Genomic DNA, 57,671 nt, shown 5'->3' on the forward strand with positions numbered 1-57,671 from the left:
GGGAGCGGGGACTCGTGGGCGGTTTGGGATCGTCCGCGTCGTGCGAGCGCCAGTCCTCCGGCAGCAGGTAGTCGAGCATGTCATCGACGCTCACGGCGCCGACGAGGCGGTGGGCGGAGTCCACCACCGGGAGCGAGACGAGGTTGTAGCTCGCGAGCAGGCGCGCCACCTCGGCGGCCGACGCCGTCGCGGGCACCGGCTCGAGCGTGTCGTCGATGATCGCGCCCAGGCGCTCGTGCGGCGGATAGCGCAGCATCCGCTGGAAGTGGACGGTGCCGAGGAGGCGCCCGGTCGGGGTCTCATAGGGCGGCAGCGTCACGAAGACGGAGGCCGCGAGCGCCGGGTGCAGCTCGTGGCGACGGATGAGGGCGAGCGCCTCGGCGATCGTCGCGTCGGCCGAGAGCACGATGGGCTCGGGCGTCATGAGGCCGCCGGCCGTGTCGGGGCTGTACTTCAGCAGCGCACGGACGTCATCGGCCTCCTCCGGCTCCATGAGGTCCAGGAGCTGCTCGAGCCGGCCCTCGGGGAGCTGGCCGAGCAGGTCGGCCGCGTCGTCGGGCTCCATCGCGTCGAGGATGTCGGCGGCGCGCTCGTCGCCGAGCTGCTCGAGGATGTGCACCTGCTCGTCCTCGGGCATCTCCTCGAGCGCGTCGGCCAGGCGGTCGTCGGGCAGCTCCTCGGCGACCTCCAGCAGTCGCTCCTCGGGGAGGTCGAGGAGCGTGTTCGCGAGGTCGGCCGGCTTCAGGTCGGCATACGTCGCGACCAGCTGCTCGGCCGACTGCGCCTGTCCGGGGGACTGCTGCTCGCGCACGTCGTGCCAGCCGGCGAAGGTCGTCGAGCCCTTGGCGAACGGCGACGCGCTCGTCTTGGGGCGGCGCAGGAACAGCTGACCGACATCCCACTCGCCCAAGCGGTTGCGCTCGATCGCGACGTCCTCGATGACGGCCTCGCCCGATCCGTCGGTGAGGAACACACGCCGGCCGACCAGCTCGGCGAGCACGCGCACCTCGCCGCCGCGCTGCTGGAAGCGGCGCACGTTGATGAGGCCGGTCGTGATGACCTGGCCGCCGGCGATCGAGGTGACCCGTCCGATGGAGAGGAATACGTGCCGTCGGCCGGGGATCTCCACGACCAGGCCCACGACCCGCGGCGGGTCGGCGGCGCGGTAGATGACGACCACGTCGCGCACCCTGCCCAGCCGGTCGCCGGCCGGGTCGAAGACCGCGCAGCCGGCCAGACGCGCGACGAATACCCTCTGCGTGCTCACCCGTCCAGCGTAGTCCCGGCCCCTGTGCCCGCAGCGGGTGCGCAGCGGTGCGCTCGCGCTCAGGGGCCACCGAGGCGCCCGTGCCAAGATGGAGCGATGAGCATGCTCGGTGGTCGCGTCCCTCCCGGTCGCGAGAACGTCGGCGAGACGGTGGCGGCGTATCCGACGTACGAGAGCGCGCAGAAGGCCGTCTCGGCGCTCATCGCCGCCGAGGTGCCCGCGCGCGACATCGCGATCGTCGGTCAGGGCCTGCGCTCGATCGAGCGCGTGACCGGGCGTCTGGGCTACGCGACCGCGGCGCGATCGGGGGCGGTCAACGGCCTGCTGCTCGGTCTGCTCTTCTCGTTCGTGTTCGTGCTGGGCATGCCCACCGCGCAGATCTCGGTATTCCTCGGCGTGCTGCTCGTGGGCGTCGCAGTCGGCATGCTCCTGAGCCTCGTGACCTACTCGATCGTCCGTCGCCGCCGCGACTTCGCCTCCGTCATGCAGGTGGCCGCCGATCACTACGAGGTGTGCGTCGCGCCGACGAGCATCGGCAAGGCGCGGCAGACCCTCGGCTCCGCCGCGTTCGCAGCGGGGGCGCCCGGCGCCGCGGCTCCCGTGCCGCCGCGACCGGTGGCGCCCACCGACGACCGGCCGCCGCAGTACGGCGAGCGCGTGGCCCCGCCGACCGGCGACGCCCAGCCGCCGGCAGCCGCAGCCCCCGACCCGGATGCGGCGCCGACCGATCGCGCGGACGCCGAGGAGACCGCGGGCGACGTCGAAGAGCCACCCCGATACGGCGAGCGCGCGCACGGATGACCGCGGTCGCGCACGTCGTCGAGGTCGCTCTGCCCGCCGGTGCGCAGCCCATCCCGCTCGACCTCGACCTCCCCGCCGACGCGTGGGCGACGATCGCGGTGACCCACGGCGCGGGGGCCGGACGCACGCACCCGTTCCTGACGGGGTTCGCCCGCGGCATGTGGGCGGCGGGCGTCGGCACGGCGCTGTTCGACCTCCCGTACCGCGCGGCGGGCCGTCGTATGCCCGGCCCCGCCGCCCACGCCGTCGCCGCGTGGGCGGCCGTCATGGCGCACCTCGACGCCGCGGACACCCCGGGCCGCCGGTGGGCGTGCGGCAAGTCCTACGGCGGCCGGATGGCCTCCGTCGCGGCCGCGGAGGGCGCGATCGCCCCCGCTGGGCTCGTCTACCTCGGCTATCCGCTGCATCCGCCCGGCCGCCCCGAGGCGCCCCGCGTCGCCCATCTGCCCGCCGTCACGGCGGCGCAGCTGTTCCTCTCGGGAACCCGCGACCCCTTCGTCGATCCGCACGTCCAGCTCGAGGATGCGGTGGCGTCGTGCCCCGACGCCGTCCTCGAGTGGGTCGAGGGCGGCGATCACTCGTTCGATGTCGCCGGGCGGCGGCGCCCCGCCGACGAGGTCGGCGAGGCGCTCGCTGCGTCCGCGGCGGCGTTCCTGCGCTCGCGCGCGTGAGGCTCAGCGCGCGTGGCGCGCGATCCAGGCCTCGACGTCGTCGGCGGTGCGAGGGATGCCGGCCGAGAGGTTCACCGGTCCGTCGGTGGTCATGAGGATGTCGTCCTCGATGCGCACGCCGATGCCGCGGTACTCCTCCGGCACGGTCAGATCGTCGACCTGGAAGTACAGCCCGGGCTCGATCGTGAAGACCATGCCGGGCTCGAGCAGCCCGTCGTAGTACATGTCGCGCCGCGCCTGCGCGCAGTCGTGCACGTCGAGACCCAGGTGGTGGCTCGTGCCGTGCACCATGTAGCGGCGATGCTGCCCGCCCCGATCCGCGTCGAGCGCCTCCTCAGCGGTGACGGGGAGCAGTCCCCACTCGGCGGTGCGCTGCGCGATGACCGCCATCGCGGCCTCGTGCACCGCGCGGAAGCGCACCCCCGGGCGCGCGGCCGCGAACGCCGCGTCGGCGGCCTCGCGCACCGTCTCGTACACGCGCCGCTGGATGTCGGTGAACCGGCCACTCACCGGCAGGGTGCGCGTGATGTCGGCGGTGTAGAGGCTGTCGACCTCGACGCCCGCGTCGATGAGGATCAGGTCGCCCGGCACGACGGAGCCGTCGTTGCGCGTCCAATGCAGGTAGCACGCGTGCGGCCCCGACGCGGCGATCGTGTCGTAGCCCTCGGCGTTGCCGTCGCTGCGGGCGCGCGCGTGGAAGACGCCCTCGACGACGCGCTCGCCGCGCGGGTGCGCGATGATGCGGGCCAGGTCGGCGACGATGTCGTCGAATCCGCGCGCCGTGACGTCGACGGCCAGCTGCAGCTGCCCGATCTCCCAGTCGTCCTTGACGAGCCGCAGCTCCGACACGAAGCGCGTGAGGTCGGCGTCGTCGTCGAGGACGCGATCGCCGTCCGCCGGAGCGAAGGCCGAGAGGTGGTCGGTCGCGAGGTCGAGATCGGCGGCCACGCCGCCAAGCGCCGGGCGCGGGCCGATCCAGAACTCGCCGATCGAGGGGTCGGCGTAGAACTCCGCGGTCTCGCGGCCCGCGCGCTCGCGGAAGTAGAGCGTCACGTCATGGCCGCCCTCGCGCGGGTCGAACACGAGCACCGCGTCGGGCTCGGCGTCGGCGCCCCATCCGGTGAGGTGCGCGAACGCCGAGTGCGCGCGGAACGGATAGTCGGTGTCGTTGCTGCGCTGCCGCAGGGCACCGGCGGGAAGGACGAGCCGGTCGCCCGGGAACGCCGCCGACACCGCGTCGCGCCGGCGCTTGGCCCACGCCGCCGCCTCGCGCCGTGGCGGCACCGACTCGGGCCGCTCGGCCCAGCCCTGCGAGATCGTGTCGAGGAACCCGCGGGGGAAGGGCTGGCGGCGATTCGTGACCGTCGTGCCGGCCGCCGCGGTGGTCTCCGGGGTGGTCGTGGAGGGCTCGGGGGCGGTGGTGACCGCGTCGTTCTCGCCGGTGGTGTCCATGACCCCCAGTCTTCCACCGGGGGCGGGCGCCGTCATCCGCCGGAGGGCTCCAGCTGCACGATGAGCGGGCGATGGTCGCTGCCGGAGCCGTCGAGGGAGCTCAGCACCGCCGAGGCGACGGGCCGCCAGTGCGGCGAGACCAGGATGTGGTCGATCGGGGCGCCCAGCAGCGCCGGGAACGACGTCGACCACGTGCCGACGCCGCCGTTGCCGGTCTCGGATGCGACGTCGTGGCACCGCCCGAGCGTGCCGCCCTCGGATCCGAGCCCCGCCATGTGGTCGAGGGTCGCGTTGAAATCGCCCGCCAGGATGACGTTCGCGCTCGCGCACTGGTCGGCGAGCCACTGCAGGTCGCTGCGCCAGCGGTCCATGTACTCCTGGCGCGGCGCCACCGCGTGTGCCGCGACGACGATCGGGCCGTCGCCGTCGACGGGCATCGCGACGGCGCTCGGCACCGTCGAGGTGTTGCTCGAGCCGTCCTGCGACGACTCGATGACCGAGTAGTCGCCGAGGGCGGGGGAGATGAGCACGGTCGTGGAGGTCGCATCCCAGCCGTCCACGCCGTACTGCCCGTATGCGGCGTGGTGCGCCCACATCGGATGGCCCATGTCGCGCATCGCGATCGCGACCGCCTCGCCGGTGTCGATCGTCGTCTCGGGCAGCGTCACGATGTCGGCCTGCATCGCGACGGCCATCTTCGCGATCGTGTCGGCCGACGTGGCCTGACCCGCGGTGTTCCAGGTCATCACGCGGATGCTGCCCTCGGTCTTGTCCGGAAGCGTGCCGCTGCCCGTCCCGCGCGCGACGATCATGCCGCCGTTGGCCACGGCCGCGACGATCGAGACGAGCGCGATGGTGAGGGCCAACGCGCGAAGCGGCCGGGCGAGGGCGAGCAGCAGCGCGAGGGCGGCGACCGCGGCGCACACGAGTGCGAGCGGCCCGCGGAAGGACACGATCTGCGCGAACGGGAACGTGCGCTCGAGGTGCAGCAGCTGCGGCCACGTCACCGCGACGGCGGCGAGTGCGAACGCGGCGGCGAAGAGAAGACCGACGAAGCGACGCACGCGACGACTCTAGGTGAGCAGTCTGGGAGACAACGCAAGACGCCGGCGTCGCCGCGATACCCTCGGAGGGTGCAGACGCGCCCCCGGTTCCACGGCCCGAGCGACCTGCACCTGCACTCGTCCGCGTCCGACGGCACCGAGCCGCCCGCGCTCGTGATGGCCGCGGCCCACCGTCACGGCCTGCGCACCGCGGCGCTCACCGATCACGACACGACCTCGGGCTGGGCCGAGGCGGCCGATGCGGCGACCTCGCTCGGAATGACCTTCGTGCCGGGGATGGAGCTGTCGTCGCGCCACCGCTGGCGCAGCATCCACCTGCTCGCTTACCTCGTCGACCCCGACGACGCGGCGCTGCGCGCGATGACCGACCGCATCCGCTCGTCGCGTCTGGATCGTGCGCGCGAGATGGCCGACCGGATCGGCCGCGACTACGACGTGGCGTGGGAGGACATCGTCGCCCAGACGTCCGACGGTGCGACGGTCGGTCGCCCGCACATCGCCGACGCGCTCGTCGCGCGGGGCGTCGTGCGCGACCGTGCCGAGGCGTTCGCGGGCATCCTCAGCCCGGCGAACGACTACTACGTCGCGCTGTACGCGCCCGACCCGGTGACCGCCGTCGAGCTGATCGTGGGGGCAGGCGGCGTCGCGATCATGGCCCATCCGGCCGGACGCGCCGGGGTGCCGGGCGACGGCCTGCTGGACGCGATGCTCGACGCGGGCCTGGCCGGCTTCGAGCTCGCCCACCGCGAGAACCTGCCGGAGGGCGTGCGCGCGCTCAAGCGGATCGTCCGCACGCGCGACCTCATCGTGACGGGTTCCAGCGACTACCACGGGCTGGGGAAGCCCAACCTGCCGGGGGAGAACACGACCTCCGACGCGATGCTCGCGCGCATCCTCGCCGGCGGGACGGGCAGCTCCGCGGTCTTCGCCTGACGGGTCCCGCGCTCAGCCGGCGGCCGGCGCGCCACCGCCCGTGCGCGAGCCGCTGCGCCGACGACGACGGCGGCGCGGGGCGGCGTTGCCGTCGTGGTGCTCGCGGCCGCCGCCGTCGTGCGTGCCGGCGCCCTCGCCGGTGCGCTCCGGAGCGGATGCGGCGCCCTCGGCAGCGCCCGTGCGGCGACGCCGGCGGCGACGGGACGCCTCGCCCGCGGGCTCGGTGCCCTCGGACGCCGGCGCGGCGGCGGGACGCTCGGCCTTCGGCGCGGTCACCAGCCGGCCCTTCGTCCCGGCCGGGATGTCGAGGTCGCTGAACAGGTGCGGGCTCGACGAGTAGGTCTCGACGGGGTCGGGCTGGCCGAACTCGAGGGCGCGGTTGATGAGGGCCCACTTGTGCAGGTCCTCCCAATCGACGAACGTCACCGCGATGCCGGTCTTGCCCGCTCGGCCGGTGCGGCCAGCGCGGTGCAGGTAGGTCTTCTCGTCGTCGGGGATGGTGTGGTTGATGACGTGCGTGACGTCGTCGACGTCGATGCCGCGCGCGGCGACGTCGGTCGCGATCAGCACGTCCTTCTTGCCCGCCTTGAAGGCGGCCATCGAGCGCTCGCGCGCCTCCTGGCTCATGTCGCCGTGCACGGCGGCGGCGTTGAACCCGCGGTCGCCCAGCTCGTCGACGAGCTTCTGCGCGGCGCGCTTGGTGCGCGTGAAGATGACGGTCTTGCCGCGGCCCTCGGCCTGGAGGATGCGCGCGATGACCTCGTCCTTGTCGAGCGAGTGGGCCCGGTACACGAGGTGCCGGATGTTCGCCTGGGTGAGGCCCTCGTCGGGGTCGTTCGCGCGGATGTGGATCGGGTTCGACATGAAGCGGCGAGCGAGCGCGACGATCGGCCCCGGCATCGTGGCGGAGAACAGCTGCGTGTGGCGGATCGCCGGCACCTTCGTGAAGATCTTCTCGATGTCGGCGAGGAAGCCGAGGTCGAGCATCTTGTCAGCCTCGTCGAGCACGACCTCCGTCGCGTTCGAGAGGTCGAGCAGGCGCTGATTGTTCAGGTCGATGAGTCGCCCGGGGGTGCCGACGACGATCTGCGCGCCGGCCTTCAGCTGGTCGATCTGGCCCTCGTAGGCCTTACCGCCGTAGATGGCCACGACGCTCGTCGCGCGGCCGGAGGTGAGCATGTCCATGTCCTCGTAGACCTGGACCGCGAGCTCGCGCGTGGGCACGACGATGAGCGCCTTCACGCCCGGCTCGGGGTTCTGGCCGAGACGCTGGACGACCGGGATCCCGAAGCCGAACGTCTTGCCGGTTCCGGTCTTGGCCTGCCCGATGATGTCCTGGCCCGGCAGGCCGAGCGGGATGGTCTGCTCCTGGATGGGGAACGCGTCCACGATGCCGCGTGCCGCGAGCACGTCGACGATGTCCTGATCCACGCCGAGCTCGGCGAAAGTCGTCACGATGTACACCTGTCCGGCGGGCGATCGCCGCCTTGGTCGAAGGTCCACGCCCTTCCACTGTCCACAGGCGCGGGGCCCCGATCCGATGCCGGGGCATGTCCAGGATACCGGGGCCGCGCACCGGTGCCGGCCGCGCCCTAGGCTGGGGGTCGTGTTCGAGTGGTTCCGTCGGCGTCGCCGGCCCGAAGGGCGAGCGCTGCAGCTGCGCTCGCGCGGAGACCTCGGCGACGCGACCCGCGTGGATTTCGAAGAGCTCGCGCCCGACATCGAGACCTACCTCGGTCAGGCCGCGTATCTGCAGCTCGGCTTCTTCGAGACGCTGAGCGAGCTGATCGCCTCCACGCCCGAGCTGGCTCAGAAGGAGTCGCTCTCGCGCGCCGCGGGCGCTGCCCTGCGCAAGCACGAGGAGCTCGTCGCGCTCATCCGCGAGCGGGACCTGGAGCCCACGGCCCTCATGCTGCCCTTCCGCGAGCAGCTCGATGCGTTCCGGCGCGCGACGCACGGCGTGCGCCCGCAGGAGACGATGCTCTCGGTGCACATCACCGCGGGCATGCTCGACGACTTCTACCTCGCGCTGTCGGCGAGCTACGGCGACACGGGCCGACGCGTCGCGCGCATCCTGCAGGCCGACAGCGACCGGCAGGCGATCGTCGAGATCACGAAGGAGACGATCGCGAGCGACCCGGAGTGGGCGTCGCTGCTCGCGCTGTGGGGACGGCGCCTCGTGGGCGACACGCTGCTCGTCGCGCGATCGGCGCTGCGCACGCGCGCCCTCGACGAGGCGGAGGAGGCGCGCGTGGAGCCCGTCTTCACCGAGCTCATGGGCGCGCACTCGCGCCGGATGGACGCGATGGGCCTGGCGGCCTGACCCCGCGTCCCCCGCGCTGCGTCAGCGCGTGCGCAGACGCGCCTGCACGGCGGCGTCGCGGCGCGCACGCACGCTCGACAGCGCGATGCCCACGGGCACGGTGACCACCGCAGGGAGCACGATGGCCGACAGCCACAGCAGCGGGTTGTCGGCACCCCAGCCCGCCCAGGTCAGCGCCGTCCACACGACCGCGCCCACCGCCGCCCCGATCAGCGGCAGCAGCGCGACGCCGCGTGTCGGGCGGGCGGGCACGGCGAAGTGCACGGCGATGCCGACCGCCGTGCCGAAGAGGATGCCGAGGAGGATCTGCACGAGGTCCGCTCCGACGGGATCAGGCGACGAAGCCGACGCGGCGGGACTCCTCGGTGCCGACCTCGACGAAGGCCAGCCCGGCGGTGGGGACGATGTAGGAGTTGCCCTTGGAATCGGTGAAGGTCACATGGCTCGCGGCGGCGTCCAGCGCGTCGGTGACGGCCTTCTTCACCGACTCGGCGGACTCGGAGCTCTCGAAGGTGAGCTCGCGGCCGGTGTTGGCGATTCCGATGCGGATGTCCACGGGTACTGCCTTCCTGCCGGGGTCCTCCCGGCGCCTCGTCACCGAGCCTAGCCGCCGCCCGCGCGGCGCCCGGCCGTGATTGCCACGCTCTGGGCGAACGGTGTCGGCGGCGCCGGGTACCGTGTCGGTCATGGCATCGGAGGGAGTGTTCGTCGCGGACGCGCACCTCGATCCGTCGCAGCGCGCCGTCGCCGGTCTGCCGATCGGCGCGTCCGGCGTCGTGGCGGGTGCACCCGGCTCGGGCAAGACCGCATCGCTCGTCGCGCGCGTGCGCGCCCTCGTGGCCGCGGGCCTCGCCGTCGACGATCTCGTCGTGCTCACCCCCTCGCGCTCGGCCGCCACGGCCCTGCGCGATCCGCTCGGACTGGCGATCGACGCGGCCACCGCCGGCCCCCTCGCGCGGTCGGTCGCCTCGTTCGCGTACCACCTCGTGCGCGGCGCCGAGGTGCACCGCGGCGGGGAGCCGCCGCAGCTGCTGACGGGTGCCGACGAGGACCAGATCGTGCAGGACCTCCTCGCCGGCGACGTCGAAGACGAGGCGGCGGGGATGCGGCGCTGGCCGGACGACCTGCCCGCGGCGCTCCGCGCGACGCGAGGCTTCCGCAGCGACGTGCGCGCCTTCCTCGCCGAATGCACGACGCTCGGAATCGGCCCCGATGCGCTCGACGCCCTCGCCGCCCGGCACGACGTGCCCGCGTGGCGTGCGATGGCCTCGTTCGCGCGCGACTACGCGCGGGTGCGGTCCGACATGCGCGGCGCGCATCGCGACGCGGCGGGGCTCGTCCTCGAGGCCACCCAGATCCTGCGCACCGCGGAGCCCGCCCTGCTCGGACGCTTCGCGTCGCTGCGCGTCATCCTGGTCGACGATGCGCAGGAGCTGACCGCCGGCGGCGTCGCCCTGCTGGAGGCCTGTCGCGCGCGCGGCATCGCCGTGCTCGCATGGGGCGACCCGGACGTCGGATCCGGCGCATTCCGCGGCGCGACGCCGGAGAACTTCGCGCGGCTCGCCGCGACGCTCGGGACCGTCCTCGTCCTCGCCGACGTGCACCGCGGATCCGGTCCGCTCGTCGACCTCGTCCGCACGGTGACCTCGCGCATCGGCGCCGCCGGCGTCGTCGCCCATCGCCGCGCGCCGGAGGGGCGGACGGGCGAAGAGGTGCGCACGTTCGTGCTGCGCTCGCCCGCGGAGGAGATCGACCTCATCGCGCGGCTGCTGCGCGAGCGGCACGTGCGCGACGGCGTGCCGTGGCGCTCGTGCGCCGTGATCGCGCACGACACACGCCAGGTGGTCGCCCTCGAGAGCGAGCTGGTCGCGCGCGACGTGCCGGCCCGCGCGAGCGGGCCCGCCCGCGCTCTCGGGGACCCGCGGCCGGTGCGCGACCTGCTCGATCTCGTCGACCTCGCCGCGCAGGATCCGGGCGAGTGGTCGCCCGAGCGCCTCGCCGATGCGCTGACGGGACTGTTCGGGGGCCTCGACCCGGTGGAGCTGCGCCGCGTGCGGATGCAGCTGCGCGCGGCCGAGATCGGCGACGGCGGCGAGCGGCCCGCCGCCGAGCTGCTCGTCTCGGCGATGCGGCACCCGCTGGAATTCGAGGCGCTCGACACACGGGAGGCCCGCCGCGCGGCCCGCAGCGCGGAGACGCTCGCGATGCTGCGCACCGGCTGGGAGCAGGGCGCCACGGCGCACGAGCTGCTGTGGACCGCGTGGGAGCGCAGCGGCCTCGCGCGGCCGTGGCGCGAGGCGGCCGCCGGAACCGGTCCGCTCGCCGCGCAGGCGGGTCGCGACCTCGACGCGCTCGTGGCGCTGTTCCAAGCCGCCAAGCGCTTCGGCGAGCGCCAGCCGGGGGAGCCGGCGGCCAGCTTCATCCGCGCGGTGCGCGACAGCGATGTCGCGGAGGACCGGCTGGACGACGACGGGCGCGCCGACGCGGTCGCGGTGCTGACGCCGGCCGGCGCCGCCGGGCGCGCGTTCGACACCGTCGTCGTGGCGGGCGTGCAAGACGGCGTGTGGCCCAACACGCGCATCCGCGGCGGCCTGCTCCAGACATGGCGCCTCACCGACGCCGTCCTGCACCCGGACGCGCCGGTCGCGGGAGTGCTCGACCGCCGTCGGCAGGCGATGCACGACGAGCTGCGCCTGTTCGCTCGGTCGGTGTCGCGAGCGGCGCACCGGCTCGTCGTGACGGCGGTCGATGACGACGACACCGGTCCGAGCGTGCTGTTCGAGCTGCTGCCGTCGCCGCAGCCGCCCTCGGCGGTGCCGGAGCATCCGCTCTCGCTGCGCGGGCTCGCGGCGGAGCACCGGAGGACGCTCACCTCGCGTGCGTCCTCCGCCGCACAGCGACGGGACGCGGCGGGGCAGCTGGCCGTGCTTGCGCAGGCCGGCGTCGCCGGGGCCGACCCGGCGTCGTGGTACGGGCTGCTGGCCCCGACCTCGACCGCGCCGCTGCGCGATCTCGACGTCGAGCCCGTCCGGGTGTCGCCCTCGCGCCTGCACGCGCTCGAGGAGTGTCAGCTGGACTGGGTGATCGCCGATCTGGGCGGCGACCGGCAAGGCACCACCGCAGGCATCGGCACCGTCCTGCACGCGGCGCTGGAGACCGGCGACGGTGCCGACGAAGAGACCCTGTGGGCGCGCGTCATGGAGCGCTGGGGTGAGCTGGAGTTCGAGGCCGCGTGGCGCGAGCGCGCCGAGCGGGCGCGGGCGCGCGACCTGGTACGACGGCTCGCGCTGTACCTCCGTCACTTCGAGCAGGCCGGCGGACGCCTCGTGGGCGCCGAACGCCACTTCGACGTGCCGGTGCCGGTCTCCGCTCCCGGCGCCCACGGCGCGGTCCTCAGCGGCGACATCGACCGCGTCGAGGTCACGCGCGAGGGCGCGGTCGTGATCGTCGACCTGAAGACCGGCAAGGCCGAGCCGCAGACCGACGCGAAGGTCGCCGATCATCCGCAGCTCGCCGCATACCAGCTCGCCCACGAGGCGGGCGCGATCGAGTCGGTCGCCGGGCTGCCGGCGGGGGGCGCGAAGCTGCTGGTGCTGCGCCCGACCGCGGCCCGGGCCGACTACGCCACTCCCACGCAGCAGCCCTTCGACGACGAGCGGCGCGCGGCGTTCCTCGCGCGCGTCGATGCGGCCGTCTCGGTCATGCGCGGCACGTCCTTCGAGGCCGCATACGAGGAGCACTGCCGCGACGACCACTCGTACGGGCTCTGCCGCATCCACACGATCGCGGCGGTGAGCGCGTCGTGACCCGTCCCGTCCCGGCCGCGACGATCGCGGCCGCGCTCGGCCAGTTCGCCCCCACGCCGGAGCAGACCGCCGTGATCGAGGCGCCGCTCGCGCCCGCACTCGTCGTCGCCGGCGCGGGCAGCGGCAAGACCGAGACGATGGCCGGGCGCGTGGTGTGGCTCGTCGCCAACGGACTCGTGCGCCGTGACGAGGTGCTCGGACTGACGTTCACGCGCAAGGCCGCGGGCGAGCTCGCCGAGCGCATCGCGCGGCGCCTCCAGCGTCTGTCCGAGTTCGAGCGGCGCGGGCTGCTGCCGCTGCTGCCGGAGCTGCACGCGGCCGGCGAGCTCGACGTGTTCGCGCGGCTGGGCGAGGGCGCTCGCGCCGACGCGGAGCGCGCCGGGATCCTCGACGCGCTCGCGGCGCGGCATGGGGCCGCTGCAGCGCTCGTCGACCCGGACGAGCTGCTGCACCGCCCGACCGTGTCGACGTACAACAGCTTCGCCGACGGCATCGTGCGCGAGCACGGCGTGCGCATCGGGCAGGACGGCGAGTCGGCGGTGCTGTCGGAGTCGGCGGCGTGGCTGCTCATGCGTCGCGTCGTGTTCGCCTCCGACGACCCGCGGCTCGAGGGACGGAACGAGGCCCCCCGCACGATCATCGACGCAGCCCTGCGCGTCGCCCGCGACGCGGTCGACAACCTGGTCGACCTCGACGCCCTCGCCGCCTTCCCGGCCGCGTTCTCCCGCGTCCTCGACCTTCCCTCCACGCGCAAGGGGACGGTCGTGTACAAGGACGTCCTCGACGCCGAGCGGCGCGTGTCGGCGCTGTCGCTCCTGGCCGACCTCGCCCGCGACTACGCGCGCGAGAAGCAGCGGCGCGGCGTCATCGACTTCGCCGATCAGGTCGCCGGCGCGCTGCGCATCGTGCGTGATCATCCCGCCGTGGGGGCGGAGATCCGCGACCGCTATCGCGTCGTGCTCCTCGACGAGTACCAGGACACGTCCGTCGTGCAGACCGACCTGCTCGCGATCCTGTTCGCCGGCACCGGCGTCATGGCCGTCGGCGACCCGCACCAGGCGATCTACGCGTGGCGCGGGGCGAGCGCGGGCAACCTCGCCGGCTTCCCGGCGGCGTTCGCGCCGGATGGCGAGTGCGCGCGCTTCGCCCTGCTGACGAGCTGGCGCAACAGCTCGCGGGTCCTGGATGCGGCGAACGCGGTGCTCGCGCCCCTCGCGGCCGGTGCGGCGGTGCGCGTCGACGGCCTGCGCCCACGTCCCGGCGCCCCCGCGGGAGAGGTCGAGGCGGTGTTCGAGGCGAGCCTCGAGGACGAGGCCGACCGCGTCGCGGCGTGGTTCGCGGGGGTGCGCGCGGCGCGGGCCGCCGACGGGCGGCCCACGACCGGGGCCGTGCTGTTCCGCAGCAAGAAGCACATGGTGCGTTTCGGCGATGCCCTGTCGGCTCGCGGCATCCCGCATCGCATCCTGGGGCTCGGCGGCCTGCTGTCCACCCCCGAGGTCGTGGACGTCGTCGCCGTCCTCCGGGTGCTCAGCGACCCCGACGCGGGCTCGGCGCTGCTGCGGCTGCTCGCGGGGCCGCGCTGGGCGATCGGGCTCGCCGACCTGCGCGCACTCGCACTCCTCGCCCGCCGTCTCGCGACGCACGACGCGGCGCTGCGCCCGCTCGGCCCGGAGGTCGCCGAGCGGCTCCGCAGCATCCCGGGGGCCGACCGTGCGTCGCTCGTCGACGCGCTCGACTTCGTCGCGCGACAGCCCGACGGGCACACGTGGCTCGCCGGCTTCACGCCCGCCGCACGAGAACGCCTGCGCGAGGCGGGCGCGGTGTTCGCGGGACTCCGCCGCGCCGCCGGCGCACCGATCCCCGAGCTCATCCGGCTCATCGAGGCGGAGCTGCGGCTGGACGTCGAGCTCGCCGCGAACGAGGCGCGCGGCCCGGCCCGCATCGCGTCGGCGCAGCTGCGCGCGTTCGTCGACGAGATCTCCGGCTTCCTCGCCGCCGACGACTCGGGTTCGCTTGCGAGCCTCGTCGCATGGCTCGACCACGCCGAGCGCCTCGATGAGTTCGCGCCGCGCACCGAGCCGCCCGAGGACGACGTCGTCCAGCTCCTCACGATCCACGGTTCGAAGGGTCTCGAGTGGGACGCGGTGGCGGTCGTGCGCCTCGTCACCGACGAGTTGCCGACGCTCGCGCGGGACACCGCGGGCTGGCTGGGCTTCGGGCAGCTGCCGGCGGAGTTCCGCGGCGACGCCCCGTGGCTGCCCGACCTCGCGTGGCGCGGGGCGCAGACCCAGCAGGAGCTCAAGGCCGCGATGGAGGCGTATGTCGACGCCAACCGTCGCCGTCAGCGCGACGAGGATCGCCGGCTCGCCTACGTCGCCGTCACCCGCGCGCGCGATCATCTGCTGCTGTCCGGATCGAGCTGGGCGGGGACGAAGCGGCCTCGCGAGCAGAGCGTCTTCCTGCGCGAGATGGCCGACGCGCTCGCGCTCGACCTCCCCGTCGCGGATCCGGGAGAGGATCCGCTCGCCGGCCGTCGGCGCGTGCTGCACTGGCCGCTCGACCCGCTCGGCGCGCGACGGGTCGCCGTCACCGCAGCCGCCGACGCGGTCGCCCGAGCGCGCGAGGAGCCGCTTCCCGAACCGTCGGCGGACGCCGCGCTGCTCCTCGCCGAGCGTGCGGCGCGCGCTCGCCCGCGCGAGCGCGTCGCCCCCGTGCGCCTGCCGGCCTCCCGGGTCAAGGAGTTCGTCGCCGACTACCGTCGGGCCGTCGCCGAGCTCGACCGCCCGATGCCCGAGCGGCCGTACCGGCAGACCCGGCTGGGCACCCTCTTCCACGCGTGGGTGGAGCGCCGCTCCGGGATCGTCGGGGCCGCGCCCGGGCTCGATGACGCGCTGTGGGACGACGCCCTGTGGAATGACGACGAGGCGGTCGACGGCTCACCGGCCGACGTCGACGACCTCCGTCGCCTGCAGGAGCGGTTCGAGCGGTCGGAGTGGGCCGACCTGCAGCCGCTCGAGGTCGAGACCGAGATCGACTACGTCACGACGGACATCGACGGCCGGCCTCACATCGTCATCTGCAAGCTCGACGCGGTCTACCGTCGCGGTGAGCGCATCGAGATCGTCGACTGGAAGACGGGCCGCCCGCCGCGCACGGAGGCGGAGCGGCGCGAACGCATGCTGCAGCTCGAGCTGTACCGCGAGGCCTACGCGCAGCGGCACGGCGTGCCGCGCTCGGCGATCGACGTCGCGCTGTACTACGTCGCGGACGACCTCATCCTCCGGAACTGACGCGCGGATCGGCGTCGCCGCCCCACCAGCGCAGCGCTGCGCGCGAGGCGCGCTCGGCTTCGTCGTGCACGTCGCGGTCGTCCAGCTCGTCTCCCGTGTCCTCCGGGGAGGTGAGCGCGGGGGCGCCCGGGCCGTCGTCGTCGCGCTCCGGACCGTCGTGCGCGGCCGCAGACCAGCCGGCGAGATCGATCGGCGCGGTCTCGCCCTCCTCCGGCCGGCGGAGATCCGACAGCCCGAAGTCCGGCGCGGCGTCCGCACCCTCCGCCCGCTCGCGCTCGTCGGCGAGGAACAGCGACAGCTGAGCGGGGTCGTACGTGTCGGTCTGCATCGACGTCGCCCCGGCACTGTCGTCGGCCGGCGCGGACATGCCCTCGGCGAACGCCATCGCCGTGTCGACGTCGACGGACACGTCGGGCACGAGCCGGTCGCCGCGCACGCCGTCGGCGAGGGCCGTGAGCAGGGCGGTCGCGTCGGCGACCACGGCGTCGTCGCCGCGCTCCACGCCGTGCACGAGCCAGCGGGCGAATTCGAGCTCGGCGTACAGGCGCGCCCGCTCGCGCACGAGCGCATCCGGCGCCCGCGTGGCGCCCGCGGTGTAACCCGCGAAGACGTCGTCGGCTGCGTCCGGCGCCGACGCGAGCCAGCGCAGGTCGATCGCGGGGTCGCCGACGCTGAGCCCCGCCCATTCGAGCACTCCGACGACGCGCACGTCGTCGCCGGAGTCCTCGAGGAGGAACGCCGATGAGCTGGCCCCGCCGAGGACCACGGCGGACTCGAAGCGCCACAGATCGTCGGACTCCCACGCGCGGCGCCAGCGCTCCACGAGCGCGTCCGGCGCCTGCCGGGTCGCGTCCACGCGATCCAGTAGTCGCTCGACGTCGTCGCGCACCTGCGCGGGCGTGCGCACGGGCAGTCCGTCGGTGCGCACGACCGAGGGCGGCAGAGCGTGCACGGCGGCGATCGCCGCGCCCAACGCGGTCGCGACACCCCGTCCCCGGGGCACATGCTGAGGCTCGACGCGGTATCCCGGGAGACGGTCGACCACGAGGGTGCGCGCCGTGCCCGATCCCGCCTCGCCGATGACCTCGGGGGCGCGGAACGGCAGCAGCGCGCGCACACCCGGCGTGAGCGCCACGAGCGCCCGCGACTCCGCGGCGAGGTCGGCCGCGGCGTCCTCGTCCGCAGGCATCCGCACGACGGCCTCGCGGCCGTCCTCCAGGCGCAGCACCGCTGCGTCGAACCGGCCGGCGCCGTTCTCGGTCAGTCCGGCCGCCCCGACCACTCCCGTGCGCGGCAGAGCCGCCGTCGCGGACGCGGCTAGAGTGAAGGGAGAGCGTGCCATGCGCCCAGGGTAGGCCGGGCGCGCCGCCCCGCCCCCCGCGCCACGCCTGTGAGAGAGGTTCTCGATGACACTCTCCGCCGACTCCGACCCGCGCCTAGGGCCCGTCGACCGCGCGGCTGCCGAGCGGACCGAGGAGGACCTGCTCGCGCGGCTGGAGGACGCCCCGGACACGCGCGTGCTCGTCGTGCGCGGCGACCAGGTGCCGCTCGTCGACGGCGGCCTGATGGCGGTCGTGCCCGCCGCCGTTCCGACGGGTGGCGTGCGCGCGTTCCTCGGGCGCCGTCCCGACGGCGGCGCACTGCTGCTGGCTGCGTTCGCGGCCGACCACCCCGACCCGCTCCTCGCGCCGGACGGCTGGGCCGGGCTGCGCGCGGTGGGCACTTTGCTGCCCGCGGCGGATACCGCTGCGGTGGTGACGGCGGTGGCGCTCGGCCGGTGGCTCGTGGACGCGCCCTTCTGCCCCGCGTGCGGCACGCGCACGATCGAGCAGCAGTCCGGCTGGGCGCGGCACTGCCCGCACTGCGGGCGCGAGCACTTCCCCCGCACCGACCCCGCCGTGATCGTCGCCGTCACGCGCGAGGATGACCCCGACGCGCTCCTGCTCGGCTCCAACGCGCTGTGGGGGGCGAACCGGTACTCGTGCTTCGCGGGGTTCGCCGAGGCGGGGGAGTCGCTCGAGGACGCCGTCGTGCGGGAGGTGCGCGAGGAGGCCGGCGTCGACGTCAGCGATCTCCGCTATGTCGCGTCGCAGGGATGGCCGTACCCGCGCTCGCTCATGCTCGGGTTCACCGCCGTCGCCCGCGCCGCCGACACGGCGCGCGCCGACGGCGACGAGATCGCCGACGTGCGGTGGTTCACGCGGGCGGAGATCCTCGACGGCCTCGCCGGGCGCAGCGACCTGCAGCTGCCCGGTCCCGTCTCGATCGCCTCGCGCCTGATCCGCGCGTGGGCCGAGGGCGCGTGAGCGCGCTCGACGGCCTCGACGAGCAGCAGCGGGCGGCGGCGTCCGCGCTGCGGGGGCCCGTGTGCGTGCTCGCCGGCGCCGGCACCGGCAAGACGCGCGTCATCACCCACCGCATCGCGCACGGCGTCGACACCGGCGCGTACTCGCCCGGTCGCGTCATGGCGGTGACCTTCACAGCCAAGGCGGCGGGGGAGATGCGCGGCCGGCTGCGCGCGCTCGGGGTCGACGGCGTCGCCGCGCGCACCTTCCACGCGACCGCGCTGGCGCAGCTCAACTACTTCTGGCCCACCCTCACGGGCGACAACGCGCCGGCCATCGTCGACAACAAGGTGCGGCTGCTGGCCCACGCCGCCGACACCGTGTCGCTCTCGCCCGACACCGCGACCCTGCGCGACGTGGCGAGCGCGATCGAGTGGCGCAAGATCACGATGCGCAGCGTCGACCGGTACGCCCAGGATCGCCCGCAGGCCATCGGACGCCTCGACATCGACCAGGTCGTGGCACTGCAGCACGCCTACGAGAAGCTCAAGGACGAGCGCCGGCAGATGGACTTCGAGGACGTGCTGCTCGCGTGCGCCGGGATGCTCGAGGCGGAGCCGCGCGTGACGCAGGAGGTGCGGGAGCAGTACCGGCACTTCACCGTCGACGAGTTCCAGGACGTCTCACCGCTGCAGCACCGCCTCCTGGAGCTGTGGCTCGGCGACCGCAGAGACCTGTGCGTCGTGGGCGATGCGAGTCAGACGATCTACTCCTTCGCCGGGGCGGACGCGGCGTACCTCCTCGACTTCCCTCGACGCCACGAAGACGCCCAGGTGTTCCGCCTCGAGCGGAACTACCGCTCGGTAGGGCCGGTGCTGGATGTCGCCAACGCCCTCATGCGGGGCCGGCCCGGCGCGCTCGAGCTCGCGCCCGCCCGCACGGCGCCCGCTCCGATGCCGGTCGTACGCGCCTTCGAGGATGACGAGGCCGAGGCGCGAGCCGTGGCCCGGTCGATCGCCGACGCCGTAGCCGGGGGCGTCGACCCGGCGAGCATCGCCGTGCTGTACCGTTCGCACGCGCAGTCCGCGCCGGTCCTGGCCGCACTCGCGGCGGTCGGAGTGGCCGCGAGCGTGCTGGGCGGACGGCGCTTCTTCGACATGCCCGAGGTGCGCCAGGCCCTGCTCGCGCTGCGGGCTGCGACGGTGGCTCCGCTGGAGACGGACTTCCTCACGACGGTCCGCGACGTGCTCCGCTCGGTGGGCCTCACCGACGAGCCGCCGCCGGCCGGGGGAGCGCTGCGCGACGCATGGGAGGCGCGCGCGGCACTGCTGCGGCTGGCCGAGGAGGCCCCCGACGACACCGCGCTGCGCGGGTTCACGGACGGTCTCCTCGCGCGTGCCAAGGACCAGCACGCGCCGTCGACACGCACGGTGACGCTCGCGACGCTGCACGCGGCGAAGGGGCTCGAATGGGACCACGTGCACCTCATCGGGGTGAGCGAGGGCTTCCTCCCGATCTCGTACGCGAGCACCTTCGAGGCCGTCGACGAGGAGCGCCGCCTGGCCTACGTCGGCATCACGCGGGCCGGGCGAACCCTCTCGCTGAGCTGGGCGCGGGGGAGCGGCCGGACGCCGAGATCTCCGTCACGGTTCCTGCAAGAGATCGGCACGCGCACTCTTCGTGAGGAGCGTGCCTCCGCCAGCGCCGGTGCGGTTCGTCCGCCCGCAGGGTCACCGACCGGCCCGCGGCCCCGTCCGGTCCGGTGATCAGCTGCACGGCCGTCCGCGCCGCCGCCGTCGCGACATCGGGGTCGACGGAGCACGGACGCCCGACGAGCTGACTGGCGAGCACGGGCCATGCCCCGTCGGCCTCGCGCGCCCACGCGGCGGCGCACGCGAGGCACGCCGTCTCACCGGGCCGGACCACCGGCCCGACCACGGCGCCGCCCGCGTCGAAGGCGATCGGCACGTGCGGGATGTCGCCCGCCATGAGCGCCGAGACGGCGCGCGGCTCGACGAGATGCGACGCGAGCACCACGGCCGTCTCGTCACGGGCGATCGCCGGCAGGTCGACCGCATCCGGCCACGGGGGCGTCCGCGTCACGGCGCCGCCCCGCTCGAGGGCTCCCACCACGAGCTCGACGGCCGCCGCGGGCACGCCACGGCCGGCGAGCACGACGACCCGCACGGCGGATGCCTCGCGCACGAGCACGGGCTGGATCTCCGCGAGCAGCGCGTCGAGCTGCGCCGCCGACACCGAGCGCTCGGTGGCGAGGGCGCTCAGCGTCGCGGGGGTCACCCCGTCCGCGAGTTCGGCGAGGAGAGCGAGCTCCCACGGCTGCGGGTCGTCCAGACGCGCGCGGTCGTCGAGACCGAACTGCAGTGTGTCGGCGTCGCGCCAGAGCGGCGGGTGAGCGGGGTCCAGGCGCAGCATGCGCCCGATCCTGCCGCGGCGCCCCGCCCGCCCCGCGCCGCTGTCCACAGGTCGTGGGCGCGGGAGGGGCATCCGCCGTCCTGGGGACGATGGCTCAGACCGCGCGCGGCCCTTCCGGTCCTTCCGGCCCGTCCTCACCGGCCGCGTTCTCGTCGGGAGCCGCGTCGCCGGGGGCGTCCGCCTCCTCGGCGAGCAGCCGCGCGAGCGCGTCGTCCATCTCGTCCGGCTCGGGCGCTTCACCGCGCGCCTGCGCCGTCAGCCGGGCGACGAGGCTCGCGGGATCGTCGATGTCGGCGGCCGTCGGCATGAGGTCGGGGTAGTCCCACAGGGCGTCGCGCGCCTCGACGCCGACGGCATCCGTCACCGCGCGCCACATCGCCGCGGCCTCGCGCATCCGGCGAGGACGCAGCTCCAGGCCGACGAGCGAACCGAGGGCCTGCTCGGCGGGGCCGCCCACCGCGCGGCGTCGCCGCACCGCCTCCGCGATCCGCTCCGCCGACGGCAGGCGCGATGCGGCGTCGGCGGTCACGACGTCGACCCACCCCTCGATCGTGGCGAGCAGGTTCTCCAGCCGCGCGAGCGCCGCCTCCTGCTCCTCGGAGCGTGAGGGCAGCAGCGCGCCGCTCTCCAGGGCCCGACGCAGCTCGTCGGGCTCCGAGGGATCGAAGCGCGTCGCCAGGTCTTCGAGGGCGTCGGTGTCGACGCGGATCCCCGCGGCGAACTCCCGCACCTGGGAGATCACGTGCAGGCGCAGCCACCGCGCGTGGCGGAACAGCCGCGCGTGGGCGAGCTCGCGCGTGCTCAGGTACAGCGCGAGCTGGTCTTCGGGGATCTCGAGGTCGCGGCCGAAGTCCGCGAAGTTCTGCGGCAGGATGGCGGCGTCGCCGTCGGGCATGACGGGGATGCCGACGTCGCCGCCGCTGACGACCTCCGTCGACAGGCGGCCCACGACCTGGCCGAGCTGGGCGGCGAAGAGGGAGCCGCCGACGGTGCGCATGATGCGGCCGGCGCCGGAGACGAGCTCCTGCATCTCCTCGGGAGCCTGGGCGCTGAGCGCCGAGGTGAGGGCGTCGGCGATGCTCGTGGCGACCGGCTCAGCCAGCTCCTGCCACACCGGCATCGTCGCCTCGACCCATTGGCCGCGGGTGATCGCACGCGGCGCGCGGGCGAGCTCGGAGATCGCCGTCGCCTCGCCGAGCCACAGGGTCGCGAGCGTCAGCGCCTGATCCAGGTCGGCGCGCTGGCCCGCCGTCACGCCCAGGTCGCCCTGATTGGCCAGGTGCAGCGCCTGGCGCTGGGCTACGTCCCACGCGATGCCGTCGTCGCCGTTCGCGAAGGCGCCCTGCAGGTGCCGCATCATCGTCTGCAGCGTCGCCGGGTCGATCGGCAGACCCGACAGCCGCGACAGCTGCTCCGGGTCGATCTGGCCCCCCTCGCCCGACATCATCCGACGCAGCAGCTCGTGGAGCTCCTCTTCGGGACTCCGGTCCTCGTCCGCCACTTCAGCCGCCTTTCAGCCCCGCCCGGGGCGTGCGATCTACGCTAGTCGCACGCTTTCCTCGCACCTCCCGGCAGGGCTCCTCGTTCCTTACGCCGGTCGCGAACGACCAGGCGACCAGAGAGAGGTCTTCCCGTGACGCTGTTCGACGAGAACGTGACGGTCGTGCCCGCGCCGCGGCGGCGCGTGGGGCGGGGCACGCGCGTGGGCCTGGCCGCGCTGGCCGTGGCCCTGGTCGCGCTCCTCGTGATGACCTTCCTGCCGACCGCGTACGTCATCCAGCAGCCCGGTCCCGTGTTCAACACCCTGGGCACCGTGCGCAACGCCGACGGGCAGGACGTTCCGCTCATCTCCGTCGCCGACGCGCAGACCTATCCGCCGGAGGGGGCGCTCGACCTGCTGACCGTGCAGGTCGTCGGCAATCCCGAGCGCCGGCCGTCGTGGTTCGAGCTCGCGCAGGCCTGGTTCGACCCGACGCGCGCCGTGCTGCCGCTCGAGCGCGTGTTCCCCCCGGGCCAGACGACCGAGCAGCGCAACGACGAGAACGCGCAGCTCATGGTCGACTCGCAGCAGGAGGCGAAGGCCGCCGCGCTCACCGAGCTCGGCTACGACGTGACGTCGCGGATCCGCATCCACGGCCTGACCGACGGGTCGGCCGCCGCAGGGCTGCTCGAGGAGGATGACATCATCGACGCCGTCGACGGGGCGCCGGTGCGCAGCGCCGACGACGTGCGCGACGCCGTCGCCGCCTCGGAGGGGAAGCCCGTCGGCTTCACGATCGAGCGCGACGGCCGCACGCAGGACGTCTCGGTGACGCCGCGGGAGGCGACCGACGCGCAAGGTGCGCAGCAGTGGCTCGTCGGCGTGTACCTCATGGCCGACTACGACTTCCCCGTGGATGTGACCATCCAGCTCGACAACGTCGGCGGTCCGAGCGCCGGCATGATGTTCGCGCTCGGCATCATCGACGTCCTGACGCCGGGGGAGCTCACCGGCGACCACACCATCGCCGGCACCGGCACGATCGATGCGGCCGGCGACGTCGGGCCGATCGGCGGCATCCGCCAGAAGCTGTACGGGGCGAAGGACGCCGGCGCCGAGTACTTCCTGGCCCCCGCGTCCAATTGCGACGAGGTGGTCGGGCACATCCCCGACGGGCTGCAGGTCTTCTCGGTGGCCACGCTCCAGGACAGCCTCACGGCGCTCGAGGAGATCCGCGACGGCGGCGACCTCGCGGCGCTGCCGACGTGCGGGTCGTGACGGGCGCCCCCACGGCATTCCCTCAGATCGTCCTGCCTAGGATGGATGGGTGACCACGACGTCTGCGCCCCAGTCGGCCGCACCGAACCGCTCCCGACGCATCATCGCGATCACGCTCGCCATCATCGCCGCGCTCGTCGTGGCGTTCTTCGTCTTCGCGAACCTGTACGCCGACTGGCTCTGGTACGCGCAGCTCGGCTTCACCGAGGTGCTGACGACGCAGTGGCTCGCGCGTGTCGTCATGTTCGTCATCGGCTTCCTCGCGATGGCCGTGCCGGTGTGGGGTGTCATCCAGCTCGCCTACCGCCTGCGCCCGGTCTACGCGCGGCTGAGCTCGCAGCTGGACCGGTACCAGGAGGTCGTCGAGCCGCTGCGCCGCCTCGCGATGTGGGGCATCCCGATCTTCTTCGGCTTCTTCGCCGGGTTCGCCGCATCCGCCCAGTGGGAGACCACATGGCTGTGGTTCAACGGCGTGCAGACCTCGCAGACCGACCCGCAGTTCGGCATGGACACCGGCTTCTACCTGTTCGCGATGCCGTTCTACGCGTCGGTGCTCGGATTCACCTCCGCCGTCCTGCTCGTGAGCCTGCTGCTGACGGCCGTCGTTTCTTACCTGTACGGCTCGGTGCGCGTCGGCCAGCGGGAGCTGCGCATCTCGAATTCCGCGCGCATCCAGCTCGCGGTGCTCGCCGGGCTCTACGTGCTCGTGCAGGGCGCGAGCCTGTTCCTCGACCGCTATCGCACGCTCGTCGAGGACGGCGAGCGGATCACCGGTCCTGGCTACACGGGCGTCAACGCCGTCATCCCCGGGCAGACGATCCTCTCGATCATCGCCGTGCTCGTCGCGATCCTCTTCTTCGTCACCGCCGTCATCGGCCGCTGGCGCTATCCCCTCATCGCGACCGCGCTCCTCGTGGTCTCCTCGCTCGTCGTGGGCGTCGGCTACCCGTGGGTTGTCAACACGTTCCAGGTGCGCCCGAACACGCTGCAGCTGGAGAGCGAGTACTACCAGCGCAACATCGACGGCACCAAGACGGCGTACGGCATCGACGGCCTCGAGAAGGAGAACTTCTCGGCCACGACCGACGCCGAGCCCGGCCAGCTGCGCGCCGACGCCGGCACGACCGCGCAGATCCGCATCATGGACCCGGCGATCATCGGCCCGACCGTGCGCCAGCTGGAGCAGTACCGCGCGTACTACCAGTTCCCCGACAACATGGACGTCGACCGGTACGAGATCAACGGACAGTCGCAGGACACGATCGTCGGCGTCCGCGAGCTCAACATGGGGCAGCTCTCGGATGCGGCGACGTGGCAGAACACGACGCTCGTCTACACGCATGGCTACGGCCTCGTGGCCGCGGCCGGAAACGAGCGCACGAGCGACGGCGACCCCGTCTTCCTCGAGCAGGGCATCCCCGCCACCGGCTTCCTGTCGGACCAGGACTTCGAGCCGCGCGTCTACTTCGGCGAGAGCTCGCCGGACTACTCGATCGTGGGCGCCCCCGAGGATCGCGAGCCGATCGAGCTGGACTATCCGATCGGCAGCGACGGCGGCAGCGACACCCGGACGACCTTCACCGGCAACGGCGGTCCGAGCGTCGGGAACGTCTTCAACCGCCTCATCTACGCGCTGAAGTTCCAGTCCGAGCAGATCCTCTTCTCCGACTCGGTCAACGAGAAGTCGCAGATCCTCTACGACCGGAACCCCAAGACGCGCGTCGAGAAGGTCGCGCCCTACCTGACGCTCGACAGCGACCCGTATCCGACCGTGGTCGACGGGCGCATCAAGTGGGTCATCGACGGCTACACCACGAGCGCGAACTACCCGTACTCGAGCCGCGTGAGCCTGCAGCAGGCCATCGCCGACTCGAACAACCAGGCTCCGCGCTACGCGCTGGACGAGATCAACTACATCCGCAACTCGGTCAAGGCGACCGTCGATGCGTACGACGGCAGCGTGACGCTGTACGCGTGGGACGACACCGACCCGATCCTGCAGGCGTGGCAGAAGATCTACCCGTCGAGCCTCAAGCCCTACTCCGAGATGTCGGCCGGGCTCATGAGCCACGTGCGCTACCCGACCGACCTCTTCAAGGTGCAGCGGTCGATGCTCGGCATCTATCACGTCGACGACGCGCGCTCGTTCATCCAGCGCGACAACGCGTGGGCGACGCCCGACGATCCGCAGGATCCCGAACGGCTGCAGCCGCCGTACTACCTGACGATGCAGATGCCGGGTCAGGACAGTCCGACGTACTCGATGTTCACGACGTTCATCCCGTCGTCCCAGGGCAACAGCCGCAACGTGCTGACGGGTTATCTGGCCGTCGATTCGAACGCGGGCGACCAGGCGGGGGTGAAGAGTCCCGACTACGGCAAGCTGCGGATGCTCGTGATCGACTCCGCGGACACGGTTCCCGGCCCCGGCCAGGTGCAGAACACGTTCAACTCCGACACCAACGTGTCGAGTCAGATCAACATCCTGCAGCAGGGGCAGTCGCAGGTGCTGAACGGCAACCTGCTGACGCTTCCGGTCGGCGGTGGGCTCCTCTACGTGCAGCCGGTCTTCGTCCAGGCCTCGCAGGGCACCCAGCTGCCGCAGCTGCGCCGCGTGCTCGTGGCCTTCGGTGACAAGATCGCGTTCGAGGACACCCTCAACGAGGCTCTCGACGTGCTGTTCGGCGGCGATTCGGGCGCCACCACCGGTGACACCGGCGTCGTGCCCACCGATCAGGAGACGCCGCCCGACACCGGCGGCACCGACACCGGGGGCTCGACGCCGACGCCCTCCCCCTCGCCTTCGCCCTCCGAGGGATCGAGCGACTACCAGGCCGCCCTGGAGCAGGCGCGGCAGGCGCTGCAGGATCGTCAGTCGGCGCTGCAGAGCGGCGACTTCGCAGCCTTCGGTGAGGCCGACAAGCGCCTCACGGACGCCGTGCAGCGGCTGCTCGAGCTGGAGGGTCAGCAGGGCTGAGGGCCCCCGGTCGGCGCGGCGCTGACTGCTCACGCGGTGAGCAACCACCACCAGATGAGCAGCAGCGTCGCGCCGAACCCGGCGATCTGATTCACCCACAGGAAGCGATCCCAGCCGGCTGTCGCGCGCTCGGCCGTCTCGTCGGTCACCGACCGGTACGGCCACACCACGACGAGGTAGGGCACGACCAGCAGCGCCGCGAGCTGTCCCGGCCACGCCGTTGCGAGCATCGCGACGCCCGCGAGCGCGTAGCACGCGAGCGCGAAGCGCACGGTCCAGCGCGCGCCCCGCGCCGTCGCAATCGAGGAGATGCCGGCGGCGCGGTCGGCGACGACGTCCTGCACCGCGCCGAACGCGTGCGAGGCGACGCCCCACAGGGCGAACGCGACGACGATCACGAGCAGCTGCCACGTCCACGTCGCTCCGGCGAGCACGAACCCATACACGGCGGGGGAGAAGAAGTGAATGCTGCTGGTGACGGAGTCGGCGAACGGGCGCTCCTTCAGCCGCAGCGGGGGCGCGGAGTAGAACACCACGAAGAAAAGGCTCGCCGCGAGCACCAGCCACGACCACGGCGTGCCCAGGATCACGAGCGCCACGACGAAGGGCGCGCACGAGATCCCCGCCGCCCACAGCGTGATGCGGTGCATCCGCCGATCGAGGACCGCGCCGTGCGTGCCGCCCTTGCGCGGGTTGCGGAGGTCCGACTCGTAGTCGAAGACGTCGTTGATGCCGTACATCGCGAGGTTGTACGGGACGAGGAAGAAGAGCACGCCGATCACGAAGGCGGCGTCGATGTGCCGCGTGGAGAGCAGGTACGCGGCGGCGAACGGGTAGGCCGTGTTGATCCAGCTCACGGGACGCGACGAGACGAAGAGCTCCTTCGCGACCGAGCGGGCGGACAGCGCGCTGTCGTTCATGCCGGCGACTCCTCGCCTCGGAGCAAGCAGAACACGGCCGGCACGCCGTAGGCCGCGCACAGCGGGTAGGAGAAGTCCTCGAGCGGCGCGAGCCCGATGCGCAGGCCGGACAGATGCTGCGGCGGGTAGGTGAACAGGTCGAGTCCGATCATGACGTTGTCGAAGACCGCCGTCAGGGCCAGCAGCGCCACCGCGGCGATCGTCGAAGCGAGCATGCGCCGCCCGAAGGCGGGGCGGCGAGCCGAGAGCGCCACGACCACGGCGGTGACCGCGAGGAAGGGCAGGATCAGGAGCGGGTAGGTCACGACGCGCGCTCCGCGCGGCGCGCGCGCGTGCGCACCGCAGCCGACCACACGACGAGAGCCAGGTAGCTCAGGAAGGCGAGGAAGACCGGCTCCTCGAGGGGCAGGTGCGGCGCGAGGTCGACGCCCACCAGGAGCGTGCTGCCGCCCTTCACGAAGACGCCCGTGATGATGCCCGCGGCATCCCAGAGCAGGAAGAACGCGGTGCCGATCGCCACGGCGGCGATCGTCGCTCCCGGCGCGCGCCTCACGGCCAGACGCCACCGGAAGTCGATCGCCGCCACGCCCGCGAACGACAGCACGAGGGCGGCGAGGTACAGTCCCGGCACCGTCACACCGTAGCGCGGGAGGGCTCCGCGACCGGCCCGGCCGACGTGTCGCCGCGGAGGCGCTTGAGCACGAGCTCGGCCGAGATGAGACACATGGGGAGTCCGATGCCCGGCAGGGCGGAGGTGCCCGCGTAGTACAGCTCGGACACCTTCCGCGACGCATTGCGCGGACGGAAGATCGCGCTCTGCCGCAGCGTGTGCGCGAGGCCGAGCGAGTTCCCCCGCCACGAGTGCAGATCGACGGCGAAGTCGCCGGGCGAGATCGTGCGGCGCACGACGATGCGGTCGGCCAGGTCGGGGATGCCGCACCATTGCGCGATCTGCGCGATGACGGCGTCTGCGGCCTTCTCGATCGCCGGGTCGCCGTCGCCGTTCACGCCGCCGCGACCGAGACCCGGATCGGCGGGGATCGGGACGAGCACGAAGAGGTTCTCGTGGCCGGCAGGCGCGACCGAGTCATCGGTCGCGCTGGGCTTGCACACGTACAGCGACGCCGGCGAGGGCACACGCGGCCGATCGCCGAAGATCGCCTCGAAGTTCTCCCGCCACTCGGGGGAGAACAGGAGCGTGTGATGGGCGAGCTCGGGCAGCTCGCCTTCCACGCCGAGGAGGATGAGGAGCGCGCCCGGGCTCGGGGTGCGCGTCGCCCACCACTCTTCGGGATAGGTGCGGTCGTTCGGCGAAGAGAGCAGCTGCGTCTCGGTGTGGTGCAGGTCGGCGGTCGAGACGACGAGGTCGGCGGCGACCTTCTCGCCGCCGCGCAGGCGCACGCCCCTGGCGCGGCCGTCCTCGACCTCGATCCGCTCGACGGGGCAGGACGTGCGGATCTCGACCCCGCGGTCGCGCGCGAGAGCCTCGATCGCGCGGATGACGGCCGTGAACCCGCCGCGCGGGTAGAGCACCCCCTCGTTGAGATCGAGGTGGCTCATGAGGTGGTACAGGCTCGGCACGCCGTACGGCGAGCCGCCGAGGAAGACGGCGGGGTACTCGAGGATCTGCCGCAGGCGCACGTCCGCGAACCGCGGCTCGACGAAGCCGGCAAGCGTGCGCGTGAGGAGGGGAAGGAGTCGCGGGACCTGGCGGAGGAGCGCGGGGTCGCGCAGGCCCGAGGTGGACGAATACGGGTCGTACAGGAACTTCGACACCGCGAGGTCGTACGCATCCGCCGCGGAGTCGAGGTAGGCGTCGAGGCGTGCGCCGGCGCCCGGCTCGACGCTGTCGAACAGCGCGACGGCGCGAGCGCGGCCGGATTCGACTTCCAGCGCCGACCCGTCGGCGGAGTACACGCGGTATGCCGGGGTGAGCGGCACGAGGTCGAGCTGCTCGGCCGCCGAGGTGCCGAGGAGGCGGAAGTAGTGGTCGAACACCTCGGGCATGAGGTACCAGCTCGGCCCGGTGTCGAAGCGGAACCCGTCGCTCTCCCACGAGCCGGCGCGGCCCCCGACGTCGTCGAGGGCTTCGAAGAGGGAGACGTCGTGCCCGTCCTGCGCCAGCAGTGCGGCGGTGGCGAGGCCGGCGATGCCGCCGCCGACGACGACCGCGCGGCTCATCGGATGCTCCGGGGACGCGACGTGACGACGGCGCGGGCCGCGAGGGCCACCTTGACGGCGTCGGGCACGCGCACCCGCCCGGCGCGGGCGGGCGTGCGCCGCAGGCGGTGCGAGAGCTCGGCGAACAGGTCGTGCGCGGTCGTGACGGCGCGCCGGCAGTCGCGGGGGAGCCGGGGCACGACCGCCGCAGCGGCGGCGAGGTCTGCGTCGATGCGATCGAGCACCGTGACGCGGCGCGCGTCGTCGTCGGCGCCGCCGAGGTAGTCCCGGCCGAGGCGACCGGCGTCGTCGTCGAGATCGCGGAGGAAGTTCACATCCTGGAACGCCGCGCCGAGGCGCCGCGCGCCCTCGACGAGGTCGTCGGGCGCGGGGCGCGGCGAGGGCCGACCGGCGTTGACGAAGACCTGCAGGCACATGAGCCCCACCACTTCCGCTGAACCGAAGACGTACGCGTCGTGCGACCCCGCGTCGTGCGAGGACGTGTCGATGTCGGTGCGCATCGACGCGAAGAACGGGGTCACGAGGGCGGCGCCGATGCCGCACTCGCGGGCCGTGCGCGCGAACGCGTGGACGACGAGGTTGGAGCTGAAACCGCGCTCGATCGCCCGGAGCGTCTCGGCCTCGAGGGCGTCGAGCACTTCGCGCTCCTGCTCGGGGGACAGACCTGCGTCGGAGGCCGGCCCGTCCACGATCTCGTCGGCCACCCGGACGAGCGCATACACGTTGCGCACGTGCGGACGCGGGCGGGGGCCGAGGAGCCGCGTCGCGAGCCCGAACGATGTCGAGTAGCGCGAAATGACGGCGGCCGCCGCATCCGCCGCGGTGCGATCGTACAGTTCGAGGCCGGTGTACGACGCGCTCACGGCACACGCTCCCGGACCGCTTCGACCAGGTCGAGGAGCATCGCCCGTGCCGGGTCGGGCAGCAGCGAATCGACCACGAGTCCGCGTGCCTCGGCGAGCGTGTCGGCGATGAGCTGCTCGAGGCGCTCTCGCGCGCCGGATGCCGCGAGCGCCTGCTGGGCGGCGCGCACGGCGACCGGCCCGGTGTGGGCCTGAGCGAGCGCGTCGCTGACCTCGGGCCAGCGGTCGCTCTCGCGCGCGAGGGCGATGAGCGGCGTGCGCTTGGCCTCGCGGAGGTCGCCGCCCTCACCGCGTCCGGCCACGTCGGCGGGGCCGAAGGCGCCGATGAGGTCGTCGGCCAGCTGGAAGGCGAGCCCGAGGCGCTGCCCGACGCGGCGCAGCGTGGTGCGAGCGCCCGTGGGTGCGCCGGCGAGCACGGACCCGGCGACCAGGGGCGCGCAGAACGAGTACTCCGCGGTCTTGTTCGCGGTGGCGACGAGGATCGCGTCGGCGGCCACCCCGTCGTCCGCGATCACGGCGTTCTCGACGTCGGCGAGCTCGCCGGCCGCCGAGACGACGACGGCATCCTCGACGAGGTCGAGCAGGTCGCGCCGGGTCTCGCCGGGGGCGTCGATGCTCGCGACGAGGCGGACGGCCTCGTGCAGGAGGAGGTCGCCCGCGAGGATGCCGGCGGCGTCGCCGAGCAGCGCCGAGCCCGCCGCATCCGCCCCGAGAGCGCGGCCGCGCGCGCGGAACTCGCCGCCGACGTTGGGCATGCCGCGTCGCTCGATGTCGTGGTCGATGACGTCGTCGTGGACGACGAAGGCGGTATGGAGCAGTTCGAACGCCGCGGCGACGGAATACACCGCCGGGTCGTCGAGGTCTCCGCCCAGCGTGTGGAACGCGGCCACGACGAGCGTCGGGCGGAAGCGCTTGCCGCCGTCGGCGGCGCGTTCGATGGCCTGTCCCAGCGCAGCGGAGGACGGGTCGATGCGGGCCATCCGCTCGCGCAGTCGCGCGGTCGCCTCGCCGATCGCGGTGTCGATCGCCGCGCGGGCGGCCGGCGCGGTGGGGAGGGCGATCATGACGCGCGGCGACTCTCGCGCGGCGCGCCGAACAGACGGAGCTGCTCGGCCTGCAGCACGAGCCACGGGCTGAACACCCAGGGCGTCGCCTCCAGTGCCGTCGCGAGATCGATCGGGTCGACCCACTGCGCATCCACGACCTCGAGCGGGTTCAGCTCGGGCACGTCGGTCGTGCGCGCGGTGTAGACAGGGCAGATCTCGTGCTCGACGATGCCCGTCGCATCGGTGGCGCGGTAGCGGAACAGGGGCAGCGCGAGCTGAATGTCGGTGAGCGTGATGCCGAGCTCATGCGAGGCGCGGCGGTGCACGGCCGAGATGACCGGCTCGGCGGGGCGCGGGTGCCCGCAGAACGAATTGGTCCACACGCCCGGCCAGGTCTTCTTGCTCAGCGCGCGGCGCGTGACGAGAACCTGACCCTCGTCGTTGACCACATGGCAAGAGAATGCGAGATGCAGCGCGGTGTCGGTACCGTGGACGCTGCTCTTGGGAGCTGTTCCGATCTCCCGGCCGTCGTCGTCCAGCAGAACGACATATTCGGTCTCGATCACAGCGCCTCCTGTTTGCTAGTTTATCTAGCGAATGAGCTCGATGATACAAGTCGCGGAGAGGGAGTGTCCATCGTGACACGGGCTGTTGACATCCGGGCGCAGGGGCGCTCTGCGGTGACCGCCGCTCTCTCCGCGGTGCGGGCACTCAGCGACGCGCTGGATCGCATGAACGGCAGCATGAAGAGCGATATGGAGATGAACGCGACCGATCTCGCGGCGCTGCGCATGCTGATCGTCCGGGAGCACCGTGGCGAGTCGGTGAGCCCGCACGAGATGGCGCGTCACCTGCGGATCTCGACGGCCTCGACGACGAAGCTCCTCGACCGGCTCTCGGAGGCGGGGCATATCGAGCGCCGCCCGCACCCGTCCGACCGTCGCGCGCGCGTCGTGGCATTGACGGATCACTCGCGCAGCGTCTTCTACGAACACCTCGGGGCCCACCTGCACGACATGAGAGGGGTCGTCGAGCGGTACAGCGACGACGAGCTGGCGCTCATCACGCGCTTCATCGACGAGCTCTCCGCGTCGATCGACCCCGCCTGACGGCGGTCAGAAGGGTGGGGCGCCGGGTGGAGGGTCGGGTTCGTCTCTGAAGATGACGTATCGCTCGGGTGGGTCGGTGGACACTCTTCCGTGGGGGCTGGTCCAGCGGATGCTGCCGTCCCGGAGCTGCATTGGTTTCCAGGGTTTCTCGGTCTTGAGGGTGTGGTGGCGTTTGCAGAGGCAGGCGAGGTTGCACGCGTCGGTGGGGCCGCCGAGGGCCCAGTCGCGGTTGTGGTCGCGGTCGCAGTGGCGGGCGGGGCGTCGGCATCCGGGGAAGCGGCAGTGCATGTCGCGCGCGGCGAGGTAGCGGTCGAGGTTCGCGGGTCGCCGGTAGGTGTCGGTCGCGAGGACGTGTCCGTGGATGGGGTGGGTGAGGATCCGCTCCCACGACGACGCCCCCGCGAGCAGGCATCGGGCGGTGTCGGCGTCGACCGGGATGGCGCCGTCGAGGGTGGCGCCGCGGTCGGCGAGGCCGGCGGCGGTGAGGGCGGGGATGACGATCGACGCGCGCGCCTGGATGGCGGCGAGCCCGCCGGCCGGTCCGGTGATCGCGCCGGTGGTGGGGTCGATGGTGGGTCCGCCCGTGAGGAGCAGGTCGATGGCGACGTCCGCGCGGATCTGGTCCAGGTTCCGCTGGTCGTAGACCGCGTCGTCATCCTCGGTGTCACCCTCGGGCGCGGCGACCTGTACGGTCTTGGTCTCGTGGGCTTGCTGGGTGAGCCGGTCCCAGATGCCTTCGGCGAGGACGGTGGGCGCGATCATGCCCAGTTCGGACATGCCCTCGCCCCGGCGCTGCATCCACACCGTCCGCCCCTTCACCGCCTCCCGGTGCCGTTCCGTGATCGAGCGGGGGTGCAGTTCTTCGACGACCTGTTCGGCGAAAGTGCGTGTGGCCGGTGCCGTGACGAGGAACGCCCGCTCCAGCACGGTGCGTTCGTACAGCGCCCGCGTGTCGGGGTCGACGAGGTCGCGGCCTTCCTCGACGATGACCATCGCGTGCCGCGCCGAGATCCGGCTCTCCGCCAAGGCGTCGAGGGTGGCGGGGTAGTCCTCGACCAGTTCGAGGGCGGCGTGCATGCGGTTCTGGATCGCCCGGTCATGCACCCGGAGCGCGGTGCCGATCTCCGACGCGATCGAACGCTCTTCGACCTCCCGCATCCGCGTCTCGACGGACTGTGTGGCCGCACGCTTCTTCGCGATGCGCAGCGCCGCCGCGAGCCGGACGATCTCGTCCGCTTCGATCTGCGCGATCGCCTCGTCGTCTGTGATCAGCCCATCGATCAGTTCCGCGAGCGCGACGTCATCCTCGTCGGGATGAGCGATGCTCGCGGTCCTGGTCATGTGCTCACTCTCGCACCGACCTCCGACATCGATCCGCGTGCGGGGTGCCCTTCGTCTCGGTCGCTGCGCTCCCGCGCTCCCGGCCCTGCGCCCGCACTCGATCGCTGCGCGAGCGCAGCGAGACGAAGCGTCGTCGCGAGAGCGGGTCAGGCGACGCCGGCGCCGATGCCCCACAGCGGCGCCACGAGCCACGCACCCGCGATCAGGACCGCGGTGGCGACGAGCACCGCCGCGTCCATCCATCGAGACTGCCACCGCACGAGTCGGCGGACGAGCGTCGCGAGCAGGATGAGCCCTGCGAGGCCCGCGCCCGCGACGAGGACCCAGCCGCCCAGCCACGCGATCGTGGCGATGGCCTCATTCGCGTCGAGCGCCGCAGGCGACCCCGCAGACTCGATCCATAGCGCCCGGTAAGCGAACAGGGACGCCACACCCACGACCGCCGAAGCGAGAGCCGCCACAGCGACGGGCGAGGGCCGAAGAGCCGTCGTCCGGGTGCCCACGCGAGAAGAGTATCGGCGGCGATACGCGTGCAGAAGGCCCCGGATCACGAGGATCCGGGGCCTTCCGTTCGTTGCGGGGACAGGATTTGAACCTGCGACCTCTGGGTTATGAGCCCAGCGAGCTACCGAGCTGCTCCACCCCGCGGCACAAGAGAAAACTCTAGCACGGATGCGGCGGGGGCACGAATCGGCGCCGCCGCCCGTTGCCCTCGGCGAGCTCCGGCCGGGAGGATCGCTCCATGCATGACGGGGTGGATGCGGCGCGGCACGACGCCATCGCCGACGGTCGCGACGAGTCGCCGGCGGAACGCGCCGACCGCAATTGGAACGAGGTCCTGCAGGAGCTGCGCGTGCTCCAGACCGGCACCCAGATCCTCACGGGATTCCTCCTCGCCCTCGCCTTCCAGCCGGCGTTCGCCGACCTCGACGCCGGGCAGCGGGTGCTCTACCTCGTGCTCGTCGTGCTGGCGGCGCTCAGCGCGATCATCGCCCTCGCGCCGGTGGCCCTCCACCGCGTCGTCTTCCGGCAGCGCGAGAAGCGAGCGGTGGTCGCGTACGGCCACGGCGCGCTCATCATCGCCCTCCTCACGGTCGCCCTGCTCCTGGGCGGGGTCGTCGCCTTCGTGTTCGACGTCGTCGTGGGCGCCGACGCCGGCCTCGCCACCGCGGCGGCCCTGGGTGCCCTCATCCTCGTACTGTGGGTCGTGGTGCCGCTCATGATCCGGATGCGGCGGCGACGGGAGGAGATCGGATGACGGCGGAGTCCGTGGGGGTCGCGGTCGCGCAGTTCGCGCCGTCGGCTTCGCCGGCCGCGAACCTGGAGGCCGTCGCTGAGCTCACCGAGCGCGGGGCGGCACGCGGGGCGCGCGTCGTGCTGTTCCCCGAGTACACGAGCTACTTCGTCGACCCGTTCGACGACACCCTCGCCGCCCATGCCGAGCCGCTCGACGGCCCCTTCACGTCGGCCCTGCGCGAGCTCGCGGCGCGCCACGGCGTCGTGATCGCAGCGGGACTCGTCGAATCCGCCGAGGGCCGTCGCGTGCGCAACACGATCGTGGCGGTCGATGCCGACGGTGTCGTCGCGACCTACCGCAAGCTGCACCTGTACGACGCCTTCGGGCAGCGGGAGTCGGACTGGGTCGAGCCCGGGGAGCTCGTCGCTCCCGAGACGTTCGTTGTGGAAGGTCTGCGCTTCGGGCTCATGACCTGCTACGACGTGCGCTTCCCCGAGGTCGCGCGCACGCTCGCCGACGCCGGCGTCGACGTCGTCCTGATGGGCGCCGAGTGGGTGCGCGGGCCGCTCAAGGAGCACCACTGGCGCACGCTCGTCCACGCGCGGGCGATCGAGAACACCCTCTTCGTCGCCGCGGCCGACCATCCGCCGCCCCTCGGCGTGGGCAACTCGCTCGTCGTCGATCCGCAGGGGGTGCAGATCGCCGGCGTCGGGACGGGCACCGACGTCGCGGTCGCGCACCTCGACGTCGAAGTGGTCGCCCGGGTGCGACGCGTCAACCCCGCGCTCGCGCTGCGTCGCTACCGCGTCATCCCGCGCTGATCCGGTCGAGCGTCGCCAGGCGGGCGGATGCCTCGGCCAGGACGTCGTCGCGCTTGCACGCCGCGAAACGGAGCAGGCTCGCGTAGTCGCCGCGGTGCGCGGGAGTCGCGAACGCCGTCAGCGGGATCGCGACGACGCCGGCGAGCTCGGGCAGCTCGCGGCAGAACGCCGCGGCGTCGCGGACGCCCAGAGGCTCCGCATCCGCGACGGTGAAGTACGACCCCGCCGGCTCGAACACGTCGAAGCCCGCGGCCCGCAGGCCCGCACCGAGCAGGTCGCGACGGCGCCGCAGCCGGTCCGCGGCCTCGGCGAAGAAGGTCCGCGGCAGGCGGAGGCCCTGGGCCACGGCGGGCTGGAACGGTGCCCCGTTCACATACGTGAGGTACTGCTTGACCGCCACGACGGCGTCGACGAGGTCGGCGGGAGCGGTGAGCCAGCCGATCTTCCACCCCGTGACCGAGAACGTCTTCCCGGCGGAGGAGATGGAGATCGTGCGGTCCCATGCGCCGGGAAGCGTCGCCAGCGGCACATGAGGCCCGGCGAAGACCAGGTGCTCGTAGACCTCGTCGGTCACGAGGAACGCGTCGTGACGCTCGGCGAGGGCCACCAGCGTCTCGCGCGTCGCGGCGTCGAACACCGCCCCGGTCGGGTTGTGCGGATCGTTCACCAGGATGGCGCGAGTGCGGTCGCTGACGGCGGCGGCCAGCTCGTCGAGGTCGGGCTGGAAGCCGGGCGCGCGCAGCGGCACCGGCACGAGCCGCGCGCCGGCCAGCGCGATGACGGCGGCGTAGGAGTCGTAGTACGGCTCGAACACGACGATCTCGTCGTCCGGACCGTCCACGAGCGCGAGGAGGGTTGCCGCGAGAGCCTCGGTCGCACCGGCGGTGACGAGCACATGACGGTCGGCGTCGAGATGCAGGCCGTAGAACCGCTGCTGGTGGGCGGCGATCGCCTCCCGCAGCTCCGCGATCCCGCGACCGGGCGGATACTGGTTGACGCCGGCGCCGATCGCCTCACGCGCTGCGTCCAGCACCTCGGCCGGGCCGTCCTCGTCGGGAAAGCCTTGGCCGAGATTGATCGCACCCGTCCGCGCCGCCAGTGCCGACATCTCGGCGAAGATCGTGGGGGTGGTCGAACCGTCGGGGGCACGCAGGCCGGCGCCCTCGGCCGCACGTCGCCACGCGCCGGGAATGTCTCGCATCCTCCTCACGCTAGTCGCATATGCACGGCCCATACCGGGCATAGAAAACCCACAGCAAGAACCGTCAGCCTGGTTATCGCTTGGCAGAAGGAGCATCCGATGAGCGACCACCAGGGCGACCGCCCGGAAGAGAACGTGCCGGCGCAGACGCCGGAGACCAGCACCCCTCACCCGACCCCCGCCGCCGAGGCCGCGGCCCCGGCCGCGCCCACCGGCGCAGGCACCCCCGACTCCGCGGGCGCGACGCGCCCCGCACCCCCGCTCCCGCCGGCCGGATGGCAGGCGCAGCGCCCGCCGTACACCGGCACGCCGCAGCCCGCCTACGGCGTACCGCCGCGCCCCGAGTACGCGGGGCAGCCCGCTCAGCCGGGTGCCGCGTTCGGCGCGACGGCGACGCATCCGACCGTTCCGCTCGCTGACAGCGCTCCGGCGCCCGCGCGTCGCTCCGGCGGCGCGGGCAAGGTCGCCGCGCTGATCGTGGCGGCCGCGCTCGTCGGCGGCGGCGCGGGCCTGGGCGGCGCCTACGCCGGCGTCCAGCTGTGGGGCGGCACGACGTCGTCCCCCGCCGCCGGGCCGCAGACCGTGACGGTCAACAACCCCGACAGCGTCACCGCCACCTCGGCGATCGCGGCGAAGGTCGTGCCGAGCGTCGTGACGATCAGCGCGTCGTCGGGTTCGGGCGGCGGCACGGGCTCGGGCGTCGTGCTGAACGACGAGGGCTACGTGCTCACCAACACCCACGTCGTCACCCTCGACGGTCAGACCGGCGACGCGCAGCTGAGCGTCACGACGTCGGACGGCCGTGTGTTCGAGGCGACGATCGTCGGCACCGACCCGACCTACGACCTCGCCGTGATCAAGCTCGAGGGTGCGACAAACCTGACGCCGATCGAGTGGGGCGACTCCGACAAGCTGAACGTCGGTGACGCCACCGTGGCCGTGGGCGCACCGCTCGGACTGTCCAACACCGTCACCACGGGCATCGTCAGCGCGCTGAACCGGTCGATCCAGGTCGCCTCCTCGGCGGCCCCCGAGGGCAACGGCGACCAGCAGGCGCCCGAGCAGGGCGGCGAGAGCCCGTTCTTCTTCGACTTCGGGCAGGGTCAGCAGCAGCAGCAGGCCACCGAGTCGATCAGCATCGCCGTCATCCAGACGGATGCGGCGATCAACCCGGGCAACTCGGGCGGCGCGCTGGTGAACAGCGAGGGCAAGCTCATCGGCATCAACGTCGCGATCGCCTCGGCGGGCGGCTCGTCCTCGGGCGGTCAGTCCGGTTCGATCGGCGTGGGCTTCTCGATCCCGTCCGACATCGCCCAGCGCGTCTCGCAGGAGATCATCGAGAACGGCTCGGCGACGCACGGTCTGCTCGGCGCGTCGGTGCAGCCCGCATCGTCGGTGCAGGGCACCGACATCGCCGGCGCCTACCTCGCCGACGTGAGCCAGGGCGGTGCGGCGCAGCAGGCAGGCCTGCGCAAGGGCGACATCGTGACCGAGTTCAACGGCAAGCCGATCACGGATGCGACGGACCTCACCGCGCAGGTGCGGGCCCTCGCCGCCGGCTCCGAGGCGAAGATCACCTACGTCCGCGGCGGCAGCTCCGAGACGGCGACGGTCACCCTCGGCGAGCTCGGCTCCTGACGTCCCGAAGGACGACGCCACCCCGCGACAGCATCGCGGGCCTGGACGCAGTGACACCGTGTCGTGACGCCACCCCGCGACAGCATCGCGGGCCTGGACGCAGTGACACCGTGTCGTGACGCCACCCCGCGATAGCATCGCGGGGTGGCGTCTTTCTCGTTCGGAGCGGGGAACGCGCGCAAACTCCTGAGCATCCCGCTGTACGCCGCGGGTCGACTGGCCACCCTCGTCATCCCGCGCACGCGCGACCGGTGGGTGTTCGGATGCGCCGTGGGCATCGCCGACGGCGCACTGGCTCTGTGGGACGTGGCCGCCGGTCATGGCACACCGGCGCTGTGGCTCGTCGCGTCCGACGAGGAAGCCGCCGTTGCGGCGGAACGCGGCATCCCGCACGTCCGCAAGGGCGGTCCGCGCGGGTTCTGGGCGACCGCGCGCGCCCGGGTCGTCGTGGTGACGCACGGCTTCGGCGATGTGAACCGCTACGCCGTCTCCGGAGCGTTCCTCGTGCAGCTGTGGCACGGGATCCCGCTCAAGCGCATCGGCCTGGACTCGCCGGAGACGTTCCGCAGCGGCATCCTGCCCCGATCGCGTGTCGTGCGGGCTGTGCTGCGCCGCATGTACGCGTCGACCACCGCCCGCATCCGGCTGCTGCCGGCTGCGTCGCACCTCGTGCGCGGCCGGCTGGAGTCGGCGTTCGGGCTGCCCGACGCCCGGGTGGTGGTGACGGGGGAGCCGCGCGTCGATGTGCTCTCGCGGGGGAGCGCGGCCGAGCGCCGGGAGAGGGCGCGCACGGCGCTCGCGGGGCTCACCGCCACCTCGCCGCGGCGTCACGTGCTGTACGCGCCGACGTGGCGCGACGGCGCTCCCGATCCCGCCGTTCCGTCTGCCGAGGAATGGCGCGCTTTGCTCGAGGTGCTCGACCGCCACGACGCCGTGCTGCTCGTGCGCTCGCACCCGCTGGGTGCGGGGGAGTACGCCCCGCCGGTCGACACGGCTCGCGTGCAGCCGCTCGGCAGCGACCGGGTCGCCGACGTGACACCGCTCCTTCCCGGGATGGACGTGCTCGTGACCGACTACTCGTCGCTCGCGTTCGACGCGGGACTGGTGCCGCTGCCCGTGCTCTTCCTCGCCCCCGACCTGGAGGAGTACCGCGCGCGGCGCGGCTTCTACGGTCGGTACGCCGATGTCGCCGGCACGGATTGGGCCTCGTCGTGGCAGGTCCTCACGGGCCAGCTCGACGCGGTGCTCGCCGACCCCGCGGAGCGCGCCGCCCGCTCGTTCGCTCTGAGCGAACAGGTCCATGCTTTCCGTGACGGACGCAACGCGCAGCGCGTCCACGCTCTCATCCGCGCCGGCATCGGCGCCCCCGAGGAGGATTCATGACGGCCATCCGCTTCGCACGCGGCGACGACGGGGTCGCCTTCGCCGAGGTGACCGGCGAGGGGCCGCGCCCGATCAGCGTGTCGCTGGTCGGACGACGCGCCGGCGTCCAGGCGCGCCTGTCGGGTCGCGGCCGCACCTGGCGGGCGACACTGCCGCTCGTGGCCGCCCGCTGGGGCGGGCCGGAGCTGCCGCTGCCGACCGGCGCCTACCGCCTCCTCATCGAGCGCGGGGAGGCCACGGACGCCGACGTTCCCACGGAGCCCGTGTCGCTGGCGCAACTCGGGACGCTTCGCGCGTCGTGGGACGGAGCGCATGTGCGGATCGGGCCGCCGCTGGATCCGGCCTTCGACTCCGGGGAAGGGCAGGACGCTCTCGAGCGACGCTATGCGGCCGGCCGCGACGCGCTCGAGAACGCGGTGTTCTTCGAGAGCTTCTACGGGCGCAACGCCAGCTGCAACCCGCTCGCGATCGATCGGGAGCTCGCGCGGCGGGCACCGGGCATCCACCGCTACTGGAGCGTCGTCGATCTGTCGGTGCAGGTGCCCGAGGGTGCTGTCGCCGTCGTCGAGGGCAGCCCCGAGTGGTGGCGCGCGCGCGGCTCGTCGCGTCTGCTCGTCGTGAACGACTGGATGCGGCGCCGCTTCGCGCGTCGCCCCGGTCAGCACGTGCTGCAGACGTGGCACGGCACCCCCCTCAAGCGCCTCGCGCTGCACCGGCCCGGGTTCGACCCGCGGCGGGCGGCCGCGGTCGTCAAGGAATCGCGGCGCTGGGACGTGCTGCTCGCGCAGAATCCGTACGCCGCCCGCATCCTGCGAAAGGCCTACGCGTTCTTCCGCCGGCCGATCTGGGTCGAAGGCTATCCCCGCAACGACGTTCTCGTGACCGACGACGGACGTGCGACGCGCGCGGCCCTCGGCATCGCACCGGACGCGCGCGTGCTGCTGTACGCCCCGACGTGGCGCGACGACCGCGACGAGATCGTCGATTTCGTCGACCCCGCCGCCCTCGCCGAAGCGCTCGGCGCGGTGGTCCTCGTGCGCGGCCATTCGCGCACCCTGCTGCCGGGCTCGGACGCGCACGGCGAGCGGGTCGTCGACGTGACGGCGTTCCCGGACACGTCGCGGCTGCTGACCGTCGCCGACGCGCTCATCACGGACTACTCGTCTGTCATGTTCGACTTCAGCGTCACCGGCAAGCCGATGTACTTCCTCGTCCCCGACATGGAGCACTACCGCGGCGAGCTGCGCGGCTTCTACTTCGACCTCGCGCGCGCCGCGCCGGGGCCCTTGGTGCGCACGCAGGACGAGCTCATCCACGAGCTCCGCGACGGCGATCCGGCGGCGCACGCCGCCGCCTACGAGCGGTGGCGCGCCACCTTCAACGCGCGCGACGACGGTCGCGCCGCCGAGCGGGTGGTGGCGCGGATCATCGACCAGGGCCTCGTCGACGTCGAGCCCTGACCGCACGTCGCGTCACGGCAGCGGCGTGTTGCGGCCGTCCAGGCGCGAGGTGTCGACGGTGTCGTGCGCGCCCGAGGCAAGCCCTCCGAGGAATCCCGTGCCCCACGCCAGATGCATCGTAGGAAGCACGGCGAGGGTCCACAGCTTGTCGCGCCACCCCGAGCCGCCGCCCCGGCCGGCGGCGACCGCGCCGACCAGCACCGCGTATGCCGCGACGGGCACGTAGACGACGCTGAGCGCCGCGGAGACGACGCCCGTCACCGCGCGTGTCGCCTGCAGCACTCCGACGACCGCGGAGGCCGCGAGCGACCCCACGAGTGCGGGCGGCGCGAAGAAGCGCAGCGAGTTGCGGCGCCCGTAGCGGCGCACGAGCTCGCCCCGCCACGCGCCGGTGGCGCGGAACTGTCGCACCAGCCGCGTCCAGCTCTCGCGCGGCCAGTAGACCACGGAGAGGGCCGGGTCGAACCACACGCGGTAGCCGGCGCGGCGGATGCGCAGATTCAGCTCCCAGTCCTCGCCGCGGCGGACCGACTCGTCGAAGTAGCCGACCTCCTCGAGCACCGAGCGGCGCATGACCCCGAGGTACGCCGACTCCGCCGGGCCCTCCTTGGTGCCGCCGTGGTAAGCGCCGCCGCCCAGTCCGATGGGAGAGTTGTACGCGCGCGCGACCGCCCGCTGGAACGGCGTGCGCCCGTCGGCGCGCATGACGCCGCCGACGTTGGCCGCGCGGACGCGCGCGAGCGTCTCGAGGGCCCGGCGCGTGTACTCGGGTGAGAGCTCCGAATGCGCGTCGACACGGACGATCGTCGGGTAGGAGCCCGCGCGGATCGCGAGGTTCAGGCCCACGGGGATGTCGGCCGCGGGGTTGTCGACGAGCACGATCCGGTCGTCCTCGGTGGCGAGCGCCCGGGCGACGTCGTTCGTGCCGTCGCTCGAGGGGCCGAGGGCGAGCACCAGCTCCACCGGACCGAGCACATCCTGCGCGAGCACCGTCTCGACGGCGCGGCGCAGGTATGCGCGTTCGTTGAGCACGGGCATGACGAACGTCACGCCCGCGTCCGCCGCCGGGACGGGCGCGTCTCTGCGTCCGGGATCGGCGACGTGCATCCGTCGATCATGTCACGGGCCGCTGGGTACCCTGGAGGGATGCGACCGGTCCACGACGTGAAACTGGCGTGGGGACTGCTCCGCAAGGGGATCGCCCACCGCGCGGCGCTCGCGGCGGTGCGCAGGGCGGTCGCCGCCGCCCCGCCGCATCCGCCCCACCGCTACCGCGTGGCGGTGTACTTCGCCGACGGTGCCGTGAACATGTACCAGATGCGGCAGTGGTACCGGCCCCTCGCAGGCCTCGCCGAAAACTGGCCGGTCGTGGTCCTCGCCCGTTCGCCCTTCGGCGCGCGCGCCCTCCTCGAGGACGGTGCGCTGCCCGTCGCCTTCGTGCCCACCGTCGCCGACATCGAGCGCTTCCTCGTCGAGCAGGACATCCGCGTCGTGCTCTACGTCAATCAGAACACCCGCAATTTCCAGATGTTCCGGTACGGGCACCGGTGGCACGTATTCATCAACCACGGCGAGTCCGACAAGATGTACATGACCACGAACCAGTTCAAGGCGTACGACTTCGCCTTCGTCGCCGGCGATGCGGCCCGTGAGCGGCTCTCCCGGGTGCTGTGGGATTACGACATCGACGAGCGCACGTTCGAGATCGGCCGCCCGCAGGCCGACCACTACTCCGGCACGCTCCCGTACACCCCCGACGGCCGCACGGTCGTGCTGTACGCGCCGACGTGGGAGGGCGACCGGCCCTCCGCGCACTACGGCTCGATCCGCACGCACGGCGAGGCGCTCGTCGACGCGCTGCTCGCGACCGGGCGGCACCGGGTGATCTACCGGCCGCACCCGCGCTCAGGAGTCGTCGACCCCGAGTACGGGGCCGCGCACCGTCGCATCCTCGCCGCGATCGAGGCCGCCAACGGCGCGGATGCGGCGGCGCAGCACGTGTACGACGACCGGCCGGAGCTCGGCTGGCAGCTGGCGGCCGCCCACCTCGCGGTCGTCGACATCTCGGCCATGGTGTACGACCGCCTCGCCGCCGACAAGCCGCTCATGATCACGCGACCCGTCGACCCCGAGGCGGCGATCGACACCCACGGCTACCTGTCGGCCTGCGAGTGGCTCACCGCAGACGAGGCGCCCTCGATCGTGGCCCACGCCGATCGCGTGCTGCGCGACCCCGACGCCGTGCAGCGCCTCGAGCGGTGGGTACGGCACTACTTCGGCGACACGACCCCCGGCGCGGCGACCGCCCGGTTCCACGCCGCCGTCGCCGAGCTCATGGCGCGCTGGGACCAGTGGCACTCGCGGCCCGCCGCCCGAGATGACGTGGACGCCGAGGCCGTCGGCGCCGGCGACGCGCCGGAGAGCCCCGACCCGGAGGGCGCGGAGTCCTGACGCCGGGGCGGCGTCAGCCGGCCATGCGGCGCACGGCGGACAGCGGGATGTGCAGCCAGTCGGGGCGGTTCCGCGCCTCGTAGACGGTCTCGTACAGCGCCTTGTCGAGCTCGAACGCCCGCACGAGCTCCTCCGTGAGGGGCGCGGCCGCGGGCGATGCGGCATAGCCGTCGAGGAAGGCCCGGCGTGCGCTCTCGGCCCACCGCGCCGGGTCGGCATGCTCGGTCGCGGGCACCGAGGAGGCGACGTAGGCGAAAGAGCGCAGCATCCCGGCGACATCGCGCACCGCGAAGTCGGGCGACAGGCGTTCGGCGATGGGCCGCAGCGGCTCGCCCTCGAAGTCGAGCAGCACCCAGCCGCGTCCGGGCACATCGAGCACCTGGCCGAGGTGCAGATCGCCGTGCACGCGCTGCAGCCGCGGCCATGGCACGGCCTGCGCGCGACCGAAGACCGCCTCGATCCCGGGTCGGAGAGCCGCGAGCTCGGGCACGGCGTCGACCGCGGCGTCGAGGCGCCCTCGCCACCCCGCGACGGCTCCCGCCCGCGCGAGGTCGGTCGCCTCCGCGGTGGGGAAGAGCCGCGCCAGCGCGGCGTGGACGTCGGCGACGGCCCGCCCGAGGCTGCGGGCCGAGTCGCTGAAGTCGCTCCCGGAGGCAGCGGCGCGCAGCGCGACCCGCCACGCGTCCTCGACGCCGGGGAAGAACTCCTGCGCGAACGCGAGCGAGCCGCTGACGACGGTGGCGGCGCGCGGATCGTGCCACACGGCCGACACCGTTCCGACCGCCGGCGGCACGGCGCGGATGCCGGCATCGGACAGGGCGACCTGCAGCTCGATGTCGGGATTCACTCCCGCGTGCACCTGGCGGAACAGCTTGCAGATGACCGGTGCGCCGTCGTCTGTGCGCAGGATGATCGACGTGTTGGACTGCTCGCCCGACAGCACGGCTCCTGAGACGTGTGCGCCGGTCGCGCGCCCGTCGTGCGCGGGCTCCGCGTGCACGGGTCCGACGTCGCCGGCGATGGTGGCGCCGCCCGTCAGCCACGCGTGCAGGATGTCGTGGAAGGCCGGATCGTGGGCGCCGTCGGTGAGGACGCCCCCGTCGATCTCGCCGATAACGGTGGCGTCTCCGGGGGAGTCGGCTCGGATGACGACCGGCACCTGGTACACGACCGGGACCGCGCCGCCGGCGTCGCCGACCAGCAGCAGCTCCGCGCGCGTCTGCGCGGTGGAGCCGAGATCCCAGCGGGCGACGAGCGTGAGGGCGGGAACGGTTCCTTTGCCGGTGTACCAGCGCTGCCGGGGCATCCATTCGGTCAGGCGCGCCAGCAGATTCTCCATGCCCGCGAGACTAGTCGGAGGGTCCTTCCACGCCGCGGGGCTTGCCAATCTCCCCGGCGGTATGGTCGTCGCCCGCCCTGCGCGCCCGTCGGCCCGTGGCCCGACGCGCGGTCGATGCGATCGCGCCGCTCACGCGCTGCGCGATCGCGCCCGCGGTGTGCTCCATCCGTCGTGCGCCCGGACGCGGTTCGAGCTCGGCGGGGAAGAGCGCCGGCGGCGGGCCGAACGCGCGTCGGGAGCCGGTGAGCACGCGGCGACCGAGGATGTGGTTGCCGGCGCCGCCGACGGCCGCGCCGACGCCGAACGGGAGGGCCTTGCCCAGCCACGAGGCGCCGCCCCGGGCGGCGAACTGGCGCACGAAGGCGGTCTTGAGGCGGTCGACCACCGGACCGATGGCGGCTCGCGGGATCGTCTTGGTCACAAGATCGCCCCAGTAGCCGGCGCGCGTCGGGCCGCGGCCCGCCGCCTGGCCGGCCAGCTGCGCGAGCAGGTCGACGCCCTCGCTGCCGAGCATGAGCGTCAGCACGAGGGCACGCGCGCGGTCGGGGTCCTCGATCGCGACGCCGTGCACCTCGGCGATCGACTGCGCGAACAGCGCCGTCGCCTCGAGGAACCCGAGCGTCTCGACGCCGCTGAGCGCGAGCGTCACGCCCGTTCCGATTCCCGGCACGACAGCCGTTGCGCCCACCGCGGCGCCGCCGGTCGTGACGGCGGCGAGGTACCGGCGCTCCAGGATGCGGACGATCTCGGGCGTCGTGGCCTTCGGATGCCGCAGCCGGATGCTGCGCAGGTGCGCGATCACGACGGGCCGCTGGACCGCGAGCACGCGGTCCAGGGCGCGGATCGCGAGCGGGTGCTCGTCGGAGCCCACCGGCGGCAAGCCGCCGGCCCACGGTGCATCCTGCGGGAGGGAGTGGATGCGGTGGACCTTCTCGTTCATCCCGCGCATCCTACGCACGCCGGGCGGACGCCGGCTGGGTGCTTCACACGAAGTGGTTCGCGCGCTCGAGGTCCTCGGCGAAGTCCACCTCGACGGCGTACAGGTCGGAGATGTCCATCGGCTCCAGGCGGACGCCGTCCTCGGCGATCGCGAGCTCGAGGCCGCGCTCGAAGTAGTCCTGGTCCTTGACGCGCAACAGCTGACGCTGGAGCGCCTTCTTGTCGCGGCGCGAGATGTAGTTGATGCCGACGGCCTCGCCGATGCCTCCCTCGACGGTCTTGGAGAGCTCCTTGATCCAGCCCTCGGCCGTCACGGTGTACTTGACCTCTTCGTCGCTGACCTTTGCGGTGTTGACCGTGACGAACGACTGGTCGCGCTCGATGAGCGGAAGGGCGCGGCCGAGCACGCGGGGGTCGAAGACGACGTCGCCGTTCATCCAGAGGACGCCGCCCTTGCCCGTCTGCGCGAGTGCGCGCAGCAGAGACTTCGAGGTGTTCGTCTGGTCGTACCGCTCGTTGTAGACGTAGTCGGCCTCGGGGAAGGCGTCGACGATCGTCTCCGCGCGGTACCCCACGACGGTCAGGATGCGCGCATCCGGACCGAACGTCGCGTGCACGTTGTCGTGCTGCTGCTGCATGATGCTGCGGCCGTCGGCGAGCTCGGTGAGGGGCTTGGGCAGGCTGCGGCCGAGCCGTGAGCCGAGGCCGGCGGCGAGGATGACGATCTGAGGGGACACGATGATGCTCCTGGGGTTGGTTCACTTCCGGTTCACCGGAAAGCCACTCCTTTGTGCGTAGGCCATGCTAGCGATGCCCCCTGAAGAAGAGCAGAATACGCTGCGGCCGTTGCCCATTCGTGACACATGGTGTAGCGCCGCGGGGCCCTCCACAGCGTCCTGTGCCGGTCGCCCGACTTGGTAGTTTGGACCGATGACCGCCGCCTCGCTCCCGCTGCCGGAGGACCTTCCTCCCGACGCCGCCGATGGCGAGGGCGACAGCTCGCCGGCCACGCCTCCTGCGGCGCCGCGCAAGACGCCGGCGAAGCGTCCGACGACCCCGCGCAAGCCCGCCGCGCCGCGCGCGAACACGGCCTCGTCGACCGCGAAGAAGCCGGCCGCGTCGACAAGAAAGCCCACGTCCGGCGCGGCCGCGGCCAAGAAGGTTGGCGGTGGCACGACGACGCCGCGCAAGACGACACCGCGTCGCCCGTCCTCCTCCGCCCGGTCTGCGGCAGCGACTCCCGACGGTGCGGTGGTCCCCGGTCCGCCGCCTCCGCTTCCCGACGACCTGACGCTCCCCGTCGAGGTCGTCATCCCGCCGCGGCCGCCTCTGCCGCCGGTGCCGCCGCTGCCGGCCGATCTCGTCGCGCCGCGGAGCGACACCCCGGCCGCGGCGCCAACGGTCGCGCCGGAGTCCAAGCCGGTCGTCGAGCCGGAGCCGGTCGAGCCCGAGCCTGAGCCGCTCGTCGAGCCGGAGCCGATCGTCGCGCCCGAGCCCGTCGTCGCGCCCGAGCCCGTCGTCGGGCCGGAGCCGGTCGTCGAGCCCGGTCCGGAACCTGTCGTGGAGCCGGTCGAACCCGAGCCCGAGCCGGTCGTCGAGCCGGAGCCGGAGCGGGAGCCGGTCGTCGAGCCGGAGCCGGTCGTCGGGCCGGAGCCGGTGGTCGAGCCCGAGCCGGAACCTGTCGTGGAGCCCGAGCCGGAGCCGGAGCCCGTCGCCGAGTCGGAGTCCGCTGCTGCCGTCGAGTCGGAATCGTTGGAGTCCGAGCCGGCGGCCGAGGCGACGCCGCTCGTCGTGGTCTCGGAGACGGACTCCGACGTCTCGCCCGACGCGGCGGTGCCGGCGCTCGCCCTGACCGGTGTCTCCAAGTCTTTCGGCGGCGCGCGCGCGGTCGACGACGTCGACCTGACGGTGCCCGCGGGCTCGTTCTACGGCATCGTCGGCCCGAACGGCGCGGGGAAGACCACGACCCTCTCGATGATCGCGGGACTGCTCGTGCCGGATGCCGGCACCATCCGCGTGAACGGTGTCGATGTGCGCGAGGACACGGCGCGGGCCAAGCGCGCGATGGGCGTCCTGCCCGATCGGCTCCGCACGTTCGACCGGCTCACCGGCCGTCAGCTCCTCTACTACTACGGTGTGCTGCGCGGTCTGCCGTCCGCCGTGGTGGAACGGCGCATCTCCGACCTCGCGCGCGCCTTCGACCTCGTCGACGCCCTCGGTCGCAAGGTCTCGGACTACTCGGCCGGCATGACGAAGAAGGTGATGCTCGCCGGGGCGATGATCCACTCGCCGCGGCTCCTCGTCCTCGACGAGCCGTTCGAGTCGGTCGACCCCGTCTCCAGCGCCGTCATCCTCGACATCCTCGGCACCTACGTCGAGCACGGCGGCACGGTGATCCTCTCCAGCCACGGCATGGAGCTCGTCGAGCGCGTGTGCTCGCGTGTCGCCGTGCTCGTCGCCGGCCAGGTGCTCGCGGAGGGTACGGTCGAGGACGTCCGCGGAGCAGGAACGCTGCAGGAGCGGTTCGTGGAGCTTGCGGGCGGGCTCGGCGACCTGGAAGGCCTCGAGTGGCTGCATACGTTCTCCGACTGAGGCTCGCGTCGCTGCTGGGCGCGCTGCGCGGCGATCGGCGTCACGTCGTGCGCATGACGATCGGGCTCGTGCTGCTGGCCGCTGCGACCGCCGCGGCCTGCATCGCGGTGCTGAGCCTGCGCGACGACAGCGTCGCCGCCGCCCGCGTCGTCACCGTGCTCGGCGGGTCGGCCATCACGCTCGGGTTCGCCCTCGGCCCGCTCCTGCTCGGCGCCGTCGATCCGCTCGATCCGCGCCGGTTCGCCGTGGTCGGCCCCTCCGCCGGCCCCCTCGCGGCGATCCTCGCCCTCGCCGGCTTCCTGAGCGTGCCGATCCTCGTCGTGATCGCGGTCGCGGTGTCGGCGGCCGTGATGTGGCGCGCGCATGGCGCGCCGGTGGCCCTCGTGGTGGTCTCCGTCGTGCTGTCCGTCGTCGTGTGCACCCTGCTCGCCCGCGTGAGCGAGGCGGTCTCGGCCCTCGTCGTCCGGCAGCGTCGCTCACGCGAGCTGACGAGCCTGTTCCTCGTCGTCGTCGTGGTGGTCGTCGTCCCGGTGGGCGTGTTCCTCGCCTCGCTCGAGTGGGGTCGCACGGTGCCCGTGCAGCTGTCCGAGGCGGCGGGCGTCTTCGCGATGACGCCGCTCGGCGCCGCGTGGGCGCTTCCCGATCCGACGGCGCCGTGGGGCGCGAGCCTCGCCGTCGCGCTGGCGACTGCGGCGGTGCTCGCCGGGGTGTGGGCGCTGCTCGTGCGACACATGCTCACGAGCGTCGAGCGCCCCCTCGCGGTGCGCGAGCGCGGCGGCCTCGGCTGGTTCGCCGTCGCGCCCGGCACGCCGGGCGGCGCGATCGCCGCACGCAGCCTCGTCTACTGGCTCCGCGACCGCCGGTACCTCGTCAACATCGTCGTGATCCCGTTCGCGGCCGTCCTCACGGCGATCCCGCTCCTCGTGGCCGGTGTGCCGTTCGAGATCGTCGTGCTCGTGCCGGTGCCGATCATGGCGCTGTTCTTCGGATGGTTGCCGCACAACGACGTCGCCTACGACTCCACCGCGGTGTGGATGCACCTTGCCGCGGGCGTCCGCGGGGCCGCCGACCGGGTCGGTCGCCTCGTGCCGATCGTCCTCATCGCCGTGCCCGTGCTCGCGATCGCCGTGTCGGTGTCGACCGCGCTCCACGGTCGATGGGCCGTGCTCCCCGCGCTCGCGGGGGTGTGCGCGTCGCTGTTCCTGTGCGCGCTCGGGCTCTCGAGCATCACGTCGGCCCTCGCTCCGTACGCGGTCACGCGTCCGGGCGACAGCCCGTTCCAGCAGCCGCAGCGCACCGGCTCGGGCGGAGCCATCGCACAGGCCTTCGTCATGATCGGCGCGATCGTGCTGAGCGCGCCGGCCCTGTGGTGGGGATGGCTCACGCTCACGCGCGACACCGAGTGGGCCGTCCCAGCGCTGTGGGGCGGTGTCGTCGAGGGGGTCGTCGTGCTCGCCGGCGGCGTCGCCATCGGGGCCGCCGTGTTCGTGCGCCGCGGCGACCGCATCATGGAGTTCGCCGAAGCGACCTGACCCGGCGGGTTCGGCCGCGGCTAAACTGGCTCACCATGAGCACGCCCATCGACCAGCCCGACCAGGGCGGCATCGCCACCCTCGACCGCGAGCTCGAGGAGCTCATCCGCGAGGAGAACGTCGAGCCGGGCGACCATGAGCGCTTCTCGCACTACGTGAAGAAGGACAAGATCCTCGAGTCCGCGCTGACCGGCAAGCCGGTGCGCGCACTCTGCGGCAAGAAGTGGACGCCGGGGCGCGATCCGGAGAAGTTCCCGGTGTGCCCGACGTGCAAGGAGATCTACGAGTCGCTGCAGAGCTGACGGCGCTCACGCCACGTCGACGAAGACCGTGGGGATCGCCGGCTCCGACCGGCTGAGCGCCAGAGCCCGCACCGGGAGCTCCTCGCGCACGCGCGCGTGATGGGCGCGTGCCGCCTCGACGCCGGCCGGCCCCTCCGCCGACGTGTCCGCGTCGCCGGAGACGACGAGCGGAACCTGCAACGCGCGCGCCGTCGGATGCTCCGTGGCGGTGTCGAGCTCATCGAACCCGTCGGAGACCATCACGAGCTCCCGGGTGGCGACGCCGTCCTCGCGCTCGCGGAACGCGGCCTTCCGGCCACCCTTCGACGCCTTGTCGGTGGACGCCTTCGCGACGCCGACCCAGCGTCCGGCCGCGTCCTGGCGCGCGACGAGCTTGTAGACCATGCCGGCGGTCGGACTCCCCGAGCCGGTGACGAGCGACGTGCCCACTCCGTACGCGTCGACCGGGGAGGCCGCGAGCGCGGCGATCGCGAACTCGTCGAGGTCGCTCGTGACGGTGATCCGGGTGCCGGTGGCGCCGAGGTCGTCGAGCTGTGCGCGCACATCCGCTGCGACGGTGGGGAGGTCGCCCGAGTCCAGTCGCACGCCGCCGAGCGACGTTCCCGCCGCCCGCACCGCCGTCTCGACGCCGCGGCGGATGTCGTAGGTGTCGACGAGCAGCGTCGTGCCGGCGCCGAGCGCGGCGACCTGGGAGCGGAAGGCGTCCTCTTCGCTGTCGTGCAGCAGCGTCCAGGCGTGGGCGGCGGTGCCCATCGTCGGGATGCCCCACCGGCGACCCGCCTCGAGGTTGCTCGTCGCGCCGAAGCCCGCGATGTACGCGGCGCGGGCCGCGGCGACGGCGGAGTCCTCGCCGGCGCGGCGGGACCCCATCTCGGCGAGCGGTCGGTCTCCGGCGGCGACCGACATGCGCGCCGCCGCGGTCGCGATCGCGGAGTCGTGGTTGAGCACCGACAGCACGAGCGTCTCGAGGATGACGGCCTCGGCGAACGTCCCCTCGACGGTGAACAGCGGCGAGCCCGGGAAGTAGAGCTCGCCCTCGCGGTAGCCCGAGATGGAGCCGGCGAACCGGTAGTCGGCGAGCCACGCGACGGTCGCCGCATCGACGACCTTCTCGTCGCGCAGGAACCGCAGCTCGTCATCGCCGAAGCGGAAGTCGCGGATGAGGGAGAGGAGGCGCCCCGTGCCCGCGACGACGCCGAAGCGGCGACCTCCGGGCAGGCGCCGCGCGAACACCTCGAACACGCAGCGACGCGTCGCGGTGCCGTCGCGCAGCGCCGCATCCAGCATCGTCAGCTCGTACCGGTCCGTGTGCAGGGCGGTGCTCGCGCTCATGCGCTCACCCTACAAGCGCGCGTCGGGCGGGCTGCACGCGACCTCGGCGCGGGTAGGGTGGGATGTCGTGAATGACGCGCCGATCGGAATCTTCGACTCCGGCGTCGGCGGGCTCACGGTGGCCCGGGCGGTCTCCTCTCTCCTGCCGCGCGAGTCGATCCTCTACGTCGGTGACACCGCGCGCTCGCCCTACGGACCCAAGCCGATCGCCGACGTGCGCCGATACGCGCTCGAGGTACTCGACTCGCTCGTCGGGCAGGGCGTGAAGATGCTCGTCATCGCGTGCAACACCGCGTCGGCGGCGATGCTCCGCGACGCGCGCGAGCGCTACGACGTGCCTGTCGTCGAGGTGATCGGCCCCGCCGTGCGCACGGCGATGTCCACGACGCGCAACGGCCGCATCGGCGTCATCGGCACGGCCGGGACGATCGGGTCGGGCGCGTATCAGGACATGCTCGAGGTCAACGCCCGCCTTACCGTCCACGCGCACGCGTGCCCGCGGTTCGTGGAGTTCGTCGAGGCCGGTGTCACGGATTCGCCCGAGGTGCTCGCGGTCGCGGAGGAGTACCTCGCCCCGCTGCGGCACGCGGGCGTCGACACGCTCGTGCTCGGCTGCACGCACTACCCCTTCCTCGAGGGCGCGATCAGCTACGTCATGGGCCCGGACGTCAGCCTCGTCTCGAGCGACACCGAGACGGCGAAAGACGTCTACCGCCAGCTCGTGAGCCGCGATCTGCTCGCCGGCCCGGACGCCGTCGCCCGGCACGTGTACGAGGCCACCGGCGACTCGGCCGACGAGTTCGTCCGCCTGGCGCATCGCCTCATGGGCCGCGAGGTCCGCGACGTGCAGCTCGTGCAGACGGGCGCGATCGATCTTCCGCGGGCCGCATCCGGCTTGCTCTGAACCCCCGACCCGAGGAGAACCATGACCGACTCCCCGCGCGCCGACGGCCGCGCCGTCGACCAGCTGCGCCCCGTCACGATCGAGCGCGGCTGGTCGCGTCAGGCCGAGGGCTCGGCGCTCATCAGCTTCGGCGACACGCGGGTGCTGTGCACCGCGTCGTTCACGAACGGCGTGCCGCGCTGGCTGACCGGCAAGGGCAAGGGGTGGGTCACGGCCGAGTACGCGATGCTTCCGCGCGCGACCAACAGCCGCAACGACCGCGAGAGCGTCAAGGGCAGGATCGGCGGACGCACGCACGAGATCTCGCGGCTGATCGGACGGGCGCTGCGGGCGGTGGTCGACACGAAGGCCCTCGGCGAGAACACGATCGTCATCGACTGCGACGTGCTGCAGGCCGACGGCGGCACGCGCACGGCCGCGATCACCGGCGCGTATGTCGCGCTGGCCGACGCGATCGCGTGGGGCAAGGAGCGCAAGTTCATCGCACAGCGCTCCGACGTGCTCTTCGACTCCGTCTCGGCCGTCTCCGTCGGCATCGTCGACGGCACGCCGCTTCTCGACCTCGCGTACGTCGAGGACGTGCGCGCCGAGACCGACATGAACGTCGTGGTCACCGGTCGCGGCCTGTTCGTCGAGGTGCAGGGCACCGCCGAGGGCGCGCCGTTCGACAAGGCGGAGCTCGATCGCCTGCTGGAACTGGGCGTCGCCGGATGCGGCGAGCTCCGCGACGCGCAGGCTGCGGCGCTGGCGGGCTGACGTGCCGCGCATCGTCCTCGCGACGCACAACCCGCACAAGGTCGAGGAGTTCCAGGCGCTCGTCGCCGGCGTGCGCGATGACCTCGAGGTCGTCGGGTACGACGGCCCGGAGCCGGTTGAAGACGGTGTGACGTTCGCGGCGAATGCTCTCATCAAGGCACGGGCGGCGGCCGCGCACACCGGGCTGACGGCCCTCGCGGACGACTCGGGAATCTGCGTCGACGTGCTCGGTGGGGCGCCCGGCGTGTTCTCGGCGTACTGGGCCGGGCACGCGAAGGACGCCGTGGCGAACCGCGAGCTCCTGCTCGATCAGCTCGCCGACGTCGCCGACCCGCACCGTACCGCGCAGTTCGTCTCGGTCATCGCGCTCGTGCGTCCCGACGGCAGCGAGGCCACCGTCGAGGGCCGCTGGCCCGGGCGCCTCGCCGCCGCCGCATCCGGGGCTGGCGGGTTCGGCTACGACCCCGTGTTCATCCCGGACGCTCAGGAGCCCGGAGCCGAGCGCACGGTGGGGGAGTGGAGCGCTGCGGAGAAGAACGCCCAGTCGCATCGGGCGCGCGCGTTCGCGGCGCTGCTGCCGCTCCTGCGCACGCTCTGAGCCTCGGGGTCCGACTCCCTCGTCCCGGCGTCGTATCCGCGACGCTCGTCAGCGACGTGCGAACCGACTGGCCGTCTGACCGCGGCGGGCAGCCGCGATGAGCGCCGTCGAAGCGGCGAGGACGACGGCGAGGGCCGCGGCCACAAGCGAGGGCAGGGGGGCGTTCCGGGTCAGGGCACCCACCGCAGCGAAGACGAGGGCATAAACGGTGGTCGCCCCGAAGATCAGAGTGAGCGGCGTGGATGTTCGGGACACGGAGAACAGCACGAGTGCCGCGGCTCCGGCGGCTGCCGCCGCGAGGGACAGCTGCCACGTGAAGCCCCACGCGCCGCGAACGGGTGCGCCGGCGTCGACAAGCACGGTGGAAGCGTTCAGCCACACGGCGATCGCTGTCCAGCCGAGGTGCGTCCCGAGGGCCGTCCACAACACACCTCGCACCCACCGCGGCCAGGTTGCCCGCGACGCCCGGCGGGTCGCGCGCACCGCAAGGAGAAGTCCCGCACCCATGAGGACGAAGATCGGGAGGGTGAGCACGGTGAGTGCGGGGACGGATGCGGAAGCGATCCACGCGCAGAAGCCGGCGGCTGTCACCGCGAGCGGTCCGGCGACGGCGCCACGTCCGCGGGGATCGACTGTCGCCACCGCCTGCCACACCGCGTAGACGCCCGTGAGCGTCACGATGAGGCCCCAGATCGCGAAGGCTGGTCCCCACGGCACGAGGAGGGGACCGGTCGGGTCGTCGCGGCTGAAGTCCGAGCCCACGAGCGTCGAGATGGCGATGGTGACGGGCTGCCCCACCGCGAAGAACAGCAGTGCCCCACGCCCTGCTGTGAACCTGTCGAACCTGGGCATGTGAACGCCTTTCCCGAGATCACGCCAATGTACTTCCAAAATGGAATATTTCCAAGGTGTATCGTCGTGCGCGTGGGCGACGCGACGAGTCAGGAGGACGCGAGGGAGCACCTGCTGTCGGCGTTGACGGTCGATCAGCAGCTCCTGTTCTCGGAGAGTCGTCGCGTGGCTCACTCCTTCGCACGGCAGCACGCGCTGAGTGAGCGGGAGTTCGACGCCTTGATGGTGGTCATGATCGCCGAGATCGGGGGCGAGGCGATCACGCCGACGGCCCTCGCTCGACGCATCCGCCTGAGTCCCCCCGCCACCACGAACGTCATCAACAAGCTCGTCGCGGCAGGGCACGTCATCCGCCAGCGTGAGGGTGGAGACCTCCGTCGCGTGACCCTGAGATACGGGGCCCGGGCTCGTGAGGTGGCAGAGGACTTCTTCGCTCCCCTCTCGCGCATGGCGGACGCTCACGCGCAGGATTTCTCCCTCGAGGAGCTGCAGACCGTCCATCGCTATCTGAGCGGGATGGCCACCCTCATGGGTGCTCAGGCCGACCGCGGGGAATGAGCCCTCGGCACGACGTCCCCCGTGGGTCGATGCGGTGAGCCGGGTCTGTCCTCGTGTTGCCGGCGGACGGCGGAGACTGCGGACGAGACGCGCTCGTGGGAATCGTTACCGTTCCCGAGTTGCCGCGCCTGCGGCGGTCGGCGTCGGCGCGGTTCTAGCCTGGACACATGCACGATCACGCGCCCGGCGTCCGCAGCGCGAGCAACCGCCGGCTGCTCGCGACGTCGCTCGCGATCACGACCGTCGTGCTGGTCGTGTAGATCGTCGGCGCCGCGCTGTCGGGCTCGCTCGCGCTGCTCGCGGATGCGGCGCACATGTTCACGGATGCGGCCGCGCTGGTCATCGCCCTCATCGCAAGCGCCGTCGCGGCCCGCCCGGCGAACGACCGCCGGACGTTCGGGTATCAGCGGGCGGAGGTCTTCGGCGCGCTGATCAACGGCGTCATCCTCATCGTGCTCGCCGGCTGGGTGGCCTTCGAAGGCGTGATGCGGCTGCTGAACCCCGGCGAGGCGGAGGTCGCCGGAGGCCTCATGCTCGCGGTCGCGGCCGTCGGGCTCGTCGCGAACGCCGTGTCGATGTGGCTGCTGAGCGCCGCGCAGCGCACGAGCATCAACGTCCGCGGCGCGTACCTCGAAGTGCTCGGCGACCTGCTGGGGTCGGCCGCGGTGATCATCGCGGCGATCATCATCGTCGCGACGGGCTGGGCGCCGGCCGACGCGATCGCGTCGCTGCTCATCGCCGCGATGATCGTCCCGCGCGCCATCGGGCTGCTGCGGGAGGTCGCCTCCGTGCTCGGCGAATCCGCGCCGGCCGGCATGCACGTCGCGGAGATCCGCGACCACATCCTCGAGACCCCCGGCGTCGTCGCCGTGCACGACGTGCACGTGTGGCAGCTCACGCGCGGCGCGCCGGTCTTCAGCGCGCACGTCGTCGTGGACGACGAGGCGCTGCGCGACGGGAGCACGGCGCGCATCCTGGCGTCGCTCCAGAACTGCCTGTCGCAGCACTTCGACGTGGAGCACTCGACCTTCCAGCTCGAACCGGCCGGACACGTCGAGCACGACGACGCCCGCCACGCCTAGCCCTTCGGCAGGCTCAGGGACCGCCCTCGCGGACGACGTCGCCCGCGTCCTTGTCGGGGCGCAGGCCGCGCCAGCGCGCGTGCCGCAGGATGCCGGCCGGCGTGACCTCTCCGAACTCGACCTCGCCGACGAGCTCGGGGCGTACCCACAGCGCATCCGACGCGTCGGCGCGCGGGACGTCCACGAACGGGGCGTCGTCGGTGCGCAGCGGCCGCAGCCGCCGGTCGAGCGTCGCGAGAGCCGCCTCCGAGAAGCCGCTGCCCACGCGCCCGGCGTAATGGAGGCCGTCGTCGGTGCGCCACCCGACCAGCAGGGAGCCGATCTCGCCGGTGCGGCCGCCCTTGCCGGGACGGATGCCGCCGATCACGACCTCCTGCGTGTGCGTGAACTTGACCTTGAGCCACTGGTCGCTGCGCGCCCCCGACCGATAGGCGCCCCCAGGGTCCTTCACGACGACGCCCTCCAGCCCGAGCGAGCGGCTGACCTCGAGCGCGGTGTCGACGTCGTCGAAGACGGGCGGCACGACGAGGGGAGCGGATGCGGCGCCAGCGCGCCGCTCGAGGTGCGCGCGCCGCTCGGAGAGCGGCAGGGCCGCGAGGTCCTCCGCCCCGTCGCGCAGGATGTCGAACAGGTAGAGCTGCACCGGCGTCCGTCGCGCCTCGCGGTCGATCTCGCGCGCGTGCACGAGGTTCATGCGGGTCTGCAGCAGGGGGAAGCTCGGCCGCCCGGACGCGTCCAGCGCGACGATCTCGCCGTCGAGGACGGCCGGCTCCGCCCCGAGGCCGAGATCGACGGCTGTCAGCTCGGGGTAAGTCGCGGTGAGGTCGTTGGCGCGGCGCGACGTGAGCCGCATCCGCTCGCCGTCCCACGTCGCGAGCGCCCGGATGCCGTCCCATTTGCCCTCCGCCCACGCGCGCCCCCAGCGGGCTGCGGCCGCGCGCGCGAGCGCGGGCGTCGCGGCGGTGGCGAGCATCGCCTGCGGGCTCGCGGTCGCGGCGCGGTCCTGCATCCGCACGGCCTCGCGGGGCGGCGCCGCGGTGCGCGTCGTCGCGGAAGACGCGCCGGCTGCGGACCCGTGGTCGAGCGGCACGACGGGAGCGCCGTCGTGCTGCGGCCGGCCCGCCGCATCCGTCTTCATGCGGTGCAGCAGCCACGTCGACTTCTCGCCGCTGCC

Annotated in this window: 49 protein-coding genes, 1 tRNA gene and 1 pseudogene (2 of these 51 only partly in view); 25 read left to right on the forward strand and 26 right to left on the reverse strand. The window is 73.0% G+C overall.

Annotated elements, in window-relative coordinates; genetic code table 11:
* Nucleotides 1–1,267: the 5' portion of a CBS domain-containing protein gene (locus EI169_RS07050; protein ID WP_240640699.1), read on the reverse strand. It extends 44 nt beyond the left edge of the window; the window shows 1,267 of its 1,311 coding nt (coding positions 1–1,267); its start codon is at nt 1,265–1,267; the stop codon falls past the left edge of the window.
* 96 nt (nt 1,268–1,363) lie between these two features.
* Here EI169_RS07050 and EI169_RS07055 point away from each other — a divergent pair, with 96 nt between their 5' ends.
* Together EI169_RS07055 and EI169_RS07060 are read left to right on the forward strand one after the other, a co-directional pair.
* Entirely contained in the window at nt 1,364–2,068 is a 705-nt protein-coding gene (locus EI169_RS07055) for a general stress protein (protein ID WP_125131702.1), read from the forward strand.
* Nucleotides 2,065–2,739 (forward strand): alpha/beta family hydrolase, encoded by a 675-nt coding sequence (locus tag EI169_RS07060; RefSeq protein ID WP_125131703.1) that lies wholly within the window; start codon nt 2,065–2,067, stop codon nt 2,737–2,739. The genes EI169_RS07055 and EI169_RS07060 overlap by 4 nt, the downstream gene beginning before the upstream one ends.
* 3 nt (nt 2,740–2,742) lie before the next feature.
* Here the strand turns inward: EI169_RS07060 and EI169_RS07065 are convergent, their stop codons facing one another.
* Together EI169_RS07065 and EI169_RS07070 are read right to left on the reverse strand one after the other, a co-directional pair.
* Entirely contained in the window at nt 2,743–4,191 is a 1,449-nt protein-coding gene (locus EI169_RS07065; RefSeq protein WP_125131704.1) for an aminopeptidase P family protein, read from the reverse strand.
* A gap of 32 nt (nt 4,192–4,223) precedes the next feature.
* Entirely contained in the window at nt 4,224–5,255 is a 1,032-nt protein-coding gene (locus tag EI169_RS07070; protein WP_125131705.1) for an endonuclease/exonuclease/phosphatase family protein, read from the reverse strand.
* 69 nt (nt 5,256–5,324) lie between these two features.
* Between EI169_RS07070 and EI169_RS07075 the strand changes: the two genes are divergently transcribed.
* Nucleotides 5,325–6,188 carry a PHP domain-containing protein gene (locus tag EI169_RS07075; protein ID WP_125131706.1) on the forward strand — a complete coding sequence of 288 codons (864 nt, stop codon included), beginning with the start codon at nt 5,325–5,327 and terminating at the stop codon, nt 6,186–6,188.
* Between the two features lie 12 nt (nt 6,189–6,200).
* Here EI169_RS07075 and EI169_RS07080 read toward each other — a convergent pair whose 3' ends face one another.
* Nucleotides 6,201–7,643, reverse strand: coding sequence for a DEAD/DEAH box helicase (locus EI169_RS07080; RefSeq protein ID WP_125131707.1), 1,443 nt, complete (start codon nt 7,641–7,643; stop codon nt 6,201–6,203).
* 151 nt (nt 7,644–7,794) lie between these two features.
* Here EI169_RS07080 and EI169_RS07085 point away from each other — a divergent pair, with 151 nt between their 5' ends.
* Nucleotides 7,795–8,511, forward strand: coding sequence for a ferritin-like fold-containing protein (locus EI169_RS07085; RefSeq protein WP_205783894.1), 717 nt, complete (start codon nt 7,795–7,797; stop codon nt 8,509–8,511).
* Nucleotides 8,512–8,532: 21 nt separating this feature from the next.
* Here EI169_RS07085 and EI169_RS07090 read toward each other — a convergent pair whose 3' ends face one another.
* Complete coding sequence (locus EI169_RS07090) at nt 8,533–8,823, reverse strand: hypothetical protein (RefSeq protein WP_125131708.1); 291 nt, start codon at nt 8,821–8,823, stop codon at nt 8,533–8,535.
* A 19-nt stretch (nt 8,824–8,842) separates the two neighbouring features.
* Nucleotides 8,843–9,067 (reverse strand): DUF3107 domain-containing protein, encoded by a 225-nt coding sequence (locus tag EI169_RS07095; protein ID WP_125131709.1) that lies wholly within the window; start codon nt 9,065–9,067, stop codon nt 8,843–8,845.
* Nucleotides 9,068–9,197: 130 nt separating this feature from the next.
* On the opposite strand from EI169_RS07095, the gene EI169_RS07100 reads away from it, so the two are divergent.
* Together EI169_RS07100 and EI169_RS07105 are read left to right on the forward strand one after the other, a co-directional pair.
* Entirely contained in the window at nt 9,198–12,317 is a 3,120-nt protein-coding gene (locus EI169_RS07100) for an ATP-dependent DNA helicase (protein ID WP_125131710.1), read from the forward strand.
* Nucleotides 12,314–15,607: an ATP-dependent DNA helicase gene (locus tag EI169_RS07105; RefSeq protein ID WP_125131711.1), complete on the forward strand. Its 3,294-nt coding sequence runs from the start codon at nt 12,314–12,316 to the stop codon at nt 15,605–15,607. The genes EI169_RS07100 and EI169_RS07105 overlap by 4 nt, the downstream gene beginning before the upstream one ends.
* Here EI169_RS07105 and EI169_RS07110 read toward each other — a convergent pair.
* Nucleotides 15,591–16,889, reverse strand: a complete 1,299-nt coding sequence (locus EI169_RS07110; RefSeq protein WP_240640700.1) for a phosphotransferase — start codon at nt 16,887–16,889, stop codon at nt 15,591–15,593. The two genes, EI169_RS07105 and EI169_RS07110, sit on opposite strands and share 17 nt — an antisense overlap.
* Nucleotides 16,890–17,013: 124 nt before the next feature.
* Between EI169_RS07110 and nudC the strand changes: the two genes are divergently transcribed.
* Together nudC and EI169_RS07120 are read left to right on the forward strand one after the other, a co-directional pair.
* Nucleotides 17,014–17,913, forward strand: coding sequence for an NAD(+) diphosphatase (nudC, locus tag EI169_RS07115; RefSeq protein ID WP_125131713.1), 900 nt, complete (start codon nt 17,014–17,016; stop codon nt 17,911–17,913).
* The gene (locus EI169_RS07120) at nt 17,910–19,658 is read left to right on the forward strand and encodes an ATP-dependent helicase (protein ID WP_125131714.1); all 1,749 of its coding nucleotides are present in this window, start codon (nt 17,910–17,912) and stop codon (nt 19,656–19,658) included. Before nudC ends, EI169_RS07120 begins: the two co-directional genes overlap by 4 nt.
* 761 nt (nt 19,659–20,419) lie before the next feature.
* On the opposite strand, the gene EI169_RS07125 is transcribed toward EI169_RS07120, so the two are convergent.
* A complete protein-coding gene (locus EI169_RS07125; protein ID WP_205783895.1) occupies nt 20,420–21,826 on the reverse strand; it encodes a zinc-dependent metalloprotease in 1,407 nt (468 codons plus the stop codon).
* 132 nt (nt 21,827–21,958) lie between these two features.
* Between EI169_RS07125 and EI169_RS07130 the strand changes: the two genes are divergently transcribed.
* Together EI169_RS07130 and EI169_RS07135 are read left to right on the forward strand one after the other, a co-directional pair.
* Nucleotides 21,959–23,083, forward strand: coding sequence for a S16 family serine protease (locus EI169_RS07130; RefSeq protein WP_125131715.1), 1,125 nt, complete (start codon nt 21,959–21,961; stop codon nt 23,081–23,083).
* 49 nt (nt 23,084–23,132) lie between these two features.
* Nucleotides 23,133–26,060 (forward strand): UPF0182 family protein, encoded by a 2,928-nt coding sequence (locus tag EI169_RS07135; RefSeq protein ID WP_125131716.1) that lies wholly within the window; start codon nt 23,133–23,135, stop codon nt 26,058–26,060.
* A gap of 29 nt (nt 26,061–26,089) precedes the next feature.
* On the opposite strand, the gene EI169_RS07140 is transcribed toward EI169_RS07135, so the two are convergent.
* Genes EI169_RS07140 through idi form a run of 7 tightly spaced genes read right to left on the reverse strand, consistent with a single transcriptional unit; the run spans nt 26,090 to nt 31,636 of the window.
* Nucleotides 26,090–26,980 carry a prenyltransferase gene (locus tag EI169_RS07140; protein WP_125131717.1) on the reverse strand — a complete coding sequence of 297 codons (891 nt, stop codon included), beginning with the start codon at nt 26,978–26,980 and terminating at the stop codon, nt 26,090–26,092.
* Nucleotides 26,977–27,285 carry a lycopene cyclase domain-containing protein gene (locus tag EI169_RS07145; protein WP_125131718.1) on the reverse strand — a complete coding sequence of 103 codons (309 nt, stop codon included), beginning with the start codon at nt 27,283–27,285 and terminating at the stop codon, nt 26,977–26,979. Before EI169_RS07145 ends, EI169_RS07140 begins: the two co-directional genes overlap by 4 nt.
* Nucleotides 27,282–27,611, reverse strand: coding sequence for a lycopene cyclase domain-containing protein (locus tag EI169_RS07150; protein WP_125131719.1), 330 nt, complete (start codon nt 27,609–27,611; stop codon nt 27,282–27,284). The genes EI169_RS07145 and EI169_RS07150 overlap by 4 nt, the downstream gene beginning before the upstream one ends.
* A gap of 2 nt (nt 27,612–27,613) precedes the next feature.
* On the reverse strand, nt 27,614–29,161 hold the full coding sequence (gene crtI / locus EI169_RS07155; protein WP_125131720.1) for a phytoene desaturase family protein: 1,548 nt from the start codon (nt 29,159–29,161) through the stop codon (nt 27,614–27,616).
* Entirely contained in the window at nt 29,158–30,024 is an 867-nt protein-coding gene (locus tag EI169_RS07160) for a squalene/phytoene synthase family protein (protein WP_125131721.1), read from the reverse strand. The genes crtI and EI169_RS07160 overlap by 4 nt, the downstream gene beginning before the upstream one ends.
* Complete coding sequence (locus tag EI169_RS07165) at nt 30,021–31,088, reverse strand: polyprenyl synthetase family protein (RefSeq protein ID WP_164515460.1); 1,068 nt, start codon at nt 31,086–31,088, stop codon at nt 30,021–30,023. The genes EI169_RS07160 and EI169_RS07165 overlap by 4 nt, the downstream gene beginning before the upstream one ends.
* Entirely contained in the window at nt 31,085–31,636 is a 552-nt protein-coding gene (idi, locus tag EI169_RS07170; RefSeq protein WP_125131722.1) for an isopentenyl-diphosphate Delta-isomerase, read from the reverse strand. Before idi ends, EI169_RS07165 begins: the two co-directional genes overlap by 4 nt.
* 114 nt (nt 31,637–31,750) lie before the next feature.
* Between idi and EI169_RS07175 the strand changes: the two genes are divergently transcribed.
* On the forward strand, nt 31,751–32,179 hold the full coding sequence (locus tag EI169_RS07175; RefSeq protein WP_240640701.1) for a MarR family transcriptional regulator: 429 nt from the start codon (nt 31,751–31,753) through the stop codon (nt 32,177–32,179).
* A gap of 6 nt (nt 32,180–32,185) precedes the next feature.
* On the opposite strand, the gene EI169_RS07180 is transcribed toward EI169_RS07175, so the two are convergent.
* From EI169_RS07180 to EI169_RS07190, 3 genes are all read right to left on the reverse strand, one after another.
* Complete coding sequence (locus EI169_RS07180; protein ID WP_164515461.1) at nt 32,186–33,520, reverse strand: HNH endonuclease signature motif containing protein; 1,335 nt, start codon at nt 33,518–33,520, stop codon at nt 32,186–32,188.
* A gap of 146 nt (nt 33,521–33,666) precedes the next feature.
* Nucleotides 33,667–34,023, reverse strand: a complete 357-nt coding sequence (locus EI169_RS07185) for a hypothetical protein (RefSeq protein ID WP_125131724.1) — start codon at nt 34,021–34,023, stop codon at nt 33,667–33,669.
* 71 nt (nt 34,024–34,094) lie between these two features.
* Nucleotides 34,095–34,168 (reverse strand) — tRNA-Met (locus EI169_RS07190).
* A gap of 94 nt (nt 34,169–34,262) precedes the next feature.
* On the opposite strand from EI169_RS07190, the gene EI169_RS07195 reads away from it, so the two are divergent.
* Both EI169_RS07195 and EI169_RS07200 read left to right on the forward strand, forming a co-directional pair.
* Complete coding sequence (locus tag EI169_RS07195; RefSeq protein ID WP_125131725.1) at nt 34,263–34,778, forward strand: DUF6328 family protein; 516 nt, start codon at nt 34,263–34,265, stop codon at nt 34,776–34,778.
* Nucleotides 34,775–35,578 (forward strand): carbon-nitrogen hydrolase family protein, encoded by an 804-nt coding sequence (locus EI169_RS07200; RefSeq protein WP_125131726.1) that lies wholly within the window; start codon nt 34,775–34,777, stop codon nt 35,576–35,578. The genes EI169_RS07195 and EI169_RS07200 overlap by 4 nt, the downstream gene beginning before the upstream one ends.
* Here the strand turns inward: EI169_RS07200 and EI169_RS07205 are convergent.
* On the reverse strand, nt 35,565–36,779 hold the full coding sequence (locus EI169_RS07205; protein ID WP_125131727.1) for an aminotransferase class I/II-fold pyridoxal phosphate-dependent enzyme: 1,215 nt from the start codon (nt 36,777–36,779) through the stop codon (nt 35,565–35,567). The two genes, EI169_RS07200 and EI169_RS07205, sit on opposite strands and share 14 nt — an antisense overlap.
* A 99-nt stretch (nt 36,780–36,878) precedes the next feature.
* Between EI169_RS07205 and EI169_RS07210 the strand changes: the two genes are divergently transcribed.
* The 3 genes from EI169_RS07210 (at nt 36,879) to EI169_RS07220 (ending at nt 41,260) form a co-directional block, all read left to right on the forward strand.
* On the forward strand, nt 36,879–38,417 hold the full coding sequence (locus EI169_RS07210; RefSeq protein WP_125131728.1) for a trypsin-like peptidase domain-containing protein: 1,539 nt from the start codon (nt 36,879–36,881) through the stop codon (nt 38,415–38,417).
* 144 nt (nt 38,418–38,561) lie between these two features.
* A complete protein-coding gene (locus EI169_RS07215) occupies nt 38,562–39,800 on the forward strand; it encodes a CDP-glycerol glycerophosphotransferase family protein (RefSeq protein WP_125131729.1) in 1,239 nt (412 codons plus the stop codon).
* Nucleotides 39,797–41,260: a CDP-glycerol glycerophosphotransferase family protein gene (locus EI169_RS07220; protein WP_125131730.1), complete on the forward strand. Its 1,464-nt coding sequence runs from the start codon at nt 39,797–39,799 to the stop codon at nt 41,258–41,260. The genes EI169_RS07215 and EI169_RS07220 overlap by 4 nt, the downstream gene beginning before the upstream one ends.
* A gap of 12 nt (nt 41,261–41,272) precedes the next feature.
* Here the strand turns inward: EI169_RS07220 and EI169_RS07225 are convergent, their stop codons facing one another.
* Nucleotides 41,273–42,367, reverse strand: a complete 1,095-nt coding sequence (locus EI169_RS07225; RefSeq protein ID WP_125131731.1) for a glycosyltransferase family 2 protein — start codon at nt 42,365–42,367, stop codon at nt 41,273–41,275.
* Between the two features lie 39 nt (nt 42,368–42,406).
* On the opposite strand from EI169_RS07225, the gene EI169_RS07230 reads away from it, so the two are divergent.
* Nucleotides 42,407–43,711 carry a CDP-glycerol glycerophosphotransferase family protein gene (locus EI169_RS07230; protein ID WP_125131732.1) on the forward strand — a complete coding sequence of 435 codons (1,305 nt, stop codon included), beginning with the start codon at nt 42,407–42,409 and terminating at the stop codon, nt 43,709–43,711.
* A 13-nt stretch (nt 43,712–43,724) separates the two neighbouring features.
* Here the strand turns inward: EI169_RS07230 and EI169_RS07235 are convergent, their stop codons facing one another.
* Genes EI169_RS07235 through EI169_RS07245 form a run of 3 tightly spaced genes read right to left on the reverse strand, consistent with a single transcriptional unit; the run spans nt 43,725 to nt 46,726 of the window.
* Nucleotides 43,725–45,050 carry an aminoglycoside phosphotransferase gene (locus tag EI169_RS07235; protein ID WP_125131733.1) on the reverse strand — a complete coding sequence of 442 codons (1,326 nt, stop codon included), beginning with the start codon at nt 45,048–45,050 and terminating at the stop codon, nt 43,725–43,727.
* Between the two features lie 10 nt (nt 45,051–45,060).
* The gene (locus EI169_RS07240) at nt 45,061–45,990 is read right to left on the reverse strand and encodes a hypothetical protein (protein WP_125131734.1); all 930 of its coding nucleotides are present in this window, start codon (nt 45,988–45,990) and stop codon (nt 45,061–45,063) included.
* Between the two features lie 43 nt (nt 45,991–46,033).
* Nucleotides 46,034–46,726, reverse strand: a complete 693-nt coding sequence (locus EI169_RS07245; RefSeq protein WP_125131735.1) for an NTP transferase domain-containing protein — start codon at nt 46,724–46,726, stop codon at nt 46,034–46,036.
* A 193-nt stretch (nt 46,727–46,919) separates the two neighbouring features.
* Between EI169_RS07245 and EI169_RS07250 the strand changes: the two genes are divergently transcribed.
* From EI169_RS07250 to EI169_RS07260, 3 genes are read left to right on the forward strand one after another with little or no spacing between them, the layout of a single operon-like run.
* A complete protein-coding gene (locus EI169_RS07250; protein WP_125131736.1) occupies nt 46,920–48,581 on the forward strand; it encodes an ABC transporter ATP-binding protein in 1,662 nt (553 codons plus the stop codon).
* Nucleotides 48,557–50,113 carry a hypothetical protein gene (locus tag EI169_RS07255; protein ID WP_125131737.1) on the forward strand — a complete coding sequence of 519 codons (1,557 nt, stop codon included), beginning with the start codon at nt 48,557–48,559 and terminating at the stop codon, nt 50,111–50,113. Before EI169_RS07250 ends, EI169_RS07255 begins: the two co-directional genes overlap by 25 nt.
* 35 nt (nt 50,114–50,148) lie before the next feature.
* On the forward strand, nt 50,149–50,415 hold the full coding sequence (locus EI169_RS07260; RefSeq protein WP_125131738.1) for a DUF3039 domain-containing protein: 267 nt from the start codon (nt 50,149–50,151) through the stop codon (nt 50,413–50,415).
* 6 nt (nt 50,416–50,421) lie between these two features.
* On the opposite strand, the gene EI169_RS07265 is transcribed toward EI169_RS07260, so the two are convergent.
* Nucleotides 50,422–51,747, reverse strand: coding sequence for a nicotinate phosphoribosyltransferase (locus EI169_RS07265; RefSeq protein WP_125131739.1), 1,326 nt, complete (start codon nt 51,745–51,747; stop codon nt 50,422–50,424).
* A 67-nt stretch (nt 51,748–51,814) separates the two neighbouring features.
* On the opposite strand from EI169_RS07265, the gene murI reads away from it, so the two are divergent.
* From murI to rdgB, 3 genes are read left to right on the forward strand one after another with little or no spacing between them, the layout of a single operon-like run.
* Complete coding sequence (gene murI, locus EI169_RS07270; protein ID WP_125131740.1) at nt 51,815–52,651, forward strand: glutamate racemase; 837 nt, start codon at nt 51,815–51,817, stop codon at nt 52,649–52,651.
* A 21-nt stretch (nt 52,652–52,672) separates the two neighbouring features.
* Entirely contained in the window at nt 52,673–53,407 is a 735-nt protein-coding gene (gene rph / locus EI169_RS07275) for a ribonuclease PH (protein WP_125131741.1), read from the forward strand.
* A 1-nt stretch (nt 53,408) separates the two neighbouring features.
* Nucleotides 53,409–54,005, forward strand: coding sequence for an RdgB/HAM1 family non-canonical purine NTP pyrophosphatase (gene rdgB, locus EI169_RS07280; protein ID WP_125131742.1), 597 nt, complete (start codon nt 53,409–53,411; stop codon nt 54,003–54,005).
* 48 nt (nt 54,006–54,053) lie between these two features.
* Here the strand turns inward: rdgB and EI169_RS07285 are convergent, their stop codons facing one another.
* Nucleotides 54,054–54,857 (reverse strand): hypothetical protein, encoded by an 804-nt coding sequence (locus EI169_RS07285; protein WP_125131743.1) that lies wholly within the window; start codon nt 54,855–54,857, stop codon nt 54,054–54,056.
* 72 nt (nt 54,858–54,929) lie between these two features.
* Between EI169_RS07285 and EI169_RS07290 the strand changes: the two genes are divergently transcribed.
* Both EI169_RS07290 and EI169_RS07295 read left to right on the forward strand, forming a co-directional pair.
* Entirely contained in the window at nt 54,930–55,415 is a 486-nt protein-coding gene (locus EI169_RS07290) for a MarR family transcriptional regulator (RefSeq protein ID WP_164515462.1), read from the forward strand.
* A 167-nt stretch (nt 55,416–55,582) separates the two neighbouring features.
* Nucleotides 55,583–56,497: pseudogene (locus EI169_RS07295) on the forward strand (cation diffusion facilitator family transporter).
* Nucleotides 56,498–56,510: 13 nt separating this feature from the next.
* Here EI169_RS07295 and EI169_RS07300 read toward each other — a convergent pair.
* Nucleotides 56,511–57,671: the 3' portion of an ATP-dependent DNA ligase gene (locus EI169_RS07300; RefSeq protein WP_125131745.1), read on the reverse strand. Its footprint extends 1,341 nt past the window's final position; the window shows 1,161 of its 2,502 coding nt (coding positions 1,342–2,502); its start codon lies off the right edge, out of view — the gene reads right to left on this strand; its stop codon occupies nt 56,511–56,513.

The sequence above is a fragment of the Microbacterium sp. 10M-3C3 genome, assembly GCF_003931875.1.
Taxonomy (GTDB): Bacteria; Actinomycetota; Actinomycetes; order Actinomycetales; family Microbacteriaceae; genus Microbacterium.

Bases quoted from the DNA above. Each gene is read 5' to 3' on its own strand.
- EI169_RS07100 (WP_125131710.1), top strand. From the start codon at position 9,198: ATGGCATCGGAGGGAGTGTTCGTCGCGGACGCGCACCTCGATCCGTCG.
- EI169_RS07240 (WP_125131734.1), bottom strand. From the start codon at position 45,990: ATGAACGAGAAGGTCCACCGCATCCACTCCCTCCCGCAGGATGCACCG.
- EI169_RS07060 (WP_125131703.1), top strand. From the start codon at position 2,065: ATGACCGCGGTCGCGCACGTCGTCGAGGTCGCTCTGCCCGCCGGTGCG.
- EI169_RS07200 (WP_125131726.1), top strand. From the start codon at position 34,775: ATGACGGCGGAGTCCGTGGGGGTCGCGGTCGCGCAGTTCGCGCCGTCG.
- EI169_RS07205 (WP_125131727.1), bottom strand. From the start codon at position 36,779: ATGCGAGACATTCCCGGCGCGTGGCGACGTGCGGCCGAGGGCGCCGGC.
- EI169_RS07250 (WP_125131736.1), top strand. From the start codon at position 46,920: ATGACCGCCGCCTCGCTCCCGCTGCCGGAGGACCTTCCTCCCGACGCC.
- EI169_RS07180 (WP_164515461.1), bottom strand. From the start codon at position 33,520: ATGACCAGGACCGCGAGCATCGCTCATCCCGACGAGGATGACGTCGCG.
- EI169_RS07265 (WP_125131739.1), bottom strand. From the start codon at position 51,747: ATGAGCGCGAGCACCGCCCTGCACACGGACCGGTACGAGCTGACGATG.
- EI169_RS07235 (WP_125131733.1), bottom strand. From the start codon at position 45,050: ATGGAGAATCTGCTGGCGCGCCTGACCGAATGGATGCCCCGGCAGCGC.
- nudC (WP_125131713.1), top strand. From the start codon at position 17,014: ATGACACTCTCCGCCGACTCCGACCCGCGCCTAGGGCCCGTCGACCGC.
- EI169_RS07165 (WP_164515460.1), bottom strand. From the start codon at position 31,088: ATGATCGCCCTCCCCACCGCGCCGGCCGCCCGCGCGGCGATCGACACC.
- EI169_RS07220 (WP_125131730.1), top strand. From the start codon at position 39,797: ATGACGGCCATCCGCTTCGCACGCGGCGACGACGGGGTCGCCTTCGCC.
- EI169_RS07210 (WP_125131728.1), top strand. From the start codon at position 36,879: ATGAGCGACCACCAGGGCGACCGCCCGGAAGAGAACGTGCCGGCGCAG.
- EI169_RS07260 (WP_125131738.1), top strand. From the start codon at position 50,149: ATGAGCACGCCCATCGACCAGCCCGACCAGGGCGGCATCGCCACCCTC.
- EI169_RS07230 (WP_125131732.1), top strand. From the start codon at position 42,407: ATGCGACCGGTCCACGACGTGAAACTGGCGTGGGGACTGCTCCGCAAG.
- crtI (WP_125131720.1), bottom strand. From the start codon at position 29,161: ATGAGCCGCGCGGTCGTCGTCGGCGGCGGCATCGCCGGCCTCGCCACC.
- EI169_RS07225 (WP_125131731.1), bottom strand. From the start codon at position 42,367: ATGCACGTCGCCGATCCCGGACGCAGAGACGCGCCCGTCCCGGCGGCG.
- EI169_RS07285 (WP_125131743.1), bottom strand. From the start codon at position 54,857: ATGCCCAGGTTCGACAGGTTCACAGCAGGGCGTGGGGCACTGCTGTTC.
- EI169_RS07065 (WP_125131704.1), bottom strand. From the start codon at position 4,191: ATGGACACCACCGGCGAGAACGACGCGGTCACCACCGCCCCCGAGCCC.
- EI169_RS07055 (WP_125131702.1), top strand. From the start codon at position 1,364: ATGAGCATGCTCGGTGGTCGCGTCCCTCCCGGTCGCGAGAACGTCGGC.
- EI169_RS07140 (WP_125131717.1), bottom strand. From the start codon at position 26,980: ATGAACGACAGCGCGCTGTCCGCCCGCTCGGTCGCGAAGGAGCTCTTC.
- EI169_RS07195 (WP_125131725.1), top strand. From the start codon at position 34,263: ATGCATGACGGGGTGGATGCGGCGCGGCACGACGCCATCGCCGACGGT.
- rph (WP_125131741.1), top strand. From the start codon at position 52,673: ATGACCGACTCCCCGCGCGCCGACGGCCGCGCCGTCGACCAGCTGCGC.